Here is a 57,671-nt window from a genome sequence, read left to right on the forward strand (position 1 = left end):
CAGCCCACCCATCCCCACCCCGCCGACCCCCAGCCCGCCCATCCCCAGCCCGCCGACGCCCAGCCCGCCCTGGTCGCCTTCGCCCTCTCGACGGCCGGCCGACTCGCTGCCCGCGACGGCGAGTTGCCGCTGTCCGAGCTGGCCGCGCGCCTGCCCCGCGGGCGGGAGCGGCAGTTGCTGGACGCGCTGCGCCCCCGGCTCGACGCGGAGAGCCGACAGGGTCGCACCGGGCTGCTGTTCGCCCTGGTGCGCGCCCTGGGCGGACGGGCCGGGCAGTTGCCGGAACTCGACGAACGCCTGGCCGACGCCACCCGGGACCCGCGGGAGCGGACCGCCGCCGAGGCCCTGGGGCTGTGGTTGCAGCCGCGCGCCGGGCGCGCCGCGAAGGTGGTGGCGACGCTCGCCCACGACCCGTCCGCCGTGTTCTGCGCCCCCGTGCTGCGGCACGCCGCCCTCGCCCGCACCGACCTGCTGGACCGGGCGCTGGCCGAACGGCCGCCCACCGGGCGCTTCCTGCGCCCCGGCCGGCCCCGCCCGCTGCCGCCCGTCCACGACCCCGCCCGCTGGACGCCCCGCCAGGTGGAGCGGGCCGCCGGGCTGTGCGCGCAGGCCGCCGCCGACCCGGGGCTGACCGCCGAGCAGCGGGCCGCCGCGCTCACCCGGGCCGCCCGGCTGCTGGAGCCCGGCGCCGCCGTGGTGCGCCGCCACCTCGACGATCCGGAGCCGCTGCTCGCCGACACCGCCCTGGCCGCGCTGGCCCGGACGTCCGACCCGCTCACCGTCCTGCCCGAACTGCTGGCGCACGCCGGGGGCGACCGGGCGAAGGTCGCGGTGTACGCCGCCGGGCGGGCCGCCCGGCAGGCCGATCCGGAGCAACTGGCCCCGCTGCTAGGCGAGTTGGCCTCCCGCACCGGTGGCGCCAAGGTCACCGCCCGCAAGGAGGCCGTCCGGCTGGCCGCGGCACTGCTGCCGCCCGCACGGGCCGCCGAGGTGCTGGTTGCCGCCTTCCACGCCCCCGGGCAGCACGCCGACGTCCGGGCCGCCGCGGCCGCGCACTGCCAGGGCCTGCTGGACGCCGACCCGGTCTGGGCGCTGCTCGCCGAAGCCGCCGCCGCGCCCGAACCGCAGCTGCGCCGGGCCGTCGCCGCGCAACCGCCGGGCCTGCTGCCGGAACGCCACCGGGCCCGCTACGCCCGGCTGGTGGCCGCGGTCGCCGCCGGGGCGGACGCCGACCCGAGGATCGACCCGAGGACCGACCCGGAGCCCACCCGGGCGGCGCTCAAGGCACTGCCCGGGTGGGCCCGGTACGCGCCGGACGTCGCCGAGGTGCTGCCCGCCGCGGTCACCGACCTCGACGACCGCGCCACCTGGCGGACCGCCTCGCTCGCCCTGCGCGCCCTGGCCGTCTCCGACCTGCCCCACCCGACCGGCGGCGCCGCACCCGGCAGCCTGCTCCACCGGACGCTGGCCGCACTGCTGGCCGCCGCCCCCGGCACCGCCGCACCCCGCACCGCCGAACCCCGCACCGCCGCGCCCTCGGTGGCCCGCGACCAGCCCGTCCGGCAGCGGATCGAGTCGCTGACCGCCGTCCCGACCGTGCTCCGCCACCGGGACGTCCGGCTCGCGCTGGCCGAACAGCTGTGCCCGCACGAGGAGTTGCTCGACCTGCGGGCCGTACTGCTGGCCCGGGTCGCGGAGCCGGCCGGGGCCGGACGGGCGGGGAGCGGCTTCGGGGCCGACGTCGCCCGGCTGGCCGGGGCCCTCGCCGACCGCCCGGTGCTGGCGGCCCGGCTGGCGGCCCGACTCGCCGGGATCGTCGCGGGCAGCTCCCCGCTGCCGACCGCCGCCGACACCGCCGCCCCCGATGCGCTGCTCTCCCTGCTGCCCGGCCGCGGCCCCGCGCTCGGCCTGTTCGCCGCCGCCCTCGCCGAGCAGCTCGGCACCCGCTGCGCCTGGACCGGCCGCTGGCTGCCGCTGCTGGCGGCCCTGCGCACCCACCCCAACGCCGAGGTCCGCTCCGCCGCCGGGGCGGTGACCGTCGCACCGGAGTAAAACCGGGCGGTGAAACCGGGCAGTGAACCCGGGCAGTGAACCCGGGCGGTGAAACCGGGTAGTGAACCCAAACGTCGCCCGGTCAAGTGAACGAGCGGCGCGCCCGGTTGACGGAACGCCACGGGAGGGTGACGTTTCGTCAGCTTCGTTGACCGTCCGGGTCCGTCCGGGACCACCCAGGACTACGATCGATCAATGACGGACACCACACGCAGAGCAAGCGACAGCGCCGAACTGGCGGCCCGGTACCCGGCCCTGCACGCGCCGCAGCGCTGGGAGTGGGGCGGCATCGACGCCCAGTTCAGCACCGAGCAGCCACCCGACGAGCTGGTCACCAACATCCACCTGGTCGGCTTCGCCGAGGGCCGCGTCGTCCTGTGCCGGGACGTCCGCGGTCACTGGTTCCTCCCCGGCGGCACCCGCGAGGCCGCCGAGAGCATCGAGTCCTGCCTGGAGCGCGAACTGCGCGAGGAGGCCGGCGCCCGCCTGCTCTCCCCGCCGACCTGGATCGGCCACCACCTCGCCGTCTCCGACGGCCCGGTCCCCTACCGCCCCTGGCAGCCCCACCCGGTCAAGGCCTGGCTCTGGGGCTGGGCCGACGTCCTGGTCGACTCCGCCCCCACCAACCCCGACGACGGCGAACAGGTCGTCGAAGTCCGCCCCGTCCCCCCCGAGGAGGCCCGGCGCCTCCTCTCCCAGTACCGCGAACCCTGGTGGCCCGAACTCATCGCCCTGGCCGTCGAGTCCCGCACCGGCTGAGGGGCGGCCCGGCCCGACCGCCCCTCGGGGTGCGCTACTTGCCCAGGCCCGCGCGGCGGAGGGCGTCGGCCATGGCGGAGTTGGCGGGGGCCGCCGGGGAGCCGCTGTTCGGACGGCGGTCCTGGCGCGGGGGGCGGGAGTCGCGGCGGGGGGCCTGGTCGCGCCGGTTGCCGCCGCCGGGGGCGGGGGCGGTGGTGTCGTCGTCGAGGCGGAGCGTCAGGCCGATCCGCTTGCGCTGGACGTCGACGGCGGTGACCTTGGCGCGGACGATGTCGCCGGGCTTGACCACCTCGCGCGGGTCCTTGACGAAGTTCTTCGACAGGGCGGAGACGTGCACCAGGCCGTCCTGGTGGACGCCGATGTCGACGAAGGCGCCGAAGGCGGCGACGTTGGTGACCACGCCCTCCAGCACCATGCCGACCTCCAGGTCGGAGATCTTCTCGACGCCGTCCTTGAAGGTGGCGGTCTGGAAGGCGGGTCGCGGGTCGCGGCCGGGCTTGTCGAGCTCGCCGAGGATGTCGGTGACGGTCGGGACGCCGAAGGTGTCGTCGGCGAAGTCGCCGGGCCGCAGCGAGCGCAGCACCGCGCCGTTGCCGATCAGTTCGCCGAGCTTCCCGCCGGTGGTGGCGAGGATCCGGCGGACCACGGGGTACGCCTCGGGGTGGACGGCCGAGGCGTCCAGCGGGTCGTCGCCGTCGGGGATGCGCAGGAAGCCCGCGCACTGCTCGAACGCCTTGGGGCCGAGCCGGGCGACGTCCTTGAGCGCGCGCCGGGTGCGGAACGGGCCGTTGGCGTCGCGGTGGGCGACGATGTTGTCGGCGAGGGTGCCGGTGATGCCGGAGACCCGGGTGAGCAGCGGCGCGGAGGCGGTGTTGACGTCGACGCCGACGGCGTTGACGCAGTCCTCGACGACGGCGTCCAGCGAGCGGGAGAGCTTGAGTTCGCTGAGGTCGTGCTGGTACTGGCCGACGCCGATCGACTTGGGGTCGATCTTGACGAGTTCGGCCAGCGGGTCCTGGAGGCGGCGGGCGATGGAGACGGCGCCGCGGATCGACACGTCCAGCCCGGGGAGTTCCTGGGCGGCGAACGCGGAGGCGGAGTAGACGGAGGCGCCGGCCTCGCTGACCATCACCTTGGTGAGGCCGAGCTCGGGGTGGCGCTTGATCAGGTCGGCGGCGAGCCGGTCGGTCTCCCGGGAGGCGGTGCCGTTGCCGATCGCGACCAGGTCGACCCGGTGCTGGGCGGCGAGCCGGGCCAGGGCGGCGAGCGCGGCGTCCCACTTGTTGGCGGGCTGGTGCGGGTAGATCGTCTCGTGCGCGACGACCTTTCCGGTGGCGTCGACCACGGCGACCTTGACGCCGGTGCGGAAGCCCGGGTCGAGGCCCATGGTGGCGCGCGTGCCCGCGGGGGCCGCGAGCAGCAGGTCGCGCAGGTTGGCGGCGAAGACCCGCACCGCCTCGTCCTCGGCCTCGGCCCGCAGCCGGGTGCGCAGGTCGATGCCGAGCCGCACCAGGATCCGGGTGCGCCAGGCCCAGCGGACGGTGTCGGTGAGCCACCTGTCGGCGGGGCGGCCGCGGTCGGCGATGCCGAAGCGGGCGGCGATCCGCTGCTCGTAGTCGCTCGCGCCGGGCAGGTCGGCCTCCTGCTCGCCGTCGTACGGGGAGAGGTCGAGGTCGAGGACCTCCTCCTTCTCGCCGCGCAGCATGGCCAGGATCCGGTGCGAGGGCAGCTTCGTGTAGGGCTCGGCGAAGTCGAAGTAGTCGGCGAACTTGGCGCCGTCCTGCTCCTTGCCGTCGCGGACCTTCGCGACCAGCCGCCCGCGCGTCCACATCCGCTCGCGCAGCGAGCCGACCAGGTCGGCGTCCTCGCCGAAGCGCTCGACCAGGATGGCGCGGGCGCCCTCCAGGGCGGCGGGCGCGTCGGCGACCTGCTCGTTCAGGAAGGTCGCGGCGAGGGCGGACGGGTCCCGGGTCGGGTCGGCGAGCAGGGTGTCGGCGAGCGGTTCGAGGCCGGCCTCGCGGGCGATCTGCGCCTTGGTGCGCCGCTTGGGCTTGTACGGGAGGTAGATGTCCTCCAGCCGGGCCTTGGAGTCGGCGGCGAGGATCTGCGCGCGCAGCGCGTCGTCCAGCTTGCCCTGGGCCGCGACGGACTCCAGGACGGCGGTGCGGCGCTCCTCCAGCTCGCGCAGGTACCGCAGCCGCTCCTCGAGGGTGCGCAGCTGGGTGTCGTCGAGGGCGCCGGTGGCCTCCTTGCGGTACCGGGCGATGAAGGGCACGGTCGCACCGCCGTCGAGCAGGCCGACGGCGGCCTGCACCTGGTTCTCGCGGACGCCGAGCTCTTCGGCGATCTTGCGTTCGACGGGCATGGTCACGGTGCCGGTCACCCCTTCTGACGGTTGCGCGGTTCGCCCGTGCATTCTGGCAGGTCCGGCCGACAGCGGTCGGTGCTCCGGGTGGCGGGCGGGGGCGTGGCGCTTTCCGGGGAGGTCCGGGGACACGCGAGGGAGCGGCCCGGAGGGTGCCCCGATCGTCTGATATGAGAGACGAACCGCTGTTTCGCGACCACTGGTCCGGGGCCCCCGCCCCGGGACCTCACCCAGAGCGCACTGGAGGACATGGTGGCGCAGGCCCCCGCCCCGGCCGTCCGGACACCCGCCCGGCCGGTCCGCTGGACCCGCCCCACCACCTGGCCCCGCGAGGTCCTCGCCCTGGCCGCGTACTGGATCGCCAGCCGGGTGCTGATGATCGGCCTGATCCGCTCCGGCCGGACCGAGCCCGCCGTCGAGGTGCACCGGCTCTACCAGGGCTGGTACCAGGTCCTGCGCACCGGCACCTTCCCGGTCGACGACGTCACCTGGCAGTACCCGCCGGGCGCCGCGCTGCCGATGCTCGCCCCGGGCCTGCTGCCGTTCCTGACGTACCTGCAGGCCTTCGTGCTGCTGGTGCTGCTGGCCGACGCCGCCGTACAGGCCGCCCTGCTGGCGGCCGGGCGCGGGGCGGGGCGCTCCGACTGGGGGGCCTGGGCCTGGGTGCTGGCCCTGCCGCTGCTGCTCGGACTGCCGTACGGCCGCTACGACCTGCCCGCCACCGCGCTCGCGGTCGGCGCGCTGCTGCTGCTCCCGAACCGGCCGAAGCTGGGCGGGGCGCTGGCCGGGATCGGCGCGATGGTCAAGGTGTGGCCCGCGCTGACCGTGCTGGGCACCCCGCGCGGCCGCACCACCCGGCAGGCCTGGACCGCCGCCGCCGTCTCGGCGCTCGCCCTGCTGCTGGTCTTCGCCGCGCTCTTCGACCACACCTTCGACTTCCTGCACGCCCAGCGCGGCCGCGGCGTGGAGATCGAGTCGCTGGGCGGCAGCGTCCTCCAGGTGGCCCGGCAGTTCGGCTGGTCCGGGCGGGTCGAGCAGCACTACGGCTCGATCGAGTTCCTCGGCCCGTACGTGCACCGGATCTCGCAGCTGTCGCTGCTGCTGTCCTTCGCCGCGTTCGCCTGGCTGCTGCTGTGGCGCGTCCGGGCCCGGCGCTGGACGGCCGCCACCCCGTACGACGCGGCGCTCAGCGCGGTGCTGCTGTTCACCGTCACCAGCCGGGTGATCTCCCCGCAGTACCTGGTCTGGCTGATCGGCCTGGCCGCGGTCTGCCTGAGCGTGGAGTGCACCACCCAGCGGCCGGTCGCGCTCCTGCTGCTGCCCGCGATCGGCGTCACCACCGTCGACTACCCGCTGTTCTTCGACGCGATGCAGGTCGGGGGCTGGTGGCCGACCGGCGTCATCCTCGCCCGCAACGGGCTGCTGCTGGCCGCCGCGGTCTGGTCCGCGGCCCGGCTGTGGCGGGCCACCGTCACCCGCGCACCCGCGCCCCGCCCCGACGCCGACGCCCCCGACGCGCCCGGCGACCCGCGGAGCGACCCGGACCCGGACCACGTCCCCGCGGCCTGAGCCCCCTGCCGCTGACTCCCCGTCAGGGGACGTACACTCCCCCAATGGCCGACACCGCGCTGGACCGGCTCGCCGCCGGCAAGTACCTGCTGATCACCAGCTACAAGAAGGACGGCAGCGCCGTCCCCACCCCCGTGTGGGTGGTCCGGGACGGCGACACCCTCGGGGCGTGGACCGCCGCCGACTCCTGGAAGGTCAAGCGGATCCGGCGGCGCGGCGAGGTCCTGGTCGGCCCGTGCGACGTGCGCGGCAACCCGAGCGGCAAGTCGCTGCCCGCCACCGCCGAGATCGCCGACGCCGACACCACCGAACGCTACCGGCAGCTGATCGCCCGCAAGTACGGGCTGATCGGGCGGCTCACCCTGTTCGGCAGCCGACTGCGCCGCGGGAAGGGCGGCACGGTCGGCATCACCGTGCGACTGGACGGCCAGGCCCAGGCCCGGCCCTAGGCCGTGCAGAGGTACCGCTGGGTGTTCGCGAAGGCCACGCCGCCGACCCAGTAGTCGACGTCGTACTGCGCCTTGCACAGCCGCGCCTTGGGGATGGGGTAGGGGCCGGAACCCACCAGGACGAGGTCGCCGAGGTCCAGCGGGGGGTCACCGGGCTACGCCGGGGCGGTGTCCCCGGGGGACGCCGGGGGGGGTCGGAGGCGTTCGCCTGGGGGCCGGAGGCGAGGACGAGCAGCGGGACCGGCAGGGCCGTGGCGACGGCGGTGGCGAGTCGGCGGACCCTCATGGGTGCGGGTTCCTCCTTCGGGCGTCCGGGCCCGCGGAGGTCCGAAGTCCCGGGCCCGGCCGGAGCGTTCGGCTCCGTACGCCGCATCCTGGCAGCGGCGGCGGGCGCCGGGAGACGCCACGAGCCTGCGGTGCCCGGCGCCCGTCCGGCCGCCCGGGTGCAGTTGTCTGCCGGCGGGGGTGACAGTTCCGCCAGCGCGCGCTCAGCCCTCGTAGGGCAGCAGTTCCGGGCGCTTCGCCGGGCGGCCGTCGCCGGAGGAGCGTCCGCGCAGGCGGCGGCCGATCCACGGGCCGACGTGGGCGCCCAGCCAGCGCAGGTCGGCGCGGGCCCGCTCACCGCGGGTACGGGCGTCCGGCTCGGTCAGCGGCGCCCGCCAGTCCTCGGCGGACGGGCGGCCGAGCGCCTCCAGCACCGCCAGCGCGACCCGGCGGTGGCCCTCCGGGGAGAGGTGCAGCCGGTCCTCCGCCCAGAGCCTGCCGTCGTCGAACACCGGCGCCGAGAACAGGTCGACCAGCACCACCCGGCCCGGGTGCTCGCGCACCACGCCCTCCACGAAGGCCTTCATCCGCAGGATGGCGGGCAGCAGGCGGCGGCTGCCCGCCATCCGCCGGGTCGGATCGGTGGAGGTGAACAGCACCACGGTGCGGCCCTCGGCGATCAGCTCGCGGGTGCACGCCCCGAGCAGCCGCTCGACCTCGGCCACGTCGCAGCCCGGCCGCAGCACGTCGTTCAGGCCGCCCGCCAGCGTCACCAGGTCGGCGTCGGTGGCCGCGGCCAGGTCGACCTGCTCGGCCCTGATCTGGCCGATCAGCTTGCCGCGGACCGCCAGGTTCGCGTACCGGAAGCCCTCCGCACCGGCCTCGGCGGCCAGCGCCGCCGCGACCCGGTCCGCCCAGCCGCGGAAGTGCCCGTCCGGGTGGACGTCGTCGCACATCCCCTCCGTGAACGAGTCGCCCACCGCCACCATCGCCCGGTACTGCCGCACACCGCCTCCTGGGTCGTTCCCGATCGGCCCACCCTACCGAGGCGTAACCGGCGCGCTCAGCCGCCCTCCGGGCGGGGCACCACCTCCAGCGCCGCCGGGCCGTTGACGATCAGCGACGGGAGGCGGGCGGGCCGCCGCCCCGGGTCGGCCAGGGCCAGGTCGGGCAGGCGCTCGAACAGCGTGCGCAGCGCGACCTCGGCCTCCAGCCGGGCCAGTTGCGCGCCCACGCAGAAGTGCGGGCCGTGGCCGAACGCCAGGTGCGCCTTGTCCGCCCGGGCCGGGTCGAAGACGTCCGGCCGGTCCGGGTGGCGCGCCGGGTCGCGCCCGGCGGCGGCGAACCCGAGGATGATCGGGTCGCCCTCCCGGATCACCACGCCCCCGCCGAGGTCGAGGTCGGCCAGCGCGTAGCGCAGCGGGAGGTACATCACCGGGCCCTCCAGCCGGAGCGTCTCCTCGATCACGTCCGACCAACTGGTGGCGCCCGCCCGCAGCCGGGCCGACTCCTCGGGGTGGGTGAGCAGTTCGAGGGCCGCGCTGGTGATCAGGTTGACGGCGGTCTCGAACCCGGCGGCGATCATCGTCAGCAGCGTGCCGAGCAACTGGTGGTCGGTCAGCGGGAGTTCGCCGGGGCGGTCGGACAGCAGCAGGTCGCTGGTCAGGTCGGACGCCGGGTTGGCCCGCTTGTGGGCCAGCAACTCGCCCAGTCGGACGTAGAGTTCGGTCTGCGCGGCCAGGGCGGCGTCCTGCGCCAGCGAGGAGTCCAGCACGGTGTCGATCAGCTCGCCCAGCGCCTCGCGCATCCGCTCCGGCACGCCGAACAGGTCGCAGATCACCGTCATGGTCAGCGGCCGCGCCAGCGCGCCCCGCAGGTCCGCGCGCCCGCCCGGGGGCAGTTCGCCCAGCGCCGCCACCAGCCGGTCCGCCGTCGCCTGCACCTGCGGGCGCATCAGCTCCACCCGGCGCGGCAGGAAGGACGGGGCGATCCGGGCCCGGGCCCGGCGGTGCTCGTCGCCGTAGTGGTTGACCAGGCTGTCCTGGAACGCCACCGACCCCAGCACCCAGCCCTCCGGCACCTGCGCGACCCCCGGCCAGTGCCGGCGGTAGTCCCGGGAGACCCGCGGATCGGTGGTCAGCTGCTGGATCACCGCATGCCCGGTCACCGCCCAGGCCAGCACCCGCCCGGGCAGCTCGACCAGCACCGCGGGCCCCTGCGCCCGCAGCCCGGCGGCCTCGGCGTGCAGCGCGGCCGCGGCCGGGTCGAGCACGGGGCAGCGCGGGGCCGCCCGGCTCTCCGGGGGCGGCCCGGCGGACCCGGTCGGCCCGGCGGACCCGGTCGGCTCGGCGGCGGTCACGGGGTCACCGGCCGGGGCACCACGTCCAGGACCGCCGGGCCGTTGATGATCATGGACGGGATGCGGGCGGGCGGGCGGTCCGGGTCGGCCAGCGCCAGGTCGGGCAGCCGCTCGAACAGCGTGCTCAGCGCGATCTCGGTCTCCAGCCGGGCCAGCGGGGCCCCGACGCAGAAGTGCGGGCCGTAGCCGAACGCCAGGTGCCCCTTGTCCGCCCGGGTCGGGTCGAACTCGTCCGGACGGTCCGGGTGCACCCGCGGGTCCCGCCCGGCGGCGGCGAACCCGATGATGATCGGATCGCCCTTGCGGATCAGCACGCCCTCGCCCAGGTCGAGGTCCTCCACCGCGTAGCGCAGCGGCACGTGCATCACCGGCCCCTCCACCCGCAGCGTCTCCTCGATCACGTCCGACCAGCCGATCCCGCCCGCCCGCAGCCGGGCCAGCTCCTGCGGGTGGGTGAGCAGCGCCAGCACCGCGCTGGTGATCAGGTTGACGGCCGTCTCGAAGCCACCGGTGATCATCGTGAACAGCGTCCCGATCAACTCCTCGTCCGAGAGCGGCCGTTCGCCCGGCCGGTCGGAGAGCAGCAGGTCGCTGGTCAGGTCGGACGCCGGGTGCGCCCGCTTGTGCGCCAGCAGCCCGCTCAGCCGCTCGTTCAGGTCGGTCTGGGCGGCCAGCGCGACGTCCTCGCTCAGCGTGGAGTCCAGCACCGTGTCGATCGCCTCGCAGAGCCCGCCCCGCAAGTCCTCCGGCACCCCGAACAGGTCGCAGATCACCGTCAGCGTGAGCGGCCGCGACAACGCCAGCCGCAGGTCCGCGGACTCGCCCGGCGCCAGCGCCCCCAGCGCCGCCACCAGCCGGTCCGCCGTCGCCTGCACCTGCGGACGCATCGACTCCACCCGGCGCGGCAGGAAGGTCGGCGCGATCCGGCCCCGCGACTTGCGGTGCTCGGCCCCGTACTGGTTGACGAAACTGTCCTGGAACGCCACCGGCCCCAGCACCCAGCCCTCCGGCACCTCCCCGGCCCCCGGCCAGTGCAAGCGGTGGTCCCGCGACACCCGGGGATCCGTCGTCACCCGCTGGATCGCCTCGTACCCGGTCACCGACCAGGCCCGCACCCCGCCCGGCAACTCCACCCACACCGCCGGACCCTGCTCGCGCAACCCGGCCGCCTCCGCGTGCAACGCGCTCCCGGCCGGATCGAGAAAAGGACATCTGGAAACGGAAGAATCGGACACGGCGTGCTCCCCTCACCGAAATCCCCGCACAAGTACTCACATGCTGCGGCCCACCGCCCCGCCCCCGGAAGCCTCTCCGCAGCATTGTCCTGATTCCGCCCCCGACCACCCCAACTCCCCTACCAGTAGCCCCAGTTGCGACACATCACCCCATCCACCCCAGAGCCCGGGAGCCGGAGGGGACGGGACCGGCGGAGCCGGGCACGGGCGGCGGTGGCAGACGAGCGCCCCACCGGGGGCCGGGCGGGGGTCCATGCGACAGACACCCCGGAGGGGCACCCGCAGGCGAAACCGAGCACGGGCCGCGGCCGCAGGCAGCCACCCCGCCGGGGCTGGGCGGCAGACGGCCATCCCCCGGAGGGGCGCCTGCGGGGGGCCGGGCTTGGGTCGCGGTGGCAGGTGGGCGTCGGTGGCCCCTGTCCGTCGGGGTGGGGTGGTCTCAGGGGGTGGTGAGGGCGACGGCGGCTTCCGGGGTGTGGAGTTGGAAGGTGAGGGATTCCTGGAGGTAGAGGTGGACGGTGGTGTCGTCGTGGGAGAGGTAGCCGATGGAGAGGTCCTCGCCGAGGTGGAGTTCGAAGTCGCCGCCGCGGGCGGAGAGGAGGACGGCGCCCTCGACGGCGGGGGCCCAGATGATCTCGCCGTCGAGGAGGCGGGCGAGGTGGTTGTGGACGGGGTAGCCGTGGTCGGAGGTCTCGTTGACGGCGGTGAAGGTGTCGGCGCCGAGGAGGAGGGAGTAGGGGCCGCCGACTCCGGCGAGGCGCAGGGCGGTGAGGGCGCGGCTGACGGCGTTGGGGTAGTCGCGGACGTCGGCGGGGAGGTCGACGGGGTGGTTGGTGGAGCCGTCGCGGATGCCGGTGATGCCCGCGGCCTGGTAGCCGTCGAAGAGGGTGCGGTCCTCGGCGAGGGCGATGGTGCGGGCGGCATCCTTGACCGGGTCCCAGTCGGAGTCCTTGGAGCCGCGTTCGACGTCGTCGACGGCGGCCCGGGTGACGGTGAAGGGGACGCGGAGCTCGACCACCCGGAGGGACTCCCGGGCGCGGGCCTGGACGCCGTTGCCGGGGGCGGCGATGTCGGCGAGGTGGCCGGTGCCGACGGCGGCGAGTTCGGGCCCGTCGGGGCCGGAGAGGTCGACCACCCGGCGTCCGGCGACGTGGAGTTGGAAGGTGCGCCGGGCCTCCTCCTCGATCTCGGCCCAGGCGGCGGCGGAGACGGGCGCCAGGTCGCGGTGCAGGTTGTTCACGGTGCGGAGCTCCTTTTCAGGCTGCCGATGCGGAGGCTGCCGTCCCGGACCGGCGGGGCGGGCACGGCTTCGGCGGCCGGGGCGGGCGCGCCGGGGGCGGGTGGCGGATCGTCGAGGAAGTCCGCGCTGGGGACGTGGAAGAAGGTGCCGGTGACGGGGGTGGAGAAGTCCAGCAGCCGGTCGTGGGCGGCGGGGCCGCGGCCGAGGAACATGTTGCGGAGCATCTCCTCGGTGACGCCGGGGTCGCGGGCGTAGCCGATGAAGTAGGTGCCGCACTCGCCGCCCTCGGCGAAGGAGCCGAACGGCATGTTGAGCCGCCAGATGTCGCGGTCCTCGCCGTCGGGGCCGGTGACGGTGTTCAGCGCGACGTGCGAGTCGGCGGGCTTGGCGGCGTCGTCGAGTTCGACGTTGTCGAGCTTGGTGCGGCCGATCACGCGTTCCTGCTGCTCGGTGCCGATGGCGTGCCAACCGGCCATGTCGTGCAGGTACTTCTGCACGATGACGTAGCTGCCGCCCGCGAAGCCGGGGTCCTCGTCGCCGATCAGGACGGCGTCGGCGGCGTCCCGTCCGGTGGGGTTCTCGGTGCCGTCGACGAAGCCGATCAGGTCGCGGCAGTCGAAGTACCGGAAGCCGTGGGTCTCGTCCAGCACGGTGACCCGGTCGCCGAGCCGCCGGCTGACCAGGGTGGCCAACTCGAAGCACAGGTCCATGCGTTCGGCCCGGACGTGCAGCAGCAGGTCGCCGGGGGTGGCGGGGGCGAGGTGCCGGGGTCCGGCGAGTTCGACGAAGGGGTGCAGCCGGGCCGGGCGGGGCCCGGCGAACAGGCGGTCCCAGGCGTCGGAGCCGATGCCGAGCACCAGGCTGACCTCCTCGCGCGGCGCCCGGGTGCTGACGGTGCGGGCCAGTCCGCCGAGGTCGGGCAGCAGGTCGCGGACGGCCTGCTCGCCGCCGTCCTCGATCGCGAGCACCAGGAACACGGCGGCCCCGGTCAGCGTGGCGAGGACCGGTTGGGGCTGCGGCATGGCGGATGCTCCCGGGGGCTGCCGGACGTTCGGACGCCCGCCGACCATACCCGGCAAAAGGGACAGGGCGGCGCGATGGCGCCCGAATCGGGCGTGTCCGACGGGCGTCAGGCGGGCGACCGACGGCGGGCGGCCGGCAGCCTGCCGACAGGCGGGCGACCGACGGGCGTCAGGCGCGGTCGGCGCGGCGCTGCCTGCGGAGTTCGGCGAGTTCCTCGGTCATCCGGGCGAGGAAGCGGACCACGGTGGCGACCTGCTCCGGGGCGAACTCGGCGCGGACGCGGTCGGTGCACTCGGCGACGGGGGCGAACCACTCGCCCGCGATCCGGGTCGCGGCCGGGTGGTAGTGCACGTGCACCTGGCGCCGGTCGGCCTCGTCCCGGGTGCGGTGGACGTGCCCGGCGCGCTCCAGGCGGTCCAGGACGGCGGTCACCGCGCCGGAGGTCAGGCCGAGTTCGGCCCGCAGCCCGCCGGGGGTGATGCCGGGCGGGTCGGCGGCCCGCAGCACCGCGAGCAGCGCCTGGACGTCGGTGGCGTGCAGGCCGGAATCGGCCGCGAAGTCGTGCCCGAGCAGGTTCATCTCGGACGCCAGCCCCTGCAGCAGCCGTCCGAACTCCCGCTGCGTCACCGGCCCCTGCGTCACCGGCCCCTCCTCCACCACGCCCGATCGCCTGCCCCCCGGTCGTCCGCCGGGCCGGTCACGACCCTAGCGCCCGCGCCAGCAGGTCGAGCGCACCCGGTAGGTCGCGGGGAGCGAGGGTGCCGGGCGGGCGGGCGGCGCGGTGCCAGCCGGGGCCCGCGGCGAGCAGCACGGGGCGGACCCGGGCGCCGCGGGCACCCCAGGCGGTGGCGGCGACGGCGCGGACGGGGGCCGGGTCGGCGGTGGCGCGGGTCTGCGACCAGAGCAGGACGGCGGCCGGGCCGGTGCGGCGGACGGCCTCGGCCAGTGCCCCGGCGGGCAGGGCGGCGCCGAAGATCCGGAACGGCAGGCCGCGTTCGGCGAGCGCGGCGGCCACCGCCTCCAGCGGCAGGGTGTGCTGCTCGCCGGGCATCGCGGCCAGCAGCACCGGCGGCCCGGCCGCGCCCGCGGGGGGTTCGGCGAGCCGGCGCAGCGCGCTGGAGACGTGCCAGGACAGCAGGTGCTCGACCTCGACGTACCGTTCGTCGCCGCCCGCGGCCCAGCGGCGCCCGGCGGCCCGCAGCGCGGGCGTCATCACGTCCGTCCAGGCCGCGACGGCGCCCAGCCGGTCGACGCTCGCGTGCAGCAGCCGGGCCACCTCGGGCCCGTCCAGCCGCCGGGCGGCCCGGGCCAGCCCGCGCACCTCGGGCCGGGCCGCGCCCGGCGGGGCCGCGGCGGCCGGGGGCGGGCCGGGGCGCCCGGCCAGCCCGGGTGCGAGCCGGGCCGCCTCGGCGGGCGGCACCCCGCGGGCGGTGAGCCGGCACATCGCCTCCAGCACGGCCACGTCCCGCGCCGTCCAGCGGCGGTGCCGTCCCGCCTCCCGATCGGCCGGCCCGATGCCGTAACGGCGCTCCCAGGAGCGGACGGTGGCCGGTGACACGCCGAGCAGCCGGGCCACCGACCCGGTGCTCGCTCCGGCCTCGGGCGGCAGTTCTGGCATGCCGTCAGCCTAGGGGCGGCGGTCCGGCGAGGTCCACGTCCCGGAGGGCGCCGTGGACGAGGACCGCGGCCGGGGTGCCGTCGGCGGCCCGGCCGAGCCAGGTGGTGGTGCCGGAGCTGGGGAAGCTGAGCAGGTCCGCGGCGCGGGCGGGGCTGCTGGTGCGTTCGAAGCAGCCGTCGCGCAAGGACTCGGTGGCCCGGCCGGTGTTGGGGAGTCCGGCGATCGCGTTGTGGGCGAACTGCCGGAAGGGGGCCACGAGTTCGGGCCAGGCGGCGGCATCGGCGAAGGCGCAGGTCTGGTGCTCGTCGTAGAAGTGCCGGCGGCCGTGGTCGTCAGCGTCGAGGACGCCGCCCGGGTCGGTGCCGACGGGGGTCGGGACGAAGGCCGCGGCCTCCCAGCGGGTCACCGGGGCGTCGGTCAGGCGGAGCCGGACGGCGGCGACCTCGGGGTGGTCCTGGACCTCGCCCATGAACAGCACCGGCGCCCGGTACCAGGCGGCCTCGACCCGGTGGGGGCCGGGCGGGACGCGTTCGGCCAGTTCGAAGGCGACGGGGAGCGGCACGCCGGGCTCGTCGTCGGGCGGCCAGGGGCAGGCGACGGCCAGCCGCCCGCTCGGGGTCCGGACGGTGGCGACCTCCTCCACGGCGGTCAGCCGGGCCGGGAGGGCGGGGCCGTGCCCGTAGGTGTGTGCGGCGCCGAGCAGCGCGCCGGGGGTGAAGAGCGCCTCCAGGAGCCACTGTTCGTACGGGTCGGGGGCGGTGGAGGTGGCGTTCATGCGGCGAACCGTAGCCGACGGGGCGGACGGCGCTCCGGCCCGGACCCTCGCCGATCTCTCAATGATTGAGATATTCTCCGGGGCATGCCGACGCACGTCCCGCCCCACGCCCCGACGCCCGCGCCGCCGCCCCCCGCGCGCCGCCTGCGTTTCCTGCTCCCGCTCGCACTGCTGCTGGTCTGGCTGGTGCTCGGGGGCGCACTCGGCCCGTTCGCGGGACGGCTGGGCGAGGTGTCGACCAACGACGGGGCGGCGTTCCTGCCGCGCAGCGCCGAGTCGACCCGGGTCGCGCAGCTGGAGAAGGACTTCCGCGCCGAGTCGACGCTGCCGGTGGTGCTGGTCTGGGAGGCCGACTCCGGGCAGGTCGACGAGGCGCTGCGGGCCGGGGCGGGCCAGGCGCTGGCCGCCGCCGCGCAGGTGCCGGGCACCGTCGGGCAGCCCTCGCCGCTGCTGCCGTCCGAGGACGGGAAGGCGCTGGAGGCGGTGGTGCAGCTGCGCGCCGACCTGGGGCCGGACACCAAGGAGGCGGTCGCGGAGATCCGCGACCTGGCCGGGCAGGTGCCGGGCGCCACCGCCGGGGTGGCCGGACCGGCGGCGGTGCAGGCCGACCTGTCGGGGGCGTTCGCGGGCATCGACGGCCTGCTGCTCGGGGTCGCGCTCGGCGTGGTGCTGCTGATCCTGCTGCTGGTGTACCGGGCGGTGCTGCTGCCTCTGCTGGTGATCCTCGGCGCGGTGTTCGCCCTCGCGGCGGCCTGCGCGATCGTGTACGCGCTGGCGCAGCACGGCGTGGTCCGGGTGGACGGGCAGGTGCAGGGGCTGCTGTCGATCCTGGTGATCGGCGCCGCCACCGACTACGGGCTGCTGCTGTCCGCGCGCTTCCGCGAGGAGCTCGCCGCCGGGAAGGACCGGTACGCCGCCGCCCGCACCGCGCTGCACCGCTCCGTGGAGCCGATCGCCGCCTCCGGCCTGACCGTGGGCCTGGGCCTGCTCGTCCTGCTGCTCTCCGACCTGACGAACAACCGGGCGCTCGGCCCGGTCGGCGCGATCGGCATCGCCTGCGCGGTGCTGTCCGCACTGACCTTCCTCCCGGCGGCGCTGGCGCTGTGCGGCCGGGCCGCGTTCTGGCCCGCCCGGCCGAGCACCGACGGGAAGGGCGGCTCGCACCGGGTCTGGCAGCGGATCGCCGAGCTGGTCGGCCGCCGTCCGCGCGCCCTGTGGGTGGGGTCGGTCGCCGTGCTGGCGGCGCTCGCGGCCTGCTCCCCGCTGCTGGACGCCCGCGGCGTGCCGCAGTCGGAACTGTTCACCACCGCCCAGCCCTCGGTCGCCGCGCAGCGCCTGCTGTCCGCGCACTTCCCCGGCGGCTCGGGCAACCCGGCGGTGATCGTGGCCCGCGCCGACCGGGCGGACGCGGTGGCGGCCGCCGCCGCACCGGTGCCCGGCGTCGCCGCGGTCCGCCCGTACACCGGCGGGGCGCCCACCGCCCCGCCGGTGGTCGTCGACGGCCTGGTCCGGCTGGACGCGACACTGGCCGACCCGGCAGACAGCGACGCGGCGCTCGCCACCGTCGCCCGGCTGCGCACCGCCGTGCACGCCGTCGACGGGGCCGACGCGCTGGTCGGCGGCTACTCGGCGCAGCAGGCCGACACCCGGGCCACCGCCCGGCACGACCGGACGCTGATCATGCCGGTGGTGCTGCTGTGCATCCTGGTGGTGCTGGTGCTGCTGCTGCGCTCGGTGCTGGCGCCGGTGCTGCTGGCGGCGACGGTGGCGCTCTCCTACCTGGCCACGCTGGGCGTCTCGGCGCTGGTGTTCCCGCACGTGTTCGGGTTCTCGGCGACCGACCCGTCCGTGCCGCTGTACGGGTTCGTGTTCCTGGTCGCGCTGGGCGTGGACTACAACATCTTCCTGATGACCCGCGTCCGCGAGGAGACCGCGGCGCTCGGCACCCGGGCGGGCGTGCTGCGCGGCCTGACCGCGACCGGCGGGGTGATCACCTCGGCGGGCGTGGTGCTGGCGGCGACCTTCGCGGCGCTGGGCGTGATCCCGCTGGCCTTCCTGGCACAGATCGCCTTCATCGTGGCCTTCGGCGTCCTGCTGGACACCCTGCTGGTGCGCTCGCTGCTCGTCCCGGCCCTGGTGCACGACCTGGGCGGCCGGGTCTGGTGGCCCGCCCGCGCGGCGGACTGAGACGCCGCCGGGCCGGTCCCGCCCGCCCGCGCCGCCGCCCCTCCCCGTCAGGCCAGTTCCGTCCGCAGTCGCCGCAGCCCCTCCCGCACCCGGCTCTTGACCGTGCCGAGCGGGGTGTCGAGGAGGGCGGCGATCCGGGTCTGGGTGCAGCCGCCCCAGTAGGCGAGGGCGAGGGCCTCGCGCTGGGCGGGGGCGAGGGCGGCCAGCGCGGTGCGGACGGCGCGGTCCTCGATCCGGCGCTCGGCCTCGGCGGCGACGGTGTCGTACGCGGGCCGGTACTCGCGCAGGGCGGCCGCGCGTTCGCGCTCGGCACCGGCCCGGGCGGCGCGGACCCGGTCGACGGCCCGGTGGTGGGCGGCGGTCAGCGCCCAGGCGTGCACGCTGCCGCGTTCGGGACGGTAGCGGTCGGCGGTGCGCCAGAGTTCCAGGAAGACCTCCTGGACGACCTCCTCGCTCTGCGCCCGGTCGCACAGCACCCGCCGCACCACCGCCCCGACCGGGCCGAGCAGGTGCCGGTAGAGCGTCTCGAAGGCGTCCCGCTCACCCCGGGCGACCCGGGCCACCAGTTCGCCGCCGCATGCTTGAACCGTCACCCTGCCACGGTCGTCCCGCCGCCGGGGCGGACGCCACTTGCAGCGTTCGTGCAGCGTTTGGGCGCGTGTGCGGCGATTTGGGTGCGCGTGCAGCGTCTCGGGTGCGCGTGCAGCAATTGGTGCGCGCGGGCGGAGCTTCGGGTGGGCGGGCAGAGCTTCGGGTGCGCGTGCAGCGTCTCGGGTGCGCGTGCAGCAATTGGTGCGCGCGGGCGGAGCTTCGAGTGGGCGGGCGGAGCTTCGGGTGGGCGGGCAGAGCTTCGGGTGCGCGTGCAGCAATTTGCGTGCATGTGCAGTGATTTGTACGCACATGCAGCAATTCGAGTGCGCGTGCAGCGTTCTGTGCGCGCACGCAGCGTTCCGTGCGCACGTGCAGCGTCTCAGCCGGTGGCTGCGACGAGCCCGACCGCCAGGACGAACGCGGCGGCCAGGCCACCGTACACGGCAAGGTGGTAGCGGCGGCCGCGGCCGGTGAAGCGGAGCCAGCTGCGGCCGGGTTCGGCGCCGGGCGGGCCGGCCAGGGTGCCGAAGACGGTGCTGGAGGCCAGCAGCATCGCCAGGTAGCTCAGCCCCGTCCAGCCGGTCGGGCCGTCGTCGGGGCCCTGCTCCAGGACGTCGCCGAGCGCGGTCGCCGCCACCATGACCGGCAGGCAGAGCGCCAGGGCGACCAGGGTGGCGGGCCGCCGGTGGCCGGGGCGCTCGCGCCACAGGGGCGCGACGAAGCTCACCGCGGGCATCAGCAGGGGCCCGAGCAGGTACGCCGGGAACGCGCCGTCGCCGATCAGCGCCGACAGCGCCCAGGCCGCCAGGGCGATGCCCGTGCCGATGGCCACCCCGGCCGCCCCGGCCCGGAAGCCGTCCCGGGCGCCGGCCAGATCCGTTTCGTCCACGCCCGGAACCTACCCCCGGCCGGGGCCGCCGATCCACCGCCCCGCGCGCTACTGCGCGTTGAGGACGGCGACGCCCGCCTCGCCCGCCTCGAAGGCGGCGATCAGCTCGGCGGCCGAGGCGGCCGGGCCTGCGTGGTCGATCAGCAGGACGACCTGCGGCTCGCCGTCCCGTTCGGCGGGGACGAAGTCGGTGGCCAGTTCGCGGCGCAGCAGCGGCACCCACTCGTCGTCGTCCCCCGGGGGGCCGAACTCGGCGAGCAGGCCGGGGTGTTCGGCGAGGCAGCGGGTGAGGACGGCGCGGGCGGTGACCAGGGTGACGGCGAGGCGGCCCGGGGCGCGGGCGTAGCGGGCGGCGAGGTCGTGGGGGAGGAGGTGGAAGACGCCCTCCTCGCCCTCGTGGCCGTAGCCGAGCAGGGCGTTGACGGCCCGTTCGCCGGGGTCGGCGGAGGTGGTGTCGACGGCGAGCAGCACGCCGACGTCCTCCGGACCGAGGGACGGGACGGCGGCGATCCAGATTCCCGGTGAAGTGGTCATGGCATCCAGCCAAGCACGCCCGGCCGACAGGGCTACTGCGCGGAACCGCCGCCCGTGCAGGTGTGGTTGGCGGCGCGGTGGTGGCGGGAGACCGCCGCGGCGCGGTCGACCTCGGCGCGGTGCGCCCCGGCGCGGTCGTACGCCCGGCCCCGGCGGCGGAACGGCCGGGCGGCCGCGCGGGCGGCCGCGCGGGCGGCCGAGGCGGCGAGTGCGAGCAGGCGCGGCACGGCGGGCCCCCGTCCGTGAACTGGGCCGCGGCGCAGCCCGGTTGCCACCGATGTACCCGGCGGTTCGGGCACCGATCTCAGCGGAGGCTCAGGAGTCGACGGCGGTGTACCAGTGCTCGCGGACGGCGTCGGTGGGGCGCGGATCACCGAGGTCGGGGCCGCCCCAGCGGGCCAGGGCCTCGACGACCGGGCGGAGTTCGGCGCCGCGGGGGGTGAGTTCGTAGACGGTGGCGTTGGCGGGGCGCTCCAGGCGGCGGCGCTCGACCAGGCCCTCGCCCTCCAACTGCTTGAGGCGGGTGGCGAGGATGTCGGTGGAGACGCCGGGCAGGTCGGCGTGCAGGTCGGTGTAGCGGCGCGGTCCGCCGAGGAGTTCGCGGACGATCAGGAGGCTCCAGCGCTCCCCCACCGCATCCAGGGCGCGGGCGACGGCGCAGTACTGGTCGTAGCTTCGGCGTGGCATGCCGTCAGCATAGCCAATAGGTTGGACTTTCCAAGTCCCCGCTTGGTAGAACAAAGCAAGCCGACCGCAGGGGTCCGGTGACGGGTCGGGAGGCCGCTGATGGAGTTTCGCCAGTCCAGCAAGCTGAAGGACGTGTGCTACGAGATCCGTGGCCCGGTCGTCGACACCGCCAACGCGCTGGAGGAGGCCGGGCACAGCGTGCTGCGGCTGAACACCGGCAACCCCGCCCCGTTCGGCTTCGAGGCCCCGGAGGAGATCCTCCAGGACATCATCCGCAACCTCCCCAACGCGCACGGCTACTCCGACTCGCGCGGCATCCTCCCCGCCCGGCGCGCCGTCGTGCAGTACTACCAGCAGCGCGGCGTCGCGGGCGTCGGCGTCGACGACGTGTACCTGGGCAACGGCGTGTCCGAGCTGATCCAGATGGCCGTCCAGGCGCTGGTGGACGACGGCGACGAGGTGCTCGTCCCGATGCCGGACTACCCGCTGTGGACGGCCGTGGTGCGGTTCGCGGGCGGCAAGGCGGTGCACTACCTGTGCGACGAGGAGTCCGACTGGTACCCGGACCTGGACGACATCGCCGCCAAGATCACCCACCGCACCAAGGCCATCGTGGTGATCAACCCGAACAACCCGACCGGCGCGGTCTACCCCAGGGAACTGCTGGAGGGCGTCCTCGACCTGGCCCGCCGCCACCACCTGCTGGTCTTCGCCGACGAGATCTACGACAAGATCCTCTACGACGACGCCGAGCACCACTGCCTGGCCGCCCTCTCCGACGACGTCGTCACCCTCACCTTCAACGGCCTCTCCAAGGCCTACCGGGTCGCCGGGTTCCGCAGCGGCTGGCTGACGGTCTCCGGCCCCAAGGAGCACGCCAAGGACTACCTGGAGGGCCTCACCATGCTGGCCGCGATGCGGCTGTGCCCCAACGTGCCCGCCCAGTACGCAGTGCAGGCCGCGCTCGGCGGCCGGCAGTCCATCAACGACCTGGTGCTGCCCAACGGCCGGCTCACCGAGCAGCGCGACGTCACCTGGCGCGCCCTGAACGAGATCCCCGGCGTCTCCTGCGTCAAACCGCGCGGCGCGCTGTACGCCTTCGCCAAGCTCGACCCGGCCGTGCACCGGATCGTCGACGACGAGCGCTTCGTCCTGGACCTGCTGCTCCGCGAGAAGATCCACATCGTCCAGGGCACCGGCTTCAACTGGCCCCGCCCCGACCACTTCCGCTTCGTCACCCTGCCGCGCGCCGACGAACTGGAGACCGCGATCAACCGGATCGGCCGCTTCCTGGCCACCTACCGGCAGTAGCGGCGGGGCAGCGGCCCGGCGGGGCCGCGGCCGGGGCTCAGCGCCCGCCCGAGAACGGCCGGAACGAGGTCGGGGGCGGGGACGGGGACGGCCGGGGCGGGCGGGTCGGCTCCCCCGGCTCGGCCGCGGGCGGCGGCCCGTCCCAGCCCTCCAGGTCGGCCCTCAGCTCCTCGGCCAGCCCGGGCAGCAGGTCGTCGTTCACGTAGCCGCCGTCCTCCCGCCACAGGGAGACTTCGAGGGAGCCGCCGCTGCCGTCCGCGTTCCGGGCCACCAGGAGGTGGTACGCCGTGCCACCGGGGTTCCTCCCGCCCCCGGAGGCCCCGCCCGGGCCCGGGCTGCCGGTGCCGAGGTGGATGACCATCCACCGGAGCGGCTCCGAGTAGGCGACCGCGGGCCGTCCGGCCACGGGCGCCACCTCGCGGGCGCTCACCCGGGGGTCGTCCAGCAGCAGGTCGTACGGGCGGACGAGGCTCTCGGACACCTCGGCCTTCACCTTGCCGACCTGCACCTGCGCCACCCCGCTCTCCCACGACGAGTAGGAGCCGATGCCGGCGGACACCGCGTGCTCACCGGGGGCGCCGACCAGCTCCGGCAGGTCGGGGCGGTTCAGCGCGGTGCACATCGCCGGGTAGCCGCTCGGCCAGTCCGGCCCGGGCGACCGGCAGGCGGCGGGGCCGTCGTCGTGCTCCGCGCCCGACGAGCGGCCCGACCCCTGCGCCGCGTGCCAGAACACCCCGCCCACCAGGACGAGCATCCCCAGCACCGCGCGCAGCAGGACCGCCCGGCCGGCGCCCGCCAAGTACTCCCGCATGATCCTCCTCGCCGCGAAACCAGGTGAACCTGGCACCACCGTTCGAATCCGCACCGAGGTTTTCCGAGCGGTGGGCCGCCCCGCGCCCGGGGCGGCGCCGGGGCGGTACCGGAGGGGTACCGGAGGGGTACCGGAGGAGTGCCGCGCGGCGTTCCGATTGCCGATCGGTAACGAAGCCGTCACCCCGGCTCCACCGGTTGCACACACTCGGAAGGATGACGGACCGTTCCGAGCCGTTCCTCCGAGATGAGCCCTCTTGTCCCTCCCCCTCTCCCTCCGCCTGCGCCGGGCCTCCGCCGCCGGTGCGCTGCTGGCCGCCGCCCTGTTCGCCACCGCCTGCGAACCGACCGACCCGGTCGCCCCCGTCACCCCCGCCGCCACCCACAGCAGCAGCGCCCCCGCCCCCACGCCCAGCCCCACTCCGACACCGACCCCCACGCCTACGCCCACTCCCAGTCCCACTCCCACCCCGACGCCCGAACCGACCGCCGCCGCGACCACCGCGCCCCCGAAACCCGCCACCGCCACGAAGCCCGCGGCCACCCCCACCGCCGCCCGCACCACCAGCAAGCCGCCCGCCCCGACGCCGACGCCGACGCGCACCCAGCAGGCGGCGGGCTGCCACCCGCTGTCCAACGCGGGCAACTGCTACAAGGCCGGCCAGTACTGCCGCGACTCCGACCACGGCGTGTCGGGGACCGACGCCTCCGGCCGGGTCATCGTCTGCACGGACAAGAACGGCTGGCGCTGGGTCGCCTCCTGACCCCGCCTACCGGCGCGGCCCGTACATGATCACCCCGACGCCCACCAGGCAGACCAGCACCCCCACCACGTCCCACCTGGTGGGCCGGAAGCCGTCCAGCACCACGCCCCACAGCAGCGACCCGGCCACGAACACCCCGCCGTACGCGGCCAGCACCCGCCCGAAGTCCGCGTCCGGCTGCAACGCCGCGACGAACCCGTACAACCCCAGCGCCACCACCCCGACCCCGGCCAGCCACCACGGCCGGGACTCGCGGACGGCCTGCCAGACCAGCCAACAACCGCCGATCTCCAGGACGGCGGCCGACGCGAACAGCAGGATCGAACGGGCGGTGCTCACCGCCTCACCCTAGACGGGCGCCCGCCCCGGCCCCGACAGCACCGGGTCCGGGGCGGGCGGACCGCCCGTCGTCCGTGGCCGGGGGGCGTGGTCGGTGCCGCCTGTGCGGCGGGTGGGGGAGCAGTGGGCGATCCGGGTGCCGTTCTCGGCCGGGGCGACCGTCGCGCCGCTCGCGCTCCAGCCGTTGGGGCTGCCGGCCGTTGGGGCTGCCGGCCGTTGTGCGGCCGGAGTCGACTGGGGGCTCGTACGAGACGTCGGCGGCGTCCGGCGGGACCGCGCCGACGTTGCCGTGGGCGGCCGTCCCCGGGATCCGCGCGGAGAGTGTCAGCGGCCGGTGGGCGACGCCCCGGTGGTCGGTGAACGGCCGTCACCGGGCCGGGCCGGCTCCGCCCGTGGTCCGGCCACGGGACGGTGGGACCGTCCCCGGTCCTCGCTCAGAGCCGCTCCCCCGGCACCGCCAGGTACGCCTCGCGCAGCCGCGCCACCCCCGCGGTGTCGAACGCCCGCCCGTCGACCGCCGCCACCGGGCGCACCCCCACCGCCGCGTTGGTCGCGAACACCGCCTCCACGCCCGCCAGTTCCGGCCCGATCCGCTCCTGCGCGCCGCCGCACGCGCCGCGCAGCAGCGCCATCGCCGTCCCCGCCAGGTACGCCCCGCGCGGCCACAGCGGCTCGCCGTCGCGCAGGAACCCGACGTTCCACGTCCCGCCCTCGGTCACCCCGCCGTCCCGGTCCACGAACAGCGCGTCGTCGAACCCGGCCTGCTGGGCCAGCCGCCGCTGCCGCAGCGCCCCGAACAGCGCCACGCTCTTCACCTCCGGCAGCTCCCGCTCGAAGCGGACCGTCCGCACCCGGATCGGCCCCGGCGCCCCGCTCCCCACCGGACGGGCCGTCACCAGGACCCGCGGCTCGGCCTTCCCCCCGATGCTGCCCAGGTCGATCGCCGGGTCGAACAGCGTCACCCGCACCGCCGCCGCCCCCGCCCCCGGCACCGCCCGCCGGGCGAACTCCCGCACCCGCTCCCGGTCCGGCAGCACCCCGAACAGGGCCGCGCAGTCCCGCTCCAGCCGCTCCAGGTGCAGGCCCAGCCCGCGCACCCGGCCGTCCTCCACCAGCATCGTGGTGAAGTGCCCGTAGTTCGTCAGCGCCAGCACCTGCAACTGCGCCGCCGACACCGGCCGCCCGTCCAACTCCGCCACTGCGCCTCCTCCGCTCACGCCCCCATCTTCGGGGAGGCCGGGGCGGCCGGGAAATCGCGTGCGGGGCGGACCGGCCCCGGTTAGGTTCGCGGGATGACCACCATCGAGAGCCAGCGCCGCCCCGTCCCCCTCGCCGACGGCGGCGAGCTCGACACCGCGCTCGCCTTCCTGGCGTTCGCCCGGGAGTGCGTGCTGAAGAAGACCGAGGGGCTGACGGAGGAGCAGCTGCGCCGCGTCCTGGTGCCGACCGGGACGAACCTGCTCGGGCTGGTGCAGCACCTGACGGACGCCGAACGCTACTGGTTCGGGTACCACGTCGCGGGCCGGGAGCAGTACCGGGACGTCGACTTCGGCATGGCGGTGCCCGAGGACGTGCCGGCGGAGCGGGTGCTGGCCGGCTACCGGGAGGCGTGCGCGGCGAGCGACGCGGTCCTCCGCGGCGCCGACCCGTCGGCCCCGACCGCCGCTCCGGTGGCCGGGGCGCCGCGCTCGGTGCGCTGGGTGCTGGCCCACATGACCGGCGAGACGACCCGGCACGCGGGCCACGCCGACATCCTGCGCGAGCAGCTCGACGGGACGACCGGCCGCTGAGCCGCCCGCCGCGGGTCAGGCGGTGGCGCCCGCCGCCGCGCGGCCCGCGGCGCGGCCGGAGAAGAGGCAGCCGCCGAGGAAGGTGCCCTCCAGGGAGCGGTAGCCGTGGATGCCGCCGCCGCCGAAGCCCGCGGCCTCGCCCGCCGCGTAGAGGCCGTCCAGGACGGTGCCGTCGGCGCGCAGGACGCGGGAGTCGAGGTCGGTCTGCAGGCCGCCGAGGGACTTGCGGGTGAGGATGTTGAGGCGGACGGCGATCAGCGGGCCGGCCTTGGGGTCGAGCAGGCGGTGCGGGCTCGCGGTGCGGATCAGCTTGTCGCCGAGGTAGCGGCGGGCCCCGCGGACGGCGGTGACCTGGAGGTCCTTGCTGAACGGGTTGGCGATCTCGCGGTCGCGGGCCTCGATCTCGCGGCGCAGTTCGGCGCCGTCGATGGCGGGGGCGTCGCCCTGCCGCTCGTTCATGCCGCGGACGAGTTCCTCCAGGGTGTCGGCGACCACGAAGTCGGGGCCGTGCTGCTTGAAGGCCTCGACGGGGCCGGTGGCGCCGGGCAGGGCGCGGCCGAGGACCTGGCGGATCGAGCGGCCGGTGAGGTCGGGGTTCTGCTCGGAGCCGGAGAGCGCGAACTCCTTCTCGATGATCTTCTGGGTGAGCACGAACCAGGTGTGCTGGTGGCCGGTGCGCATGATGTGCTCGAGGGTGCCGAGGGTGTCGAAGCCGGGGAACAGCGGGACGGGCAGCCGCTTGCCGGTGGCGTCGAGCCAGAGCGAGGACGGGCCGGGGAGGATCCGGATGCCGTGCTTGGCCCAGATCGGGTTCCAGTTCTCGATGCCCTCGGTGTAGTGCCACATCCGGTCGCCGTTGATCAGGTTGCCGCCCGCGGCGCCCGCGACGTCCAGCATGAGTCCGTCGACGTGCGCGGGGACGCCGGAGAGCAGCTTGGCGGGCGGGGTGCCGAGCCGCTCGGGCCAGGCGGCGCGGACCTTGTCGTGGTTGCCGCCGATGCCGCCGGAGGCCACCACCACGGCCTGGGCGCGCAGTTCGAAGTGCCCGGCGACCTCGCGGGAGCTGGCCTCGCCGCGCGGCACGGCGGACGGGGCGAGCACCTCGCCGCTGACGGTGTCCAGGGCTCCGGCGCTGGCGGCGAGGCCGGTGACGCGGTGCCGGAAGCGCAGTTCGACCCGTCCGGCCTTCACGGCCTCGCGGACGCGGCGGGCGAAGGGTTCGACGATGCCGGGGCCGGTGCCCCAGGTGATGTGGAAGCGCGGGACGGAGTTGCCGGGCCCGGAGGCCAGCAGTCCGCCGCGCTCGGCCCAGCCGACCACCGGGAACAGCCGGACGCCCTGCCCGTGCAGCCAGGAGCGCTTCTCCCCGGCCGCGAAGTCGACGTACGCCTCGGCCCAGCGGCGCGGCCAGGCGTCCTCCTCGCGGTCGAACCCGGCGGTGCCGAGCCAGTCCTGCCAGGCGAGGTCGCGGGAGTCCTTGATCCGCATCCGGCGCTGTTCGGGCGAGTCGACCAGGAACAGGCCGCCGAAGGACCAGTGCGCCTGCCCGCCGAGGGACCCGGCGGGCTCCTGGTCGAGCAGCAGCACCTTCCGTCCGGCGTCGGCGAGTTCGGCGGTGGCGGCCAGGCCGGCGAGGCCCGCTCCGATCACGATGACGTCGGCGTCGTAGGCCATGCGGGGAGCGTCCTTCCAGACCTGGCTCGGGGGGTGCCCCGATCCTCCGGCCTGCGCGCCTTCCGGTCAACCCACGGGTAACTTCAGTGCGTCCCGGGACGGCGGCAGCCCCCGCCGGGCCGGGCGGGGGCTGCCTGCTGCGGGGCTGCCTGCTGCGGGGGCGGTCAGGGCTTGATCCGGACCACCTGCGGGTCGTGGTCGGAGGCCTGGGCGGCGAACTCGCTGTTGATGTGCACCACGTCGTAGTGGGTCTTGCCCGGCTTCAGCGCGGGGCTGACCAGGATGTGGTCGAGCACCTGCGAGTTGCCCTGGTAGACGTACGAGTAGCGCTCGCTCTCGGGCAGTTCGTTCACCAGGTCGCGGAGCACGCCGTCCTTGGTGAGGGTCTGCAGCGCGGGCGAGAACTGGTAGTCGTTGAAGTCGCCGAGCGAGACGATCCGGGCCTTCGGGTCGGCCGCCAGCAGCTCGGCGACGAAGGCCTGCTCGACGGCGGCCTGCGCGGTCCGCTGCACCTCGGAGGAGCGGGTGGGGGCCTGGAAGCGGCTGTCGATGCCCTGGTCGCCGCCCTTGCTGTTGAAGTGGTTGGCGATCACGAAGACCGGCTTGCCCCGGAACTCGAACTGGCCGACCAGCGGCTTGCGGCTGGCGGTCCAGGCCTCGTTGCCGGGGTCGATCCGGCCGGGCGAGGCGGTGAGGCGGGTCTTGTCGTTCCTGCCGGTGACGTCGACGGCGGTGGTGGAGCTGCCGCCGGGGATGTCGGTGAAGGAGACCCGGTCGGGGTTGAACAGGAACACCTGGCGGATGTTGCCGCCGGGCTCGCCGCCGTCCTTGCCGTCGACCGGGTCGATGCCGCGCCAGTCGTAGGCGGGGCCGCCGGCCGCCTTGATCGCCTCGATGAAGGTCCCGACGGTGGCGGCGGCGCCGACGGTGCCGTCGTTGACGGCGCCGTTGTCGTCCTGGATCTCCTCCAGGGCGACGATGTCGGGCGAGCCCAGGTTGGTGACGACGCCCTCGGCGAGCCGGGCGAACTTCTCGGGGCCGTCGCCCGGGTCGAGGTTCTCGACGTTGTAGGTGCCGATGGTGAGTTCGTTCTTCTTGCCCGGCTCGGCGACCTCGGGCTGCAGGCCGTTGTCCTCGACCGTGCCGAGGGTGTTGGCGGCGATGGTGTAGCCGCCGAACTGGTTGTAGTCGAGCGGCCCGGTGGTGGCGCCGGTCAGCTGGTCGCCGACGTTCGCGACCGGGAAGGGCACCTCGGTCAGCGGCGGCAGCGACTGGATCATGATCCGGCCGTTGTTGGGCCGGTCGTAGCCGAGGTAGACCACGCCGCCGCGGGCGGTCCGCGGGTCGGCCGAACTGGCGTCCACCCACAGCTCGTTGTACTTGTCGGTGGCCTGCACCACCGGCACGTCGACGACCTGGACGTTGCTGCCCTCCAGCGACTCGTACAGGTCGAGGGCGTACTTCGCCGGGTACAGCGGCAGCGCGTCGATCGAGCCGCCGCCCGCGTCGGGGGCGTAGGCGGCCGGGATGTTCGCGGCGTCCAGCACGACCGGGGCGGGCACCGGGTTGCCGGCGGAGAGCACGGTGGTCCTCGGGCCGGTCAGCTCGGTGACCGACTGCGAGCCGCCCGAGCCGTTCGGGTAGTACTCGCTGACCTTGCCGGTGACCAGCACCGAGTCGCCGACCTTCACGGCCGGGGCGGCGGAGCCGGTGTAGACGAACAGGCCCTCGCCGGTGGCCGGGTCGGCGTCCGGGTTCGGGTCCTGGATCCAGAAGCCCTTGGTGCCGTACGCGCGGACGCCGGTGACGACGCCGGGCACGTTGGTGACGCTCTGGCCGTTCTTCGGCGAGACCCGGGTGCTGCCCTGGACGTCGTGGATCCGCAGGTCGCCGGGGACGGGCGGGGTGGTCGGCGGGGTGGTGGTGCCGCCGCCCGCGCTCTCGCCCTTGGCGTTGGTCGGCGTCGGGTCGCCCGCGGCGAGGTCCGCGGCGTTGTCGTCGGTGTCGGCGAGCGCGGCGCCGCGCGCCACCGAGGCCGTGTTGGACGCCCCGGCTATCGGGCTGCCCTCGCGGACCACGGCGGTGCCGAAGCCGACCAGGTCGACGATCCGCGGGTCGGCCGCGCAGTCCGCAGCGGTCTTGCAGGTCAGCGCGGCGGTGCCGTCGACCAGTGCGACGGTGCCGCTGGTCGCCGACAGCGCCAGGTTGCCGCTCGCGTCGGCGGCCGGCAGCGCGACGGTACCGCCCGCGCCCGCCCCCTCCGCGACCAGGTACCGGCCGCCCGGGGCGACCGACCCGCTCAGCGCGGTGACGCCCCACTGGCTGGAGGCGCTCGGGCTGCCCGGCAGGTACTGCACGCTGTAGCCGGAGAGGCCGAAGGCCGCACCGGACGGGTTGCCCAGCTCGATGAAGTCGTTCTTCAACGTCGCGCCGGAGTTGCCGCCGCCGCCGTACACCTCGGCGATCACCGCGCCGGTGGACGGCGCGGCGGACGCGCCCGGCAGCGGGACCGCCAGCAGGGACGCGGCGACCGCGGCTGTCGAGGCGACGCGCAGCAGGGTGCGGCGGGAGCGGCGGGCGGGAGTGGGGCTGGGCACCGTTGCGGGGCTCCTTCGTGGCAGGGCCGTGGCCCGGGCGCCGCACTGGGGCCGCCCGGGCGGTGGTGAGGGTTCGTCAGGAGGCTGGCTGCCAGGTCCGGTCCGGGCGTCCGGACCGGGCCTGTCGGGCTACTCGCGTAGATCCAAGTCCAGAAGATACGCGCGTAGAAGTTGACGCGACAAGGGTGCCGACGTGAACAGTTCCCGACACGCGGCGAGGGGCGCCCCGTCCGGGACGCCCCTCCTCACCGCTGCTCGGCCGACGTCCGGCCGACGTCCGGCCGACGCCCGGCCGCTACGCCTGCTCGCCGCTCAGGGCGGCCGGTTCGCCGCGCAGGCCCGCCGACCACTTCTGCTCGACCCGGCCGAACTTCCAGAACGCCATCGCCCCGGCCCAGGTCACCACGAACAGGCCGACGATCACGTAGCCCACCAGGTTGAGGTCCAGCGAGCCGATCCAGCCGACCGGGCCGCCGGTGATCTCCAGCTTCTCGGAGAGCAGGCCGACCAGCTCGATCACGCCGATCACCAGCGCCACCACCACCGACAGGCCGGTCACCGTCAGGTTGTAGTAGATCTTCCGGACCGGCTTGGAGAACGCCCACTCGTACGCGAAGTTCATGAACGAGCCGTCGATCGTGTCCAGCAGGCTCATCCCGGCCGCGAACAGCACCGGCAGCACCAGCAGCGCGTACCACGGCAGCGAGAACGCGGCCGCGCCGCCCGCCAGCACCAGCAGCGAGACCTCGGTCGCGGTGTCGAAGCCCAGGCCGAACAGCAGCCCCACCGGGTACATGTGCCACGGCTTGGTGACCGCCCGGGTGACCCGGCCCAGGATCCGGTTCAGGAACCCGCGCCTGTCCAACTGCCGCTCCAGCTCGGCCTCGTCGAAGTCGCCCTGGCGCATCCGCCGGAACACCTTCAGGATCCCGTTGAACGCGCCCAGGTTGATCAGGCCGATCAGCACCAGGAACGTCCCGGAGACGCTGACGCCGATCAGGCCGGTCACGTCGTGCAGCGTGGAGTCGTCCGACTCCACCTGCCCCGCCAGCGACCTGATGCCGAACGCCAGCAGCGCGCACAGGCCGAACACGATCGACGAGTGCCCGAGCGAGAACCAGAACCCCACCGAGAGCGGGCGCTTGCCCTGCCCCATCAGCTTGCGGGTGGTGTTGTCGATCGCCGCGATGTGGTCCGCGTCGAAGGCGTGCCGCATCCCGAGCGTGTACGCCGTCAGCCCCATCCCGGCGCCGAACACCTGCCCGCCCACGTCGTAGTGCTGCGGCGCGATCACCGCGAGCAGCGTCACCCACCCCACCACGTGCAGGAGCAGGACGAACCCGCCCATCCCGGCGAGCCGGAACCACTCCTCCCGGGTGAGCCGGTCACGCAGACGACTGGGCGCTGCCATGGAAGTTCCCTCCGGGGTGCTGACGGGGTCGGGGCGCTGCTGGGCCGGGCCATCCTTCCGCTTGTACGGACGCAATTGCAAGTCATATGCAACTGCGAGCTGGGGGCGCACGCGGGCGGACGGAGGGGGTCCGCGGGACTGTTCGGAAAGGTTCCTGACGGTTCGCGGTCCAAAGTCCTTGACCCGGGCGAATGGTCCAGTCCAATCTAGGTGACGCGCTCACCCCAGGCGCGCAGGCTCCCACCTGGTCCCCACGGCCGCTGCACCTACCGGACAACCCCACTTCTCCGGAGGTTCCTCCATGCTTGATCGGGCCACGCCCGCACCCGAGTCGGCCCCGCGCCGGGCTCCCTCCCGACGTCGCGCCGGTGCCCTCGTGGTGGCCGCCGCGATGACGGTCGGTTCCACCGCCCTGGCGCTGTCGCTCGGTTCGGCCTCCGCCGCCACCGTCAACCTGCTCGCCAACGGCGACTTCGAGGCCGGTTCGCTGAGCGGCTGGACCTGCACCAACGGTTCGGTGGTCACCACCCCCGTGCACGGCGGGTCCTACGCGCTGAACGGCAACGCCACCGGCTCGGACACCGCCCAGTGCCAGCAGGTCGTCGCCGTCCAGCCGAACACCAAGTACACGCTCTCCGGCTTCGTCAAGGGCAGCTACGTGTACCTGGGCGCCACCGGCACCGGCGTGAACGCGTCCACCTGGACGCCGGGCGCCACCAACTACACCCAGCTGAGCACCACGTTCACCACCGGCGCGTCGACCACCTCGGTGACGGTGTTCACCCACGGCTGGTACGGCACCGGCGCCTACCAGGCGGACGACCTGGTGCTGTCCGGCCCGGGCACCGGCACCACCTCCCCGAGCGCCTCCGCGTCCGCCAGCGCCTCGCAGAGCACCTCGCCGAGCCCGAGCCCGAGCGCGAGCGCGAGCGCGTCGAACTCCACCTCCCCCAGCCCGTCCAACTCGACCTCCCCGTCGCCGTCCGCGAGCTCCAGCTCGGGCACCGGCAACGGCCCGGCGGGCGACGGCAAGATCACCGTGCCGGGCGGGGTGACGGTCACCAGGACCACCTCCAACGCGGTGGTGCTGAAGTGGAACGCCTCGACCGACTCGACCGACAACTACGTCGGCTACAAGGTGTGGTCGAAGGGCCAGCTGGTCGGCACCTCGATGGGCACCAGCATCGCGATCTCCTCGCTGCTGCCGGGCACCTCGTACACCTTCACCGTGCAGGCGTACGACAAGGCGGGCCACGCCTCCCAGCAGTCCGCCGCGGTGACCACCTCGACGGCCGCCGCGCCCGCCACCAGCAAGCCGCTGAAGTCGGCGTACTTCGACCAGTGGTCGGTGTACGACGCCGCCTACTACCCGAAGAACGTGGACACCTCGGGCGCGGGCGCCAAGCTGGACGTGATCTCGTACGCGTTCGAGAACATCCACCCGACCAACCTCAACTGCTTCGAGGCCGTCAAGGCCTCGGACGCCAGCCACGAGGACAACCCGAACGCGGGCGACGGCGCGGCCGACGCGTACGCGGACTACCAGATGGACTACACCGGCGCCATCTCGGTGGACGGCTCCACCGACGACTGGCAGCAGCCGCTGAAGGGTAACTTCAACCAGCTGCGCCAGCTCAAGGCGAAGAACCCGAACCTGCGGATCACCCTCTCGCTGGGCGGCTGGACGTACTCCAAGTACTTCTCCGACGCGGCGGCCACCGACGCCTCGCGCAAGAAGCTGGTCTCGTCCTGCATCGACATGTTCCTGAAGGGCAACCTGCCGACCGGCGTCGCGGGTGACGCCTCCGGCGGCGCGGCCAGCGGCGCGGGCATCTTCGACGGCATCGACATCGACTGGGAGTACCCGGGCTCGGCCGGCGGCCACACCGGCAACCACTACTCGGCGGCCGACAAGCAGAACTTCACCGCGCTGCTTGCCGAGTTCCGCAGCCAGCTCGACTCGTACGGCGCGAGCGTCGGCAAGAAGTTCCTGCTGACCGCGGCGCTGCCGTCCGGCCAGGACAAGATCCAGTACATCGAGACCGACAAGATCGGTGCGTACCTGGACTACGCCGACATCATGACCTACGACATGCACGGCTCGTGGGACGCCACCGGTCCGACCAACCTCCAGGACCCGCTGCACGACAGCCCGGCCGACCCGACCACGCCGATCGCCCCCGGCACCGCCAAGTACAACGTGGACACCACGCTGGCCGCGTACACCACCGGCCTGCCGGAGTACGGGATCAAGGGCGGCTTCCCGTCCAACAAGATCATCCTCGGCGTCCCGTTCTACTTCCGCGGCTGGACCGGCGTCCAGGCCGGCAACAACTACGGCCTCTACCAGAAGGCCACCGGCGCCACCCCGGCCAAGCCGGGCAGCCAGGAGGCCGGCCTGGCCAGCTGGCGCGAGCTCACCCTCACCGCCCAGAACACCCACTGGGACCCGGTGACCGAGAGCACCTGGGTCTACGACGGCACCAACTTCTGGACCGGCGACGACCCGAAGGCCATCCAGGCCCGCGCCGCGTACGCGAAGAACAAGGGCCTGGGCGGCATGTTCGCCTTCGCCCTGGAGAACGACGACGACAACTCCACGCTGCTGAACACCATCTACAACAGCCTGGGCTGACGCCTCGCCACCGACCGGCGGCCTGCTCAGGGTCGACCGGCGCGCAACAGGCGCGCCTCCGACCGCAGTTGGCTGCCGAGGCGGTCGTTCCAGAAGACTTCCTCCTCACTCGGTCCGACGTGTCCGGGGGAGAGCCAGCCGTCCAGCAGGGCACGGTGCTCGGCGGGCAGCGGGCAGCGGGCAGCGGGCGGCCGATCAGGCGCAGCACGGTCAGCGCGCGCAGGCCGGGCCGGGTGGGGCGGGACGCTTCGAGCAGGACGGGGACGGCACGGCGGGCGGCACCGCTGATCCGCCACGGCGCCTCGGCCCGCACCCGTTCCGACGGGTCGCCCCGGTAGCAGGCGGCCGGCGCCGCCAGCGCGAGCGGCAGCGACTCCCCCGCCGCACAACGCCCTTACCCAGTCGGGCACTTCGGTCGCGCTTCCGAACGCGTGGCTCAGTTCCGCCCAGTCGACCAGGCCCAGTTCCTCGGGCGCGTGCACGTGCGTCCGCCCCGACCGTCGACTCCCCCCGCCCGCCACAGCAGTTCCCCGCCCGCCGGCCGCGTGCGACCGTACCCCTGCGGGCAGCGGTGGCGGTGACTGCTCCGGGGCGCCGGGGCCGGCGGGGCGTAGCTGGGAACGTCGACAGCGCCTCCACCGCTGGTGGGTCGGGGGGCGCATGGGGTGCGCATGGGGTGCGCTTGGCCAAACCGTGAACCTGCTGGGAGTCGGCTGGGAGTTCGGTGAAGGCGTACCTTAAGATCATCGGGTGCCCAGCCTGACCGGACTCCCCCTGCAGATCATCGCCATCCTGGTGGCCGTCGCCGCGTTCGCCGCCACCATGTGGCTGTGGCCCCGGATGGGCGGGCGGAACTGGCGGGCCTGGCTGGGGCGGTTCGGGGCGTTCCTCGGGACGCAGGTCGCGGTGCTGGTCGCGATGGGCCTGGTCGCCAACTCGTACTTCGGTTTCTACTCGACCTGGAGCGACCTGCTCGGCCTGGACGGCAGCCCCGGCACCGTGGTCGACCACCAGCCGGGCGGCCGGGCCGTCTCGGTGACCGGCGAGCAGAAGGTGTACTCGGCGCAGGGCTCCGCGCAGGACCGCTCCGGGGTGATCCAGCAGGTGGAGATCCACGGCGCCGGGTCCGGACTGACCGGCTCCCCCGCGTACGTCTACCTGCCGCCGCAGTACTTCCAGCCCGCGTACGCGAACAGCCGCTTCCCGATGCTGCTGGCGCTGACCGGGTACCCGGGCACGCCGGAGAAGCTGATCTCGCTGCTGCAGTACCCGGCGTCCACCCTGAAGGCCGTCGAGGCCGGGGAACTGCCGCCGACCGTGCTGGTGATGATGCGGCCCACCCTGGTCGGCAACCGCGACACCGAGTGCATGGACGTGCCGGGCGGCCCGCAGGTGGAGACCTTCTTCACCGAGGACCTGCCGAAGGCGATGTCGGCCTCCTACCGGGTCGACGACCGGCCCGAGTCGCGGGCCGTGATCGGCGACTCCACCGGCGGCTACTGCGCCGTCAAGTTCGCGGTGCGCAAACCGGATTCGTACCGGGCGGCGATCGCGCTGTCCGGCTACTACGAGGTGCACAACGACCCCACCACCGGCGACCTGTTCGGCGGCAGCGCCCGGGTCCAGCAGGAGAACGACCTGCTGTGGCGGCTGCGCACCCAGCCCGCACCGCCGGTCTCGCTGCTGCTCGCCACCAGCCGCAACGAGGAGAACTACCGGCCCACGCAGGAGATGGTGGCCGCGTTCAAGGCCCCGACCCGGCTGTCCACCATCACCCTGGACAGCGGCGGCCACAACTTCCACACCTGGACCCGCGAGATCCCGCCCGCCCTCACCTGGCTCGGCACCCGCCTCGCCCCGCCCACCCCGGGCCCGAACGCGCCCGCCGTGCCGGTGCCCGCCCCGAACGCGCCCGTCCCGACCGCCCCGGGCCCGGACGCCGGGGCGGTGGCCCGCGCGGCGGGCTGACGGGCTGACGGGCCGTCGGCAACCGGGGTCGACGCCTCGCACCCGACCCCACCCGCCCCGCCGGAGCCCCGCACCGAGGCGTACGTCACCCGTTCGCCGGGAGAGATTAGAGCGGCCTCATACCCCGCTCTCATCAACCTCTCAGCCCGGCCTCCGAGCGTATTGCCCATGACCACGTCCAGTTCCGTTCCCCCGACCAGTGAGCCGTGGCCCGACGCCGCGAACTACCCGCCACCGGCGGTCGCCGCCGACGCCGCGGCCGGGCCGACCGCGTGGCCCGACGCCGCGCCGCTCCCGCCCGCCGGGACCGAACGCGAGCGGCCCGCTGAGACGCTGTTCCCGCCCGTCGCGCTGCCGCCCGTCGGCCCCAAGGGCCGGGCCTCCTGGGCCGGCCGGCTGCGCACGCTGCCCGCCCGCACCTGGCGGGGGCGTCCGGACGACGCCCGGTGGGTGCGTCCGGCGTTCCTCGGCCTGCTGCTGGCGACGGCCGTCCTGTACTTCTGGAACCTGACCGCCTCCGGCTGGGCGAACTCCTTCTACTCGGCCGCCGCGCAGGCCGGCTCGGCCAGTTGGAAGGCGATGTTCTTCGGGTCCTCGGACTCGGCGAACTTCATCACCGTCGACAAGCCGCCGCTGTCGCTGTGGCCGATGGCGCTCTCCGCCCGGGTCTTCGGCCTGAGCTCGTTCAGCGTGCTGGCCCCGCAGGTGCTGATGGGCGTCGGCACGGTCGCCGCCGTGTACGCGACGGTGCGCCGCCGCTTCTCCGCACTCGGCGGCCTGGTCGCGGGCGCCGCGCTGGCGCTGACCCCGGTCGCGGCGCTGATGTTCCGCTTCAACAACCCGGACGCGGCGCTGGTGCTGCTGCTCACGCTGGCCGCGTACGGCATCGTCCGGGCCACCGAGGCGGCGTCCACCCGCTGGATCGTCTTCGTCGGCACGATGCTCGGCCTGGCGTTCCTCGCCAAGACCCTGCAAGCCTTCCTGGTCCTGCCCGGCTTCGCCCTGGTGTACCTGGTCTGCGCGCCCACCGCGCTGCGCCGCCGCTTCCTGCAACTGCTGTACGGCACCGTCGCGATGGTGGTGGCCGGCGGCTGGTGGGTCGCGATCGTCGAGCTGATGCCCGCCTCGGCCCGCCCGTACATCGGCGGCTCGCAGGACAACTCGTTCCTCTCCCTGACCTTCGGCTACAACGGCTTCGGCCGGATCACCGGCGACGAGACCGGCTCGGTCGGCGGCGGTGGCCGCAGCGCCTTCTTCAGCGCCGAGGGCGGCGTCCTCGCCGGAGGCCCCGGTGGCGGCGGCGGTGGTGGCGGCGGTGGCATGTGGGGTTCCACCGGCATCACCCGCCTGTTCGACGGCGACATCGGCGGGCAGATCGCCTGGCTGATGCCCGCCGCCCTGATCCTGCTGGTCTTCGGCCTGTGGGCGACCCGCCGCTACCCGCGCACCGACTCGGCCCGGATCGGCTTCCTGGTGTGGGGCGGCTGGCTGCTCTCCACCGCGCTGACCTTCAGCTTCATGTCCGGCATCTTCCACCAGTACTACACGGTGGCCCTCGTCCCGGCGGTCGCCGCCCTGGTCGGCATGGGCGTGGACGGCCTGTGGAAGGTCCACCACCGCCTGCCGTACGCCGCGGTGCTCGCCGTGACCCTGCTGGTCACCACCTGGTGGGCGCACCAACTCCTCGGCCGCAGCGCCGACTTCGTCCCGTGGCTGCGCAACGCCGTGCTGGTCGTCGGCGTCCTCGCCGCCCTCGGCCTGCTCTTCGCGGGCCGGATCGCCGGCCTCACCGGACGCCGGATCGCCACCGTCGCGGGCCTCACCGCCCTCGCCGCGGGCCTGGCCGGCCCGGCCGCGTACGCCCTCGACACCGTCTCCACCGGCCACAGCGGCTCCATCGTGACCGCCGGCCCCGCCGTCCAGAGCGGCGGCGGCTTCGGCGGCCGCGGCGGCGGCTTCCCCGGCGGTGGCGGCGGCCGGATGGGCGGCCAGAACGGCACCTTCCCGGGCTTCCCGGGCGGCGGCCAGAACGGGAGCCAGAACGGCGGCACCACCAACGGCACGCCCAACTCCCCCGGCGGCAACGGCGGCAACGGCGGCAACGGCGGCAACGGCGGCAACGGCGGCACCATGCCGAACTTCCCCGGCGGCACCGGCACCGGGGGCGGCACCGGCGGCACGAACACCTTCCCCGGCTTCCCGGGCGGCACCACCGGCGAGGACGGCCGCCGCGGCTTCGGCGGCACGGGCGGCGGCGGCATGGGCGGCCTGCTGAACGGCGCCCAGGTCTCCTCCGAGGTGGCCGACCTGCTCAAGCAGGACGCCGACAGGTACACCTGGGTCGCGGCCGCGGTCGGCTCGCAGAACCAGGCCAGCTACCAACTCGCCAGCGGCGAGCCGGTGATGGCGCTGGGCGGCTTCAACGGCAGCGACCCGTCGCTCTCCCTCGACGGCTTCAAGCAGCTGGTCGCGGAGGGCAAGGTGCACTGGTTCATCGGTGGCGGCGGCATGGGCGGCGGCAGCATGGGCGGCTCCAACTACTCCTCGGAGATCGCCTCCTGGGTGGCGTCCACCTACACCGCCAAGACCGTCGGCAGCACCACCCTGTACGACCTCACGGCGACGCCTAAGTCCAGCAGCTGACCCGCTGCCCGTCCCCCGCGAGCAGCCCGGGGCCGTCCGGACTCCCACCCCGGGGAGCCCCGGACGGCCCCGGGCCTTCCCCGTCCCGAGGCGTGCCTGCAAGTGGATCTCCTGTCAGACCTGCCGGGGATCCTCCGAGCATGGAGATGACAGTGCAGCTGACGATCGACTGCTCCGACCCGCAGAGGATGGTGGCCTTCTGGGCCGAGGCCCTGGGCTACGTGCCCGAGCCTCCGCCGGAGGGGCACGCCACCTGGCGCGCCTACTGGGCGGCCGCGGGGGTGCCCGAGGCGGAGCTGCCGGCCGGTGCCGGGGATGTTCCGGAGTCGATCACCGATCCCGCGGGGCGCGGGCCGAGGATTTGGTTCCAGCACGTCCCGGAGCCGAAGACCGCCAAGAACCGGTGGCACTTCGACCTGAAGGTCGGTGGGGGCCGCGACGTCCCGCTGGACGTGCGCGCGCAGCGGGTCGAGGCCGCGGTGGAACGGCTGGTCGAAGCCGGTGCCACGGTGCTGCGGATCAGGGACGAGCCGGACGCGGGGCTCTACGCCGCCGCCATGCAGGACCCCGAGGGCAACGAATTCGACGTCGTCTGAGGGGCGTTGCGGCGGTGCTGGTCACGTCCACGTCCACGTCCGCGTAGCTCGTGGCGGCCGCGCGGTGGCGCTCGGGTCGGTTGCTCCCGCGCTCCACCGCGTGCCGTCGATCAGCCGCCGCACAGCGCGAGCATGGTCTTCTTGTCGGCGGGCGTCACCGGCAGTTGGTACTTCAGCGAGACCTGCGCCCACCGGATCGCGTACGAGCAGTGCACCGCGGTGTTGGCGGGCAGCCAGGCGGCCGGGCCCGAGTCGCCCTTCGAGGCGTTCTGCGAACCGTCGGCGGGGATCAGGTTCAGCGGGTCGTTGGCGATCTGCACCCGCTTGGCCTTGTCCCACTGGGCGGCGCCCTGCTGCCAGTCGTAGGACAGCGGCATCACGTGGTCGATCTGGATCTTCGACGCCTGCTGCTTGTTCCACTGCACGGTCTTGCCGGTGTACGGGTCCCAGATGGTCATGCCGGTGACCACGCAGGTGGAGCCGTCCTTGTGCTCGATGCCCTGCCCGTCGCGGGCCAGCACGTCGTCACGCGTCCCGCAGCTGTTGCGGCCCATCGCCACGCCGTCCACGTTGTCGGTCCACGGCGGCCCGAACTGGTCGCGGTCGTAACCGGTCTTCGGCCCCGCGGCGGCGGTCCGCACCTGGGCGATCAGGTCGCGTCCGGCCTTCCGGTCGGAGTCCGAACTGACGGGCGCCAGGCCGGGCTTGGTCCCGTCCGGGTTCTGCAGCGGGTTCGTCCCCCGGGACGCCGCCCCCGGGGTGCCGGTGCCGCCGGTACCCTCGGTGGTGCTGGTGCACCCGGCGAGGGCGAGCGGTCCGAGCAGCAGGACGGCGACGACTGCGGTGCGGGTACGGCGGGAGCGCACGGTGTTCCTCTGCGACTCGGCGACTCTGACGGCCCACCAGGAGACCAGCCCCGCCACGCCGGGTCAAGCCGGTCGGGCCGCGGCATGACACACCTCACAAACCGGGCAAATGTCGATCGCGCCACGCAACCGACCTGGCTTTCCGCGGCACCGGACGCAGATTGCCGATCGCCGATCATCGGTGTCGCGTCACGCAGCACGCCGCCCCCGCCCCTCAGGGCCACAACCGCCCGCGCGTCCAGCCCTCCCCCTCCGCACCCTCCCGCAGGTAGCACAGCCGGGTGTGCCTGCGCTGCTTGTCGGCCTGCCAGAACTCGACCCGTTCGGCGCGGACGGTGTAGAGCGTCCACTCGGGCACGACCAGGCCGGGCTCCCGCTCGACGCGTTCCAGCGCCAGTTCGGTGGCCCGCTCCAGCTCCCGCACGTCGTGCAGCGGTTGGCTCTGCCGTCCGGCGACCGCCTCGGCGCGCGAGCCGGGCGGGCGGGCCAGGAAGTCGGCTGCGCTGTTCCCGGCCGGTTCGGGGGCGACGGGGCCGGTGACCCGGATCTGCCGGGCCTGCTGCGGCCAGTAGAACGACAGCGCCGCCACCGGGTTCGCGGCCAGGTCGCGGCCCTTCGGGCTGGCGGCGTTGGCCGCGAACTGCCAGCCGTGCCGGTCCACGTTCTTGAGCAGCAGCGCCCGCGCCGAGGGCGTCCCGTCGGCGCCGACGGTCGAGAGGGTCATCGCGTGCGGCTCGCGGACCCCGGCCTCCACCGCTCCGGTCAGCCAGTCCAGGAACAACGCCTCGGGCCGGTCCGGGGCCGCGTCCGGGTCGAAGTCGGGCAGGTCCCCGGCGAAGACCGCGAGGCCCCGCAGGTACTGCCTGACGTCCGTCGTACCGGTGCCTGCCGTGCCGATGCCCGCCATGGGAATTCCCCTCCCCGCCCGCTGTCCGACGAGCGCCCGGCGATCCTACGCCGCACCCGCCGTTCCGGGCGTTCGCGGTTCACCGCCCGGGAGGCGTGCTCACCTGCGCCGGGTGACGGCCAGCGCGGTCGCCCCCAGCACCAGCAGCGCTGCCGTGCCGATCAGCACCGGCCCGACCCCGTCCGCCCCGGTGTCGGGCAGCGGCGGCACCGGCCCGGGCGTCGCGCTCCCGGAGGGGGACGCGGACGCACTCGGCGAGGACGAGGGCGACGGCGACGGCGACGGGCTGGGTGCGGCCTCCGCCAGGAAGGTCTCCGCCGGGTCCCCCAGGCCGTGTTCGACCGGCTCCTGCCCGCCCGTCAGCACGTCGTGCGTCATCACCGTCCCGAAGCTGTAGCACCCGTCCCGTTCGAGTCGCACCGCCTCGGTGGTGACGGAGCCGTCGGCGGTGAGGTCGTGCGGGGCGAGGCGGGCGGTGACGGGGAGGTCGGGGGCGGTCCAGTCGAGCCCGGCGCAGCTGCCGTCCCGGGCGGGGGCCAGCGGGCCGTACAGGGTGGGTTCGAGGTGGACGGTGCGGCCGGGGGTGATGCCGGTGACGGTGAGGGTGTCGGTGACCTCCCGGCCGACCGGGAGGGTGCTCGCCGAGGCCCGGGTGGTGAGGGTCAGGACGGGCGGTACGTCGCGCGGGTCGACGCGGAAGGTCTCGGCCGGGTCCCCGGGCGGGAGGTCGACGGGAGCGGCGCCCCCGGGTTGCAGCCGGGCGCCGAAGGAGAAGCAGCCGGTGGTGCCGGTGGCCCGCTCGGGAAGGACGGCCCGGCCGTCGCCGGTGAGCGGGACGGGGTCGTAGACGGCGTCGACGGGCACCGCGGGGCCGTCCCAGTCGGCCCGGGCGCAGTCGCCGGTGCCGGGGACGGGCAGCGGCCCGTACAGCGTCGCGGTGAGCGTGGCGGGTCCGCGCAGGCCGGTGACGTCGAAGGCGTCGGAGACGGGGGCGCCGCTGGTGAGCACGGCCGCGGAGACCTGGCTGGTGAGGCGCGGCGGGTCTCCGGGCACCAGGGTCAGGGTCCGTTCGGACTTCCCGTTCAGCGGCACGGCGGTGGCGAGCATCATCGACTGCACCCGCGCCGCGGGGTCGCCGGCCATGTACGTCCCGATGGCGGCCTGCACGGGCCCCTCGGCGTGCAGCACGACCTGTCCGGCGGGCCCGCGCAGCCACAGCCGTCCGCCGGGCGGGAGGGTGTCGCCGCTGGTGAAGGGCACCGTCCCGGCGGCGTCGGTGTACGCGTCGACGCCCGCGCCGTCGATCCGGACGGTGACCGGCCCGAGCGCGTTCGCGCCGACGGTGTACGGCCCGACCAGTTGCTGCGCGTCGCCGCCCGCGGGCCCGTCGAGGGCCGGGGTCGGGTCGGCGGGGGCGGGCAGCGGCCCGGCGGCGAGGGCTCCGTCGACGACCTGCTTGACCGAGTCGTACAGCGCGGGCACCTGGTAGTCGGGCGGCATCGCGATGCCGTCGGTGAACCAGTGGATCGCCATCGCGACGGCCCCGGAGCGCTGCCGGTTGGCCACCGTGGGGTTGGCGGCGCCGGGCACGGTGGGCAGGTCGCTGTTGGGCCAGTACGCGGCGAGGATCCGCCGGACGTACCCGGCGTCGCGGACGGGCGCGGCGTCCTGCGGGTCGTAGCCGGTGCCGGAGAGCTGGCCCGCGGCGTACTGCACGCAGTAGCCGGTGGCGATGACCACGGCGCCCGGGTCGGTGCGCGGGTTCTTGTCGTAGAACCGGTACCGGCAGGCGTTGGTGCCGCCGGTGGCGGTGAACCCGAGCGCGGCCGGGTCGTAGCCGAAGGCGGGGTACCCGGCCGTCGGGTCGTACCCGGCGGGCGCGGCGTACGGTTTGGGCTGGCCGTCGCGGACGCCCACCTCCAGGCAGCCGTCGGTGCCGTACTGGTACGCCGAGAACGGCGCCTGCGGCGGCACCGCCCCGGCCGTCGCGCACCAGCCGGTGGCCAGCAGCACCAGGACCGCCCAGATCGCCGTCACGCTCCGCCGCATCGCCGTCCCGCCTTCCCCGGACACCCGTTCCGGCCCGACGCTAGGCAGCGCGCCCGCCCCGGACGGCCCGACACGGCCCGGGGCCGCCCCGCCGTCACCCGACCGGCCCCCCGGGACCCGCCCGGCGCCTGGAGCCCGCCCGGCGCCTGGAGCCCGCCCGGGGCCCGGTGCGCCGTCGGCGGCTCAGCCGCCGATCGCGGACATCGGCCGGTCCGGCCGGACGAAGTCGGTGTCGCCGATCCGGTGTCCGGGGCCCTTGCGGGAGACGCAGGCGCGCCAGGCCCGTTCGATCCGGTCGTCGTCGGCGCCGTCGCGCAGCAGGGCCCGCAGGTCGGACTCCTCGGTGGCGAACAGGCAGTTGCGCAGTTGGCCGTCGGCAGTGAGCCGGACGCGGTCGCAGCCGCCGCAGAACGGGCGGGTGACGGAGGCGATCACGCCGACCACGTGGTCGGTGCCGGACAGCCGCCACTCCTCGGCGGGGGCGTTGCCGTGGCGTCCGACCGGGACGAGGGTCCAGCGGGCGGCGAGGGCGGCGAGGATCTCGTCGGCGGTGACCATCGCGGCCCGGTCCCAGGCGCCCTGGGCGTCCAGCGGCATGGATTCGATGAAGCGCATCCGGTAGCCGCCGTCGACGGCGAACTCGACCAGGTCGACGAGTTCGTCCTCGTTCACGCCGCGCACCGGCACCGCGTTGACCTTCACCGGGGCCAGCCCGGCGTCCTTGGCGGCGGCCAGCCCGGCCAGGACGTCGGCGAGCCGGTCGCGGCGGGGGAGCGCCGCGTACCGCTCGGGGCGCAGGGTGTCCAGGCTGACGTTCACCCGGTGCAGTCCGGCCTGCTTCAACTCGGTTGCGCGGCGGGCGAGTCCGATGCCGTTGGTGGTGAGCGAGAGTTCCGGTCCGAGGGCGGCGAGCCGGGCGACCAGGTCGGGCAGCCCGCGGCGCAGCAGGGGCTCGCCGCCGGTGAGGCGCAGGGTGCGGATGCCGAGGCGGTGGACGGCGATCCGGGCCAGGCGCAGCAGTTCCGCGTCGGTGAGGGCCTGGTCGCGCGGCAGCCAGTCGAGCCCCTCGGCGGGCATGCAGTAGGTGCAGCGCAGGTTGCACCGGTCGGTGAGGGAGATCCGCAGGTCGGTGTGGACCCGGCCGTGGCGGTCGACCAGCGGCGCGGGGGCCTCGGCGGAGGCGGCTGCGGGGGCCCCGGCGGAGGCGGTTGCGGAGGCGGCTGCGGGGGTGGTTGCGGGGGCGTCCGTGAGGGTGTCTGTGGTGCGCGGTGGCATGGGGCCAGTGAACGGGTGCGGCCGGGGCGCGGTCCAGGGACGGAACGGCCGGGAGCGGCGGACGGGTGGCGGGGACGGCCTGTCGGATCGTCCAAGGCGGCGGGGCGGGACGCGGGGGCAGACTTGGCGCCATGACTGACGGCACGGGCACGGGCACGGGCACGGAGGCAGGCACGGGCACGGCCCGGCTGCGGGTGCCCGCCCTGGTGCTGGCGGCCGGTGGCGGTTCCCGGCTGGGCGGGCGGCCGAAGGCGCTGCTGCGCTACCGGGGGCGGACGCTGCTGGAGCACGCGCTGGCGGTGGCCGCGGAGGGCGGCTGCGCCGGGGCGGTGGCGGTGCTGGGGGCGGCGGCGGCCGAGGTGCGGGCCGGGGTCCGGGACGGGGTGGACACCGGCGACTGTCGACTCGTCGACAATCCGGACTGGCGGACGGGCATGGCGTCCTCGCTGCGCGCGGGCCTGGCCGCGCTGCCGCCGGGGGCGAGCGCGGTGCTGGTGCTACTGGTCGACACCCCGGGCGTCACGGCGGAGGCGGTCCGCCGCCTGCTGGCCGCGCACGCCGGGCGCACGGACCTGGCCTCGTGCGCCTACGCCGGGCGCCGGGCGCACCCGGTGCTGATCGGCGCCGCGCACTTCCCGTTCCTGCTCGCCACCGCGAGCGGTGACGCGGGGGCCCGGGCCCTGCTGGCGAGCCGTCCGGTGACCCTGGTGGACTGCACGGACGCGGCCGTCCCGGACGACCTGGACACCCCGGCGGACCTGGCCCGCTGGGGAGTCGAACCACCCGGGGGCGGGCCCGGTCGGCCGTGAACATCGCGTGAACTCCGTTATGGATCAGGCAGCCTGACGGACCGTCAATCGCCCTCTCCACCAGCAGGCTCACGGCAGCACCCTCGTACAGCGCCAGCAGGGCGCCGCACGGGTTGCGGTGGGCGTCGAGCGTTCCGGGCGGGGGTCCGGCGGTGGCGGCGCGGCCGAGTTCGACCGCCTCGTCCGGGGCCCGCGGGCCGCCGGTGCCCTCCTCGCAGCTGCGCCGCCGGTCCGCGCCGAGCCCGCACCGGTGCATCGCTCCGGGGCCGTGCTGCGTCGCCGTGCCCGCGAGCATGGCACCGGTGCGCGGTGAACAGCCTTGCACACGAAGGAAGTTGGCCGACACGGTCCGGCTGCCGAAGGGAAGTCGACCGGCCGTCGGCCATCGGCGGCCGGCCATCGGCGGCCGGACCTGCCCGGTCGGCGACCGCTCCGTCGCGGTCGGCGACGCCCTGCGCACCGTACGATCGGGGGCGCGGCGCTGACGGTGGCCGCGTGCGCCCCCGGCGCGCAACCGTTCGCGCACCTTTCCCCCACCTCAACTCCGCTGGAGGAATCCCTCATTCCGTACCGGGCGGGGCGCCGATCGGCCAGGATGGAGACTCCCCTCCCACCCGATCCGAACGGACGGTGACCACCATGCCGCTGCCCGAGGACGCCGCCGACGCCACCGACGCCACGGCCCCGACGGGCTTCCCGCCCGGTTCGCCGTCGGGGGCCAGCCAGGTGCGCTGCCCGGCCTGCCGGGCCGAGCACCGGTACGAGCCGCCGAGCCTGCCGTGCCCGTGCGGGGCGCAGCTGCGGGTGCCGCTGCTGCGCGGCGGGGTGCCGGTGCAGGTGCGGTTCCGGTCCTGGGAGGACTCCTGGCTGAACATGCGCTGTCCGCACTGCGGGCGCAGCGACCAGTGGCCGCAGCCGGAGTTCACCTGCGACTGCGGGGCGACGGTGCGGCTCCCGGTGGACCGGGTGCCGCGGCTGCAGAGCGCCGGGCCGCGCTCGGCGCGTCCGGTGGAGAGCGCCCGCCCGTACACCACGGCGGTGCCGCCGGCCGGGTCGGCGGGCCCGTTGGCGGCCGGTTCGGGGGCGGCCCGGGCGCTGCGGCCGCCGTTCCGCCCGCAGCCGGTGCGCACCCCGCAGGACGCGGTGCTGACGGCGGCCCGGTACCTGCAGTGGCTGGGCTTCCACGACCTGGAGCTGACGCCGGGCCAGGAGCGCGACTCGACCACGCTGCTGGGGAGCCGGATCGTGGCCCGGGTGGACACCTGGACGGAGCCCGCCGACGTGAAGGAGGTGGAGTGCCTGTGGCTGGAAACGCTCCACGGCGAGGACGTCGCGGCGGCGATGTTCACCGTCTCCGGGTACTCCCGGCAGACCGTGGTGCGCGGCGAGCAACTGCTGGTGGCGCTGTTCACGCTGGACGCGGCGGGCATCCCGCAGCCGTCGAACGGGGCCGCGGAGGCCCTGATGGAGACCGGCTGGACGTTCTGACGCCCCGCCCCCGCGCCACCGTCCGGATCGGGCCGTTCCGGATTTCCTCGCGCTCGTGATCTGGTGCACAAGCTCCCGCGCGTGTTGAATTGCCGCCACGAAGCGGGCCCTTGGGGAGGCCGGCGGGTCGTTGCATGGCGCGCACAAGGAGGTGGCGTTGTCGGTGCACGGGACTGCCCCGGGGGGCATGGCGGACGTCGTCTGGCGGCTGAGGTCGCGCGGCTGCTGGCAGGAGGCCGCGGACCTGCTCCGCCCGCAGGCCGGGCGGGACCCGACGGCGGCGCTCCAGCGCGCGGAGCTCCTGATCGAGCAGTGCCTGTTCACCGCGGACCACTGGGAGCGCGCGGAGGACGCGCTGCGCCAGGCGGAGGCGTCGGTCGCGGGCATCGAGGCGCGCGCGGCGGCGTCCTGCGCGCGCGGGTTCCTGGCGTACGTGGCGAGCGTGCTGGGTCGCCGGGACCGGCTGGACGAGGCGCAGGCCGCGCTGGGGCGGACCTCGGCGCTGCTGGCGCCGCGGGCGCCGGGCCGTCCGCTGCTGGACTTCCGGCGCGGGCTGGTCGCGGAGAACCTGCTGCACGACCCGGCGGCGGCGCACAGCGCGTACGCCCGGGCGCACGAGGGGGCCAAGGAGCGCGGGGACGAGCTGCTGCGCTCCTCGACCTGGCGCCACCTGGCGGGCCTGGCCCGGGCGGAGGGCGACCGGGAGCGGGCCCGGGCCGGCTTCGCGGCCTCGCTGCGGCTGCGCGAGGAGCTGGGCTTCACGGTGGGGGTGGCCCCGGCGCTGGCCTCGCTGGCGGAGGTGTCGGAGCCGGCCGAGGCGGAGCGGCTGCGGGCGGAGGCGGCCCGGCTGGTGCAGGCGCTCGGCGGGGTGCCGGTGTGGCTGGCGAGGCGGTTGGCGCAGGTCCCGGCGCAGCCGGGACCCCCGGACGGCGGCGGGCGGCGCGACCTGCGACGCGGCATCAGCTAAGGTGAGCCTTACCTGCCCGGGGCGAGCAGCAGTCCGGGCAGGTCCACCTCGCCGTGCCCGGGCCCGCCCCCGGGAGCACCACCCAGGGAGCCCGCGTGACCACCTACCAGGTCGAGCAGTCCCCCGCCCGGTTCCTCGACGCCCTGCCCTGCCGGGGCAGCTGGCTGGCCCTCGCCCGGGCCTTCCCGGACCTGCGGATCCACCACGCCGCCCCGCGCACCGGCCCCGGCTGGACCACCGCCGCGGCCCTGGCCGGGGACGCGGCCGCGCTGGAGGCGATGGTCGCCTTCGACGAGCGCCTGGGCCTGGACCTGTACGGCGCCCCGACCCGGCCGGACGTCACCGCCGGGTTCAGCCTGCACCGCTACGCCTGGCCGGTCTCGCTAGCCTTCACCCTGCCCTGGCTGCTGGAGTCCCGCGTCCCGCTGCTCCCGCCGTCCCGGGTCTCGATCAACCGCACCACCGGCGAGCTCACCGCCCGCCCGGCCGGCTTCCACTGCCTGCCCGACGACCCGGCCGCCGACCGCCCGGACGCCCTGGTCGTCCCCGACCGCCCGGCGCTCGACGCGGCCCTGCGCACCGCGCTCGCCGAGCACTTCGCGCCCGTCCTGGACGCCTTCCGCCCCCTGGTCCGCCGCGGCCCGCGCACCCTGTGGGCGCTGGTCACCGACGACGTGGTGGACGCCCTCTGGTACGCGGCGGGCCTGCTCGGCGCGGAGCCCCCGGCGGTGGCCGCGCTCGACGCGCTGCTGACCGGCGACGCGTCCTCGGCCCCGTTCGTGGGCACGCCCGGCTTCCGCGAGCAGGACGGCGCCCTGGCCCGGACCAGGGTCAGCTGCTGCCTGTACTACACCGTCCGCCCGGCCGAGCTGTGCGTCAGCTGCCCGCGCGCCAAATAACCCTGACGATCCGACGGTATTTCCATTCCTCGCCGGAAATTCCCCCCTAATGGGGTAATGAACCCGATCCTGCCTTGATCGCCGAATTTCTCCGCCATGATGGTCCCCGCCATCACGACGCGGAAAGCGAGGCTGGAACAGGTCATGAGACTGTCGGACATACCGCTGGGCTGGGCCGTCGCCGGTACGGCCGCCCTGGTGGCCGTCATCGCCCTGCTCGCCTTCGCCCGCGGCCGGGCCGGCTCCGCCACCGTCGCCGGCAGCGGCCCGGACTCCTCCTGGGAGCGCGCCGAGGAACGCCGCCGCCGCGCCGAGTCGCTCTACGGCGGGGCCTCCTACCTGCTGCTCTTCTGCTGCGCCGGGGTCGCCGCCGCGCTCTCCTTCCACGGGCTGGTCGGCTTCGGCGTCCAGAACCTGGGGCTCTCCGGCGGCTGGGAGTACCTCGTCCCGTTCGGCCTGGACGGCGCGGCGATGTTCTGCTCCGTGCTCGCCGTCCGCGAGGCCAGCCACGGCGACGCGGCGCTCGGCTCCCGCATGCTGGTGTGGCTGTTCGCGGCCGCGTCCGCCTGGTTCAACTGGGTGCACGCCCCGCGCGGCCTCGGGCACGACGGCGCCCCGCAGTTCTTCGCCGGGATGTCGCTCTCCGCGGCGGTGCTGTTCGACCGGGCCCTGAAGCAGACCCGGGTCGCCGCCCTCCGCGAGCAGGGGCTCGTCCCCCGCCCGCTCCCGCAGATCCGGGTGGTCCGCTGGCTGCGCGCCCCGCGCGAGACGTACGCGGCCTGGTCGCTGATGCTGCTGGAGGGCGTCCGCACCCTGGACGAGGCGGTCGAGGAGGTCCGCGACGACAAGCGGACCGCCGCCGAGGACCGCGAGCGCCGCCGGATGGCCTCCCGCCACGAACGCGCCGAGATCCGCGCGATCGGCCGCCAGCCCGGCAGCGGCTGGCGCCACCGCACCGCCCGCCAACTCGAACCGGCCGCCCCCGCGGCCCCCACCGCCCCGACGGAGCCCGCCATAGCGGCCCCGACCGGCCTCCCCGCGACCCCGACCCCGCACCGCAGCATCGACCTCACCCCCGACGAGGACACCGTGACGCTGCCGCGGCTCGACTCCCTGGAGCAGAAACTCAAGGACCTGGAGCAGCAGTTCGGCTGACAGCGGGCCCCGTCGGGGGCTCGGGGAGAACGGCGGGACGCGCGATCAGGGGCTCGGGGAACGGCGAGTCCGAGCTGCTGACGGCCGGAGCCCATCGAAGGTCCGTGCTGCTTCGGGCCGCCGCAACAGAACCCGGAGCAACGGCAGTGCACCACCCGCAGCCCCGGCCCCCTGACGGGGCCGCCTCTCAGCTGCTGAGCTCGAACCACATCCGCTTGCCGCTCCCCCGGGGCTCCACGCCCCAGGTGTCGGCGAGCGCCTCGACCAGCATCAGGCCGCGGCCGGAGGACGCCTGTTCGCCGGGGGTGCGGCGGGTGGGCCACAGGTCGGACTCGTCCTCGACCTCGACCCGGAGGCGGGCCCGGCCGTTCTCCTGGTAGAGGCGGGCGGTGAACATCGCGTCGCGGTCGGTGTGCCGGATCGCGTTGGTGACGAGTTCGGAGGAGAGCAGCTCGGCGGTGTCGATGAGGTCGGGCACGCCCCAGCGCCGCAGCGCGTCCCGGAGTTCGCCGCGCAGTTCGGAGATCCGGGCCAGGTCGGCCTGGCCGATCCGGCGGCGGAGCTGCTGCGCGGCGCGTCCGCCCGCGGGGCCGTCCCAGCGGAGCAGCAGCAGCGCGATGTCGTCCTCGCGCTCGCTGTCGGAGGCCTGGGTGGCGATCCGGTCGGCGAGTTCCTCCAGCGGTTCGCGGGGGGACTCGTCGATGCCGGGGAGTTCGCCGGAGACGGTCGCGCAGAGCCGGGCGAACCCGGTGTCGAGGTCCATGTCGCGGGCTTCGACGAGTCCGTCGGTGCAGAGGACGACGGTCTCGCCGGGGTCGAGGCTGAACCGGGTGACCCGGTACTCCTCGTCGGGGTCGACGCCCAGCGGCAGGCCGCCGGAGACGGGTACGGGGTGCGCGGTGCCGTCGGCGCGCCGCACCACGGGGTCGAGGTGTCCGGCCCGGACGGCGTAGACCACGCCGTAGTCGACGTTGACCTCGGCGTAGGTGCAGGTGGCGAAGTGGTCGGTGTCGAGGTCGGCGAGGAAGCGGGAGGCGCGGGCCATCACGGCGGCGGGCGGGTGGCCCTCGGCGGCGTAGGCGCGCAGGGCGATCCGGAGCTGGCCCATGATGCCCGCGGCGTGCACGTCGTGGCCCTGGACGTCGCCGATGACCAGGCCGACGTGGCCGCCGGGCAGCGGGACGACGTCGTACCAGTCGCCGCCGATCTGGAGGCCGGACCCGGCGGCGAGGTAGCGGACGGCGGTGCTGACGCCGGGGACGGCGGGGACGGTGCGGGGCAGCATGACGCGCTGGAGCCCGGCGGCGAGTTCGTGCTCGGCGTCGTGCAGGCGGGCCCGGGCGAGGGACTGGGCGACCAGCCCGCCGAGGGTGGAGAGCAGGGTGCGCTCGTCGGCGTCGAGCTCGCGGGCGTCGTCGAAGGAGACCACGCAGATGCCGGTGGGGCGGCCGCTGGCGACCAGCGGGAGGAACGCCCAGGAGGAACGGCCGCTCTCCTCGGCCCAGTCCCAGGCCGCGGGGTAGCGCTCGCGGTACTCCTCGCGGCTGGAGACGAAGATCGGGGCGCGCTGCCGGATCGCCTCGGCGGCGGGGTGGGTGGGGGCGAGCGGGATGCGGTCGAACCGGTCGCTGAGCCCGCTGTGGTAGCCGCTGGAGCCGAGCAGCGCGATCCGTCCGGCCTCCAGCGAGGCCAGCGCGAGGCCCTCGGGGCCGAGGCCGGGCAGCGGGAGTTCGGTGAAGACCCGGGCGACGTCGCGGACGGTGACGGCCTCGGAGAGCGCCCGGGCGGCCTCCTTGATGAAGCGGGAGCGCTCCTCGCGCAGCAGGGCCTGTTCGTCGGCGCGCTCGCGCTTGTGCAGTTCGACGGTGGCGTCCCAGACGAAGCCGACCATCCGGGAGGGGCGGCCGAAGGCGTCGGCGAGGACCCGGCCGCGGAAGCGCACGGCGTGCAGTTCGCCGTTCGGGAAGACGGTGCGGTAGTAGGCGCCGCACTGGCCGAGCTCGGCGACGGCCCGCTCGACCCGGCGGCGCACCACCGGCGCGTCCTCGGGGTGGAGCAGCGCCAGGAAGGAGGCGGAGGTGCGGTCGAAGACCTGGCCGACCAGCCCGAGGATGGTGCAGGCCCGCTGGTCGCCGACCAGGACGTCGCGGCGGATGTCCCAGTCGAAGGAGCCGATGCCGTTGGCGGCCATCGCCGGTTCGAGCCACTCGGGGCTGGAGTCGCCGGTGCGGGTGGGCAGGCCGCGGCCGGACGGCGGCGGCACGGTCCGGCCGGCCGCGGGGCCGACGGCGGTGCGCAGCGGGTGCACGGTGGTCTCGTTCCTGGTGGCCTGGGCGGGCGGGGTGCGGCGGGCGGGCCCAGGCGCCTCGGGCTCTGTGGCCATGCTTCTCCTGCCGGTGCCTTGCCTGGCGGCCGGTGGTTGTCCGTGTCCCCTGCTGGGCCGGCCGGACCGCGATGGTTGGGTGTGCCTCCTGGCACACATTCTCACTAGCCTCTCGTATGTTCGGCAATGCGGCAATGCCGGTGGGCCGAACGGCACGGATCGCACACGATCGCCACTGGCATATTCACCGACCGGGGAGCCCGGCGACCACCCCGCCCGCACCTTTCCGGCTCGGGCCCGGCTCGGGCCCGGCTCGGGCCCGGCTCAGGCCCGACCCGGGTCCGGCTCAGGCCGCGGAGAGCTCGAACCAGGTGGTCTTCCCGTCCGCCCGCAACTGCACGCCCCAGTCGTCCGCCAGCGCCTCGACCAGCATCAGCCCCCGCCCCGAGGTGGCCGTCTCGGCGGCGGCGGCCCGCCGGGCGGGCGCCTGGGCGGCGCCGTCCTGCACCTCGACCCGCAGGCGGGACGCCTCGGTCAGCACCGCGTCGAACACCGCGCCGCGGCCGGTGTGCACCAGCGCGTTCGTGACCAGCTCGGAGGCGAGGAGTTCCGCGGTGTCGGCCAGCTCGGGCGCGACGCCCCAGTGCTCCAGCGCTGCCCGCAGCCTGCGGCGGACGGCGGCCACCGCCGGGAGGTCCGCCGCGTCCAGCGAGGCGTGCAGGCGGCGGTGCAGTGCGCACCCGGGCTGGTGGGCCACCGGCGCGCCCTGCGCCGGCCCCCGGTGCTCGGCCCCCTCCCGCCACGAGGCCGACCGCTGCCGCGGAAACCTTGACTGACCGTCCATCAACCTCGTACGCCCCCGCCGTAGTTCCGGGACGGCCGCCCCGCTCCCCCACCGGGCCGACGGCCGCTTCTCGCATTCCTCTTGCCCACTCCACCAACGGAAAACCCCTCGGCGGGCGAAGCAGAACGGCGGCGGGCCCCCGGAGGGGGGCGCCCCCTCCCCTTGTCGGGAGTGTCGGCGGTGCTAAGTTTTGAACGGCGTTCTAACATCTGTACCGACCCTGCTCCACCCACCCCGCGACCCCCGCTGAGCGAGGCACCGTGCGACTGACCCCCACCGAACGGGACCGGCTGCTGATCTTCACCGCGGCCGAGCTGGCCCGCGCCCGGCGCGCGCGGGGCCTGCGGCTGAACGTCCCCGAGGCGACCGCGCTGATCGCGGACACCGTCTGCGAGGCGGCCCGCGACGGGCGGCGCCTGGCCGAGGCGATCGAGGCCGGGCGCGGCGTGCTGGGCGCCGACGAGGTGCTGCCCGGGGTCGCCGACGTGGTGACGGTGGTGCAGGTGGAGGCGGTGTTCGAGGACGGGACGCGGCTGGCCGTGGTCACCGACCCGTTCCGCGGCGCGGGTTCGCTCGGCACGGACGCCCCGGGCGCGGCGCTGCCGGGCGCCGGGGCCGGGTACGACCCGGTGGAGGAGGCGCTGGTGCTGCCGGTGCGCAACACCGCCGCGGTACCGGTCTCGGTGACCTCGCACTTCCACTTCTTCGAGTCCAACCCGCGCCTGGCCTTCGACCGGGCCGCCGCGTACGGCACGCACCTCGCGGTGCCGGCCGGCTCCTCGGTGCGCTTCGACCCGGGCGCGACGGTCGAGGTGGGCCTGGTGCCGATCGGCGGGGCCCGGGTGGCGATCGGGTTCGCCGGGCTGGTGGACGGCCCGCTGGACGCGCCGGGCGCGAAGGAGGCGGCGCTGGCGAAGGCCCGGGCGACGGGCTACCTGACGGAGTACACGGAGCACGACGGCACCGGGCCGACCCGGTGACCGCCCCCGTGACCGCCCCCGAGACCCCCCGGAAGGACCTCGCATGAGCGCCATCACCCCGCACGACTACATCTCGGTGCACGGCCCGCGCGCGGGCGACCGGGTCCGGCTCGGCGACTCCGGGCTGATCGTCCGGGTCGAGTCGGACTCGCAGGCCCCGGGCGACGAGTTCCTGGCCGGCTTCGGCAAGACCGCCCGGGACGGGCTGCACCTGAAGCCCGCCGCGGTCCGCGAGACCTGCGACGTGGTGATCTCCAACGTGCTGGTGATCGACGCGGTGCTCGGCGTCCGGAAGACCTCGATCGGCATCCGGGCGGGCCGGATCGCCTCCATCGGCCGGGCGGGCAACCCGGACACCCTGGACGGGGTGGAGGTGGTGGTCGGCACCGGCACCACCATCGTCTCCGGCGAGGGCCTGATCGCCACCGCGGGCGCCGTCGACACCCACGTGCACCTGCTCTCGCCGCGGATCATGGAGGCCTCGCTGGCCTCCGGCGTGACCACGATCATCGGCCAGGAGTTCGGCCCGGTCTGGGGCGTGGGCGTCAACTCGCCGTGGGCGCTGCGGCACGCGTTCAACGCCTTCGACGCCTGGCCGGTCAACATCGGCTTCCTGGGCCGCGGTTCGTCCTCCGACCCGGCCCCGCTGGTGGAGGCGCTGGCCGAGGGCGGCGCCTCCGGCTTCAAGGTGCACGAGGACATGGGCGCGCACACCCGGGCGCTGGACACCGCGCTGCGGGTCGCCGAGGAGTACGACGTCCAGGTGGCCCTGCACACCGACGGGTTGAACGAGTGCCTGTCGGTGGAGGACACCCTCGCGGTGCTGGAGGGCCGCACGATCCACGCCTTCCACATCGAGGGCTGCGGCGGCGGCCACGTGCCGAACGTGCTGAAGATGGCGGGCGTGGAGAACGTCATCGGCTCCTCCACCAACCCGACCCTCCCGTTCGGGCGGGACGCGCTGGGCGAGCACTACGACATGATCGTCTCCGCCCACGACCTCAAGCCCGACCTGCCCGGCGACGCCGCGATGGCCCGCGACCGGATCCGGGCCGGGACGATGGGCGCCGAGGACGTGCTGCACGACCTGGGCGTCATCGGCATCACCTCCTCCGACGCCCAGGGCATGGGCCGGGCGGGCGAGACGGTGCGCCGCACCTTCGCGATGGCCGGGAAGATGAAGGCCGAACTCGGCCCGCTCGACGGCACCGGCTCGTACGGGACGGCCGAGGGCGGCGACGACAACGAGCGGGTGCTGCGCTACATCGCCAAGCTGACGATCAACCCGGCGATCGCGCACGGCCTCTCGCACGAGATCGGCTCGCTGGAGGTCGGCAAGCTGGCCGACGTCGTGCTGTGGCGCCCCGACCACTTCGGCGCCAAGCCGCAGCTGGTGCTGAAGGCCGGGTTCCCCGCGTACGGCGTGGTCGGCGACCCGAACGCCTCCACCGACCGCTGCGAACCCCTCGTCCTGGGGCCGCAGTTCGGCGCGCACGGGGCCACCGCCGCGGACCTCTCGGTGGCGTTCGTCGCCCAGGCCGCCGCCGACTCCGCCTACTTGGACGTGGCCGCCGACCAACTCCCCACCCGCAGGCGGCGGGTGGGCGTGCGCGGCACCCGCGGCATCGGGCCGCGCTCGATGCTGCGCAACGGCCGGACCGGCCGGGTCGACGTCTCCGAGACCGGGCTGGTCTCGCTGGACGGCGAACCGCTGCGCTCGGCGCCCGCCGACTCGGTCTCGCTCAGCCGCCTCTACTTCCTCTGACCCCTGCGCCCGAAGAACGCCAGACCGAAGAACGCCCTACCCCCGCTTAGGACTTCACCCTCATGAGCAACTCCCCCACCCCCGCCTCGCTCGGCTTCCGGATGCCCGCCGAGTGGCACCCGCACGAGCGCACCTGGATGGCCTTCCCCACCGCCAACCCGACCTTCGACGGCGCCGAGCAGCTGGACGCCGCCCGCCGCGCCTGGGCCGAGGTCGCCAACACGATCGTCCGGTACGAGCCGGTCACCCTGGTGGTCAACACCGGCGAGGGCGAGGACGCCCGCCGCTACCTCGCCCCCGGGGTGGAGCTCGTCGAACGTCCGCTGAACGACGCCTGGATGCGCGACATCGGCCCGTCCTTCCTGATCGGCGCGGGCGGCGAACTCGCCGCCGCCGACTGGGTGTTCAACGGCTGGGGCGCCCAGTCCTGGGCCCGCTGGGACAAGGACCAGGACATCGCCGAGCACCTCACCGGACTGACCGGCGCGCAGCGCTTCGCCTCCCGGCTGGTCAACGAGGGCGGCGGCATCCACGTCGACGGCGAGGGCACCGTCCTGGTCACCGACACCGTGCAGCTCGGCGAGGGCCGCAACGCCGACTGGACCCGCGAGCAGGTCGAGGCCGAGCTGCACGCCCACCTCGGCACCACCAAGGCGATCTGGCTGCCGCGCGGACTGACCCGCGACTACGACGAGTTCGGCACCCGCGGCCACATCGACATCGTCGCCGCCTTCGTCCGCCCCGGCACCGTGGTCGTCCACTCCCAGCCCGACCCGGCGCACCCCGACCACGCCGTCTGCCAGGAGCTCGCCGAGCTGCTGCGCGCCGCCACCGACGCCCGCGGCCGCACCCTCGAGGTGATCGAACTCCCGGCGCCCACCGTGCTGTTCGACGAGGACGGCGAGCCGGTCGACTACTCGTACATCAACCACTACGTGGCCAACGGCGTCGTCGTGCTGTGCGCCTTCGACGACCCGCGCGACGAGCAGGCCAAGGCCGTCCTGGAGAAGGCCTACCCGGGCCGGACCGTCGAACTGGTCGACGCCCGCGAGATCTTCGCCAACGGCGGCGGAATCCACTGCATCACCCAGCAGCAGCCGCGCGCCTGAGCGGCGCGGCGGCGAACGGCCGCGGGCCGGAACTCACCCTCCACGGTGGTGAGTTCCGGCCCGCGGCCGTTCAGCCGGGCATCCCGTCCGCCTCCTCGCGGCGGCGTTCGCGGCGGCGGCGCTCGGCCAGGGCGGCGACGGTGCCGGTCAGGAAGGCGTCCCAGCAGTCCCGTTCCAGCGCCGGGGCGCGGCCGGTGCCCGTGGTGCAGCGCGGGCACTCCCGGCACGGGCGGTAGCGGTGTTCGAGACTGCCCGGTTGCGGCCCGGCCGGCGACTGGTCGGCGGTCACGGCTCCTCCTCGATCTGGGCCCAGATGACGGTCTGTCCGTCAGCGGTGACGGAGCCCCAGCGGTCGGCGGTGCGCAGCGCCTTGAGCAGCTCGCTCCAGGTCGGGGCGTCGTCCGGCGGGGAGGGGATGCTGATCCTGGTGCTGCCGACGGCGAACCGCACGTCGGCCTGCGCACCCGAGGCCCGTTCGATCGCCGTCCGCAGGTCGGACGCACGCGTGCTGATCTGCACCACTCCCCCAGAGTACGCATAGGGCAAAGCTCTACACGTAGAGTAGTGCCCCGCGGGATACTGTGTCACCAATCGGCCGGACCGCACACCTTCGGAGGATGTTCCATGACCGCCAGCGGGCCCTCCGCCTACCTGCAGGTGGCCGACCAGATCCGGGAGCGGATCGCCGCGGGCGAGTACCCGCCGGGCAGTCAACTCCCGTCCCTGGCAGACATCCAGAGCCAGTACGGCTTCTCCCACGGCGTCGGCCAGTCCGCGTACCGGCTGCTGGAGCAGGAGGGCGTGGTCACCGCCAGGCAGGGCCGCGGCTACTTCGTCCGCGTCCAGGAGCCGCGCCGCGCCCTGGTCCGCCGCCGCCCCGCCGACGGCAGCCCCGGACCGGACACCGCGGGCCTCGTCGAACAGGGCGTCACCCCGGGCTGGCGCAGCCACTCCACCACCGAGGCCGCGTCCGCGGAGATCGCCGGACGCCTGGAGATCGAGCCCGGCACCCCCGTCATGCACACCTCGTACGTCTACCTGGCCGACGGCGAACCCGGCTACCTCGCCGAGTCCTGGGAACCCATGTCCGTCACCGGCCAG

General features: G+C 75.1%; 47 protein-coding genes and 2 pseudogenes (1 of these 49 running past the window's edge). 21 read left to right on the plus strand and 28 right to left on the minus strand.

The annotated features are described in order from the left end of the window. Both OO57_RS03275 and OO57_RS03280 read left to right on the plus strand, forming a co-directional pair. Nucleotides 1-2,052: pseudogene (locus OO57_RS03275) on the plus strand (hypothetical protein); the annotation flags it as partial. Nucleotides 2,053-2,247: 195 nt separating this feature from the next. Next, on the plus strand, nt 2,248-2,811 hold the full coding sequence (locus tag OO57_RS03280; protein ID WP_051776467.1) for an NUDIX domain-containing protein: 564 nt from the start codon (nt 2,248-2,250) through the stop codon (nt 2,809-2,811). A 34-nt stretch (nt 2,812-2,845) separates the two neighbouring features. Here the strand turns inward: OO57_RS03280 and OO57_RS03285 are convergent, their stop codons facing one another. Continuing rightward, nucleotides 2,846-5,176 carry a Tex family protein gene (locus OO57_RS03285; protein ID WP_051776503.1) on the minus strand — a complete coding sequence of 777 codons (2,331 nt, stop codon included), beginning with the start codon at nt 5,174-5,176 and terminating at the stop codon, nt 2,846-2,848. A 249-nt stretch (nt 5,177-5,425) separates the two neighbouring features. On the opposite strand from OO57_RS03285, the gene OO57_RS03290 reads away from it, so the two are divergent. Together OO57_RS03290 and OO57_RS03295 are read left to right on the plus strand one after the other, a co-directional pair. Then, nucleotides 5,426-6,745 (plus strand): glycosyltransferase 87 family protein, encoded by a 1,320-nt coding sequence (locus OO57_RS03290; RefSeq protein WP_033250733.1) that lies wholly within the window; start codon nt 5,426-5,428, stop codon nt 6,743-6,745. Between the two features lie 44 nt (nt 6,746-6,789). After that, the gene (locus tag OO57_RS03295; RefSeq protein ID WP_033250734.1) at nt 6,790-7,194 is read left to right on the plus strand and encodes a PPOX class F420-dependent oxidoreductase; all 405 of its coding nucleotides are present in this window, start codon (nt 6,790-6,792) and stop codon (nt 7,192-7,194) included. A gap of 488 nt (nt 7,195-7,682) precedes the next feature. Here the strand turns inward: OO57_RS03295 and OO57_RS03300 are convergent, their stop codons facing one another. From OO57_RS03300 to OO57_RS03335, 8 genes are all read right to left on the minus strand, one after another. Further along, nucleotides 7,683-8,465 (minus strand): SGNH/GDSL hydrolase family protein, encoded by a 783-nt coding sequence (locus tag OO57_RS03300; RefSeq protein WP_234337205.1) that lies wholly within the window; start codon nt 8,463-8,465, stop codon nt 7,683-7,685. 56 nt (nt 8,466-8,521) lie between these two features. Continuing rightward, nucleotides 8,522-9,817 carry a cytochrome P450 family protein gene (locus tag OO57_RS03305; RefSeq protein ID WP_081973427.1) on the minus strand — a complete coding sequence of 432 codons (1,296 nt, stop codon included), beginning with the start codon at nt 9,815-9,817 and terminating at the stop codon, nt 8,522-8,524. Next, nucleotides 9,814-10,977, minus strand: coding sequence for a cytochrome P450 family protein (locus OO57_RS03310; protein WP_234337206.1), 1,164 nt, complete (start codon nt 10,975-10,977; stop codon nt 9,814-9,816). The genes OO57_RS03305 and OO57_RS03310 overlap by 4 nt, the downstream gene beginning before the upstream one ends. 514 nt (nt 10,978-11,491) lie before the next feature. Continuing rightward, entirely contained in the window at nt 11,492-12,292 is an 801-nt protein-coding gene (locus OO57_RS03315; RefSeq protein ID WP_033250736.1) for a family 1 encapsulin nanocompartment shell protein, read from the minus strand. Next, a complete protein-coding gene (locus tag OO57_RS03320) occupies nt 12,289-13,314 on the minus strand; it encodes a Dyp-type peroxidase (RefSeq protein ID WP_033250737.1) in 1,026 nt (341 codons plus the stop codon). Before OO57_RS03320 ends, OO57_RS03315 begins: the two co-directional genes overlap by 4 nt. Nucleotides 13,315-13,483: 169 nt before the next feature. Beyond that, complete coding sequence (locus OO57_RS03325; protein ID WP_234337207.1) at nt 13,484-13,957, minus strand: MarR family winged helix-turn-helix transcriptional regulator; 474 nt, start codon at nt 13,955-13,957, stop codon at nt 13,484-13,486. Between the two features lie 55 nt (nt 13,958-14,012). Next, a complete protein-coding gene (locus OO57_RS03330) occupies nt 14,013-14,933 on the minus strand; it encodes a MerR family transcriptional regulator (RefSeq protein WP_033250739.1) in 921 nt (306 codons plus the stop codon). A 4-nt stretch (nt 14,934-14,937) separates the two neighbouring features. Beyond that, nucleotides 14,938-15,708 (minus strand): hypothetical protein, encoded by a 771-nt coding sequence (locus tag OO57_RS03335; protein WP_033250740.1) that lies wholly within the window; start codon nt 15,706-15,708, stop codon nt 14,938-14,940. 84 nt (nt 15,709-15,792) lie between these two features. On the opposite strand from OO57_RS03335, the gene OO57_RS03340 reads away from it, so the two are divergent. Next, nucleotides 15,793-17,895, plus strand: coding sequence for an MMPL family transporter (locus OO57_RS03340; RefSeq protein WP_051776469.1), 2,103 nt, complete (start codon nt 15,793-15,795; stop codon nt 17,893-17,895). 47 nt (nt 17,896-17,942) lie between these two features. Here OO57_RS03340 and OO57_RS03345 read toward each other — a convergent pair whose 3' ends face one another. From OO57_RS03345 to OO57_RS03365, 5 genes and pseudogenes are all read right to left on the minus strand, one after another. After that, nucleotides 17,943-18,488 (minus strand): sigma-70 family RNA polymerase sigma factor, encoded by a 546-nt coding sequence (locus OO57_RS03345; RefSeq protein WP_033250741.1) that lies wholly within the window; start codon nt 18,486-18,488, stop codon nt 17,943-17,945. A gap of 377 nt (nt 18,489-18,865) precedes the next feature. Then, nucleotides 18,866-19,375, minus strand: a complete 510-nt coding sequence (locus OO57_RS42155) for a hypothetical protein (protein ID WP_033250742.1) — start codon at nt 19,373-19,375, stop codon at nt 18,866-18,868. Nucleotides 19,376-19,423: 48 nt separating this feature from the next. Then, nucleotides 19,424-19,909, minus strand: a complete 486-nt coding sequence (locus OO57_RS43510; RefSeq protein ID WP_158715008.1) for a hypothetical protein — start codon at nt 19,907-19,909, stop codon at nt 19,424-19,426. 32 nt (nt 19,910-19,941) lie between these two features. Beyond that, nucleotides 19,942-20,136: a hypothetical protein gene (locus OO57_RS03360; protein ID WP_033250743.1), complete on the minus strand. Its 195-nt coding sequence runs from the start codon at nt 20,134-20,136 to the stop codon at nt 19,942-19,944. Nucleotides 20,137-20,242: 106 nt separating this feature from the next. Next, a pseudogene (locus OO57_RS03365) lies at nt 20,243-20,596 on the minus strand (winged helix-turn-helix transcriptional regulator); the annotation flags it as partial. A gap of 99 nt (nt 20,597-20,695) precedes the next feature. Here OO57_RS03365 and OO57_RS03370 point away from each other — a divergent pair. Further along, complete coding sequence (locus tag OO57_RS03370; RefSeq protein ID WP_033250745.1) at nt 20,696-21,907, plus strand: pyridoxal phosphate-dependent aminotransferase; 1,212 nt, start codon at nt 20,696-20,698, stop codon at nt 21,905-21,907. A 37-nt stretch (nt 21,908-21,944) separates the two neighbouring features. Here the strand turns inward: OO57_RS03370 and OO57_RS43515 are convergent, their stop codons facing one another. Next, a complete protein-coding gene (locus tag OO57_RS43515; RefSeq protein ID WP_033250746.1) occupies nt 21,945-22,718 on the minus strand; it encodes a DUF6215 domain-containing protein in 774 nt (257 codons plus the stop codon). Nucleotides 22,719-22,974: 256 nt separating this feature from the next. Between OO57_RS43515 and OO57_RS43520 the strand changes: the two genes are divergently transcribed. Further along, on the plus strand, nt 22,975-23,481 hold the full coding sequence (locus OO57_RS43520) for a hypothetical protein (RefSeq protein ID WP_033250747.1): 507 nt from the start codon (nt 22,975-22,977) through the stop codon (nt 23,479-23,481). Nucleotides 23,482-23,487: 6 nt separating this feature from the next. On the opposite strand, the gene OO57_RS03385 is transcribed toward OO57_RS43520, so the two are convergent. Then, complete coding sequence (locus OO57_RS03385; protein ID WP_033250748.1) at nt 23,488-23,820, minus strand: YnfA family protein; 333 nt, start codon at nt 23,818-23,820, stop codon at nt 23,488-23,490. A 434-nt stretch (nt 23,821-24,254) separates the two neighbouring features. Further along, nucleotides 24,255-25,019, minus strand: coding sequence for an aminotransferase class IV (locus OO57_RS03390; protein WP_033250749.1), 765 nt, complete (start codon nt 25,017-25,019; stop codon nt 24,255-24,257). A gap of 93 nt (nt 25,020-25,112) precedes the next feature. On the opposite strand from OO57_RS03390, the gene OO57_RS03395 reads away from it, so the two are divergent. Continuing rightward, nucleotides 25,113-25,610, plus strand: coding sequence for a DinB family protein (locus OO57_RS03395; RefSeq protein ID WP_033250750.1), 498 nt, complete (start codon nt 25,113-25,115; stop codon nt 25,608-25,610). Nucleotides 25,611-25,625: 15 nt separating this feature from the next. Here OO57_RS03395 and OO57_RS03400 read toward each other — a convergent pair whose 3' ends face one another. The 3 genes from OO57_RS03400 to OO57_RS03410 form a co-directional block, all read right to left on the minus strand. Beyond that, nucleotides 25,626-27,284, minus strand: a complete 1,659-nt coding sequence (locus tag OO57_RS03400; RefSeq protein ID WP_033250751.1) for an FAD-binding dehydrogenase — start codon at nt 27,282-27,284, stop codon at nt 25,626-25,628. 164 nt (nt 27,285-27,448) lie between these two features. Beyond that, nucleotides 27,449-29,881: an endonuclease/exonuclease/phosphatase family protein gene (locus tag OO57_RS03405; protein WP_234337208.1), complete on the minus strand. Its 2,433-nt coding sequence runs from the start codon at nt 29,879-29,881 to the stop codon at nt 27,449-27,451. 295 nt (nt 29,882-30,176) lie between these two features. Further along, on the minus strand, nt 30,177-31,292 hold the full coding sequence (locus OO57_RS03410) for a HoxN/HupN/NixA family nickel/cobalt transporter (protein ID WP_033250752.1): 1,116 nt from the start codon (nt 31,290-31,292) through the stop codon (nt 30,177-30,179). A 391-nt stretch (nt 31,293-31,683) separates the two neighbouring features. Here OO57_RS03410 and OO57_RS45095 point away from each other — a divergent pair, with 391 nt between their 5' ends. The 4 genes from OO57_RS45095 (at nt 31,684) to OO57_RS03430 (ending at nt 39,134) form a co-directional block, all read left to right on the plus strand. After that, a complete protein-coding gene (locus tag OO57_RS45095; RefSeq protein ID WP_081973437.1) occupies nt 31,684-33,927 on the plus strand; it encodes a glycosyl hydrolase family 18 protein in 2,244 nt (747 codons plus the stop codon). Nucleotides 33,928-34,677: 750 nt separating this feature from the next. Beyond that, nucleotides 34,678-35,895 carry an alpha/beta hydrolase gene (locus tag OO57_RS03420; protein WP_234337209.1) on the plus strand — a complete coding sequence of 406 codons (1,218 nt, stop codon included), beginning with the start codon at nt 34,678-34,680 and terminating at the stop codon, nt 35,893-35,895. Between the two features lie 168 nt (nt 35,896-36,063). Next, nucleotides 36,064-38,538, plus strand: a complete 2,475-nt coding sequence (locus tag OO57_RS03425; protein ID WP_033250754.1) for an ArnT family glycosyltransferase — start codon at nt 36,064-36,066, stop codon at nt 38,536-38,538. 140 nt (nt 38,539-38,678) lie between these two features. After that, the gene (locus tag OO57_RS03430) at nt 38,679-39,134 is read left to right on the plus strand and encodes a VOC family protein (protein WP_033250755.1); all 456 of its coding nucleotides are present in this window, start codon (nt 38,679-38,681) and stop codon (nt 39,132-39,134) included. A gap of 110 nt (nt 39,135-39,244) precedes the next feature. Here OO57_RS03430 and OO57_RS03435 read toward each other — a convergent pair whose 3' ends face one another. The 4 genes from OO57_RS03435 to moaA form a co-directional block, all read right to left on the minus strand. Continuing rightward, nucleotides 39,245-40,000: an HNH endonuclease family protein gene (locus OO57_RS03435; protein WP_033250818.1), complete on the minus strand. Its 756-nt coding sequence runs from the start codon at nt 39,998-40,000 to the stop codon at nt 39,245-39,247. 214 nt (nt 40,001-40,214) lie between these two features. Continuing rightward, nucleotides 40,215-40,907, minus strand: a complete 693-nt coding sequence (locus OO57_RS03440; RefSeq protein ID WP_051776473.1) for a pyridoxine/pyridoxamine 5'-phosphate oxidase — start codon at nt 40,905-40,907, stop codon at nt 40,215-40,217. Between the two features lie 99 nt (nt 40,908-41,006). Next, nucleotides 41,007-42,956 (minus strand): thioester domain-containing protein, encoded by a 1,950-nt coding sequence (locus OO57_RS39080; protein ID WP_051776475.1) that lies wholly within the window; start codon nt 42,954-42,956, stop codon nt 41,007-41,009. 183 nt (nt 42,957-43,139) lie between these two features. Beyond that, nucleotides 43,140-44,231 (minus strand): GTP 3',8-cyclase MoaA, encoded by a 1,092-nt coding sequence (gene moaA, locus OO57_RS03450; protein ID WP_081973428.1) that lies wholly within the window; start codon nt 44,229-44,231, stop codon nt 43,140-43,142. A 131-nt stretch (nt 44,232-44,362) separates the two neighbouring features. Here moaA and OO57_RS03455 point away from each other — a divergent pair, with 131 nt between their 5' ends. The 5 genes from OO57_RS03455 to OO57_RS03475 all read left to right on the plus strand — a co-directional run bounded on the left by OO57_RS03455 (nt 44,363) and on the right by OO57_RS03475 (nt 49,549). Then, nucleotides 44,363-45,040 carry a nucleotidyltransferase family protein gene (locus tag OO57_RS03455; protein ID WP_051776477.1) on the plus strand — a complete coding sequence of 226 codons (678 nt, stop codon included), beginning with the start codon at nt 44,363-44,365 and terminating at the stop codon, nt 45,038-45,040. A 639-nt stretch (nt 45,041-45,679) separates the two neighbouring features. Then, entirely contained in the window at nt 45,680-46,528 is an 849-nt protein-coding gene (locus OO57_RS42170; RefSeq protein WP_234337211.1) for a hypothetical protein, read from the plus strand. A gap of 187 nt (nt 46,529-46,715) precedes the next feature. Further along, entirely contained in the window at nt 46,716-47,495 is a 780-nt protein-coding gene (locus OO57_RS03465; protein WP_051776479.1) for a hypothetical protein, read from the plus strand. Between the two features lie 95 nt (nt 47,496-47,590). Continuing rightward, entirely contained in the window at nt 47,591-48,394 is an 804-nt protein-coding gene (locus tag OO57_RS46650; RefSeq protein ID WP_081973431.1) for a (2Fe-2S)-binding protein, read from the plus strand. A 144-nt stretch (nt 48,395-48,538) separates the two neighbouring features. Then, on the plus strand, nt 48,539-49,549 hold the full coding sequence (locus tag OO57_RS03475) for a DUF2637 domain-containing protein (RefSeq protein WP_033250757.1): 1,011 nt from the start codon (nt 48,539-48,541) through the stop codon (nt 49,547-49,549). 187 nt (nt 49,550-49,736) lie between these two features. On the opposite strand, the gene OO57_RS03480 is transcribed toward OO57_RS03475, so the two are convergent. Together OO57_RS03480 and OO57_RS03485 are read right to left on the minus strand one after the other, a co-directional pair. Further along, nucleotides 49,737-51,932 carry a SpoIIE family protein phosphatase gene (locus OO57_RS03480; RefSeq protein ID WP_158715009.1) on the minus strand — a complete coding sequence of 732 codons (2,196 nt, stop codon included), beginning with the start codon at nt 51,930-51,932 and terminating at the stop codon, nt 49,737-49,739. A 286-nt stretch (nt 51,933-52,218) separates the two neighbouring features. Further along, complete coding sequence (locus OO57_RS03485; RefSeq protein ID WP_051776480.1) at nt 52,219-52,629, minus strand: ATP-binding protein; 411 nt, start codon at nt 52,627-52,629, stop codon at nt 52,219-52,221. A gap of 347 nt (nt 52,630-52,976) precedes the next feature. On the opposite strand from OO57_RS03485, the gene ureA reads away from it, so the two are divergent. The 3 genes from ureA (at nt 52,977) to OO57_RS03500 (ending at nt 56,570) form a co-directional block, all read left to right on the plus strand. Next, nucleotides 52,977-53,696 (plus strand): urease subunit gamma, encoded by a 720-nt coding sequence (ureA, locus tag OO57_RS03490; protein ID WP_033250758.1) that lies wholly within the window; start codon nt 52,977-52,979, stop codon nt 53,694-53,696. A gap of 43 nt (nt 53,697-53,739) precedes the next feature. Further along, nucleotides 53,740-55,461, plus strand: a complete 1,722-nt coding sequence (locus OO57_RS03495) for an urease subunit alpha (protein WP_033250759.1) — start codon at nt 53,740-53,742, stop codon at nt 55,459-55,461. Nucleotides 55,462-55,523: 62 nt separating this feature from the next. Next, the gene (locus OO57_RS03500) at nt 55,524-56,570 is read left to right on the plus strand and encodes an agmatine deiminase family protein (protein ID WP_033250760.1); all 1,047 of its coding nucleotides are present in this window, start codon (nt 55,524-55,526) and stop codon (nt 56,568-56,570) included. A 70-nt stretch (nt 56,571-56,640) separates the two neighbouring features. Here the strand turns inward: OO57_RS03500 and OO57_RS03505 are convergent, their stop codons facing one another. Together OO57_RS03505 and OO57_RS03510 are read right to left on the minus strand one after the other, a co-directional pair. Continuing rightward, nucleotides 56,641-56,859 (minus strand): hypothetical protein, encoded by a 219-nt coding sequence (locus tag OO57_RS03505; protein ID WP_033250761.1) that lies wholly within the window; start codon nt 56,857-56,859, stop codon nt 56,641-56,643. Then, entirely contained in the window at nt 56,856-57,092 is a 237-nt protein-coding gene (locus OO57_RS03510; protein WP_158715010.1) for a hypothetical protein, read from the minus strand. Before OO57_RS03510 ends, OO57_RS03505 begins: the two co-directional genes overlap by 4 nt. 102 nt (nt 57,093-57,194) lie before the next feature. Here OO57_RS03510 and OO57_RS03515 point away from each other — a divergent pair, with 102 nt between their 5' ends. Then, nucleotides 57,195-57,671 carry the 5' portion of a GntR family transcriptional regulator gene (locus OO57_RS03515; protein ID WP_033250763.1) on the plus strand. The gene runs 282 nt beyond the window's last position, so only the first 477 of its 759 coding nucleotides appear in the window; its start codon is at nt 57,195-57,197; its stop codon lies off the right edge, out of view.

Source organism: Kitasatospora phosalacinea (assembly GCF_000717185.1).
Taxonomy (GTDB): Bacteria; Actinomycetota; Actinomycetes; order Streptomycetales; family Streptomycetaceae; genus Kitasatospora; species Kitasatospora phosalacinea_A.

What these genes read in the sequence shown, in the direction of transcription:
- OO57_RS03335 (WP_033250740.1), bottom strand. Translation starts at nt 15,708, where the DNA reads ATGAACGCCACCTCCACCGCCCCCGACCCGTACGAACAGTGGCTCCTG.
- OO57_RS03320 (WP_033250737.1), bottom strand. Translation starts at nt 13,314, where the DNA reads ATGCCGCAGCCCCAACCGGTCCTCGCCACGCTGACCGGGGCCGCCGTG.
- OO57_RS03440 (WP_051776473.1), bottom strand. Translation starts at nt 40,907, where the DNA reads ATGGCGGGCATCGGCACGGCAGGCACCGGTACGACGGACGTCAGGCAG.
- OO57_RS39080 (WP_051776475.1), bottom strand. Translation starts at nt 42,956, where the DNA reads ATGCGGCGGAGCGTGACGGCGATCTGGGCGGTCCTGGTGCTGCTGGCC.
- OO57_RS03395 (WP_033250750.1), top strand. Translation starts at nt 25,113, where the DNA reads ATGACCACCATCGAGAGCCAGCGCCGCCCCGTCCCCCTCGCCGACGGC.
- OO57_RS03285 (WP_051776503.1), bottom strand. Translation starts at nt 5,176, where the DNA reads ATGCCCGTCGAACGCAAGATCGCCGAAGAGCTCGGCGTCCGCGAGAAC.
- OO57_RS03340 (WP_051776469.1), top strand. Translation starts at nt 15,793, where the DNA reads ATGCCGACGCACGTCCCGCCCCACGCCCCGACGCCCGCGCCGCCGCCC.
- OO57_RS03465 (WP_051776479.1), top strand. Translation starts at nt 46,716, where the DNA reads ATGGCGGACGTCGTCTGGCGGCTGAGGTCGCGCGGCTGCTGGCAGGAG.
- OO57_RS03330 (WP_033250739.1), bottom strand. Translation starts at nt 14,933, where the DNA reads ATGCCAGAACTGCCGCCCGAGGCCGGAGCGAGCACCGGGTCGGTGGCC.
- OO57_RS45095 (WP_081973437.1), top strand. Translation starts at nt 31,684, where the DNA reads ATGACGGTCGGTTCCACCGCCCTGGCGCTGTCGCTCGGTTCGGCCTCC.
- OO57_RS03280 (WP_051776467.1), top strand. Translation starts at nt 2,248, where the DNA reads ATGACGGACACCACACGCAGAGCAAGCGACAGCGCCGAACTGGCGGCC.
- OO57_RS43515 (WP_033250746.1), bottom strand. Translation starts at nt 22,718, where the DNA reads ATGCGGGAGTACTTGGCGGGCGCCGGCCGGGCGGTCCTGCTGCGCGCG.
- OO57_RS03295 (WP_033250734.1), top strand. Translation starts at nt 6,790, where the DNA reads ATGGCCGACACCGCGCTGGACCGGCTCGCCGCCGGCAAGTACCTGCTG.
- OO57_RS42170 (WP_234337211.1), top strand. Translation starts at nt 45,680, where the DNA reads ATGCCGCTGCCCGAGGACGCCGCCGACGCCACCGACGCCACGGCCCCG.
- OO57_RS03495 (WP_033250759.1), top strand. Translation starts at nt 53,740, where the DNA reads ATGAGCGCCATCACCCCGCACGACTACATCTCGGTGCACGGCCCGCGC.
- OO57_RS03475 (WP_033250757.1), top strand. Translation starts at nt 48,539, where the DNA reads ATGAGACTGTCGGACATACCGCTGGGCTGGGCCGTCGCCGGTACGGCC.
- moaA (WP_081973428.1), bottom strand. Translation starts at nt 44,231, where the DNA reads ATGCCACCGCGCACCACAGACACCCTCACGGACGCCCCCGCAACCACC.
- OO57_RS03455 (WP_051776477.1), top strand. Translation starts at nt 44,363, where the DNA reads ATGACTGACGGCACGGGCACGGGCACGGGCACGGAGGCAGGCACGGGC.
- OO57_RS03430 (WP_033250755.1), top strand. Translation starts at nt 38,679, where the DNA reads ATGGAGATGACAGTGCAGCTGACGATCGACTGCTCCGACCCGCAGAGG.
- OO57_RS03480 (WP_158715009.1), bottom strand. Translation starts at nt 51,932, where the DNA reads ATGGCCACAGAGCCCGAGGCGCCTGGGCCCGCCCGCCGCACCCCGCCC.
- OO57_RS03400 (WP_033250751.1), bottom strand. Translation starts at nt 27,284, where the DNA reads ATGGCCTACGACGCCGACGTCATCGTGATCGGAGCGGGCCTCGCCGGC.
- OO57_RS03425 (WP_033250754.1), top strand. Translation starts at nt 36,064, where the DNA reads ATGACCACGTCCAGTTCCGTTCCCCCGACCAGTGAGCCGTGGCCCGAC.
- OO57_RS03410 (WP_033250752.1), bottom strand. Translation starts at nt 31,292, where the DNA reads ATGGCAGCGCCCAGTCGTCTGCGTGACCGGCTCACCCGGGAGGAGTGG.
- OO57_RS03290 (WP_033250733.1), top strand. Translation starts at nt 5,426, where the DNA reads ATGGTGGCGCAGGCCCCCGCCCCGGCCGTCCGGACACCCGCCCGGCCG.
- OO57_RS03370 (WP_033250745.1), top strand. Translation starts at nt 20,696, where the DNA reads ATGGAGTTTCGCCAGTCCAGCAAGCTGAAGGACGTGTGCTACGAGATC.
- OO57_RS43510 (WP_158715008.1), bottom strand. Translation starts at nt 19,909, where the DNA reads ATGACCACTTCACCGGGAATCTGGATCGCCGCCGTCCCGTCCCTCGGT.
- OO57_RS03500 (WP_033250760.1), top strand. Translation starts at nt 55,524, where the DNA reads ATGAGCAACTCCCCCACCCCCGCCTCGCTCGGCTTCCGGATGCCCGCC.